This window comes from Photobacterium proteolyticum (genome assembly GCF_001939735.1).
GTDB lineage: Bacteria > Pseudomonadota > Gammaproteobacteria > Enterobacterales > Vibrionaceae > Photobacterium > Photobacterium proteolyticum.
On sequence record NZ_MJIL01000049.1, the window covers coordinates 1 to 57,671 of the forward strand.

Sequence of the window (57,671 nt, forward strand, 5' to 3'; positions counted from 1 at the left end):
TGTTATCGCTGGCATTCATGTTAATGTGGCTACCGATGTATTGTTGAACGCGAAATGTACAGCAAAGATCAACACGCCCTAATAGCCCTTTAAGTAAAAGGGCTTTTTGCTATTTGTTTCTTAGTGTTTTTCGTGCCCAGTCATGGATAAGCTGTTTTTCATAGGCTAAAGCTCTGTCTCTGCCCATTCCCCACACACTCGCCTGATAGTTCAGGTTGGTCAGCATCACAGTATCTGACTTCATTGCCGTTTTCCCCTGACTGATCTTGTAACTGAAACTGATTGAGGGAGCTGAAATACTGGTGAGTACCCGGATTTTTTGCCCGGTTTCAGCGCCATAGCGAATATCACCGGCAAGATCCAGGTTGTTCACTTTAATATTCAGGGTTTGATCCGGTGCCAGGTAAATTCGGGCCATATCACCGAAGTATTCACTAAGATTCTCGAAGACTTGCTGCTGGAAACGAGGCTGGTTGCCGCTGGATGATCTCACATCACGGTAGTTTTCAGGGCTGGCCCAGGTAACCGATGCTGGCGGAAAATCAAATGTATCATCGGCAATGGCTGTGGCGCTGAACAAGAGAAGGCTGAGTGGGAGCCAGGTTGTTGGTTTCATGAACGAGAGCCTCCGGTGGATACAATGTGTTTTCGTACCCAGTATGGTGATCAGCTTCGGTCTGGTCTGCAGAGCCGAAGCTCGATAGTTACTGTCATCTTTAAGTTTATCAAACACGCTGGCGAATGTGATTGGCCCCAAACTATCAGAGGTCTAGCGCCATTTCGCGCATAGATAGGCTCGACTTTGGCCTTTTCGCCTTGCAGACTGTGGAAAACAGACAGAATAAGCATGGATGCGGGGAGTCATTTTGTCTAAACGTTTAAGGCTACTGCTGACTACCTTGGTTGTGGCTATTGTCATCACTGCCGGGATGATTGCGACTAGAGAAGTAAGCCGCCAGTGGCTATTTGAAAATGCCCAGAATCAGGGTGAAGATCGCTTGCTCAAGTATGTCGGCGACATTCGCCGCGCACTCAGGCGCTATCATTACCTGCCTTATCTGGTAGCCGATCACCAGCTGAGCCGGGATTTGCTGGCCGGTGATAATAGTTTGCATGCCGATGTTGATCTTTATCTTGCCCAATTGGATAAAGCCGCCAATACCAAAGGCTGGTATATCCTGACACCCAAAGGAAAACAAATAGCCTCTAGTCGAAAGCACGCTAACTGGCATGAAGACGACGGGCAGGCTATTGCCGATAAACTTATCCGCCAGGGCGGAGAAGTGGTCACAGTGAGTAAGATTGTTGACGGAAAGGCCCGGTACTTTTTGGCCGCGCCAATGTACTCGAAATCCGTCGTGATCGGGATTGCTGTCGTCAAGGTCGACTTGAGTACCTTGACTGAGTCTTGGCTGGCTGAAAACGAGCTGGTATTGATCAGCCACAGAGAGCAGAAGTTTTTCCTGTCGAGCAGCCAGCGCTATAGTGCCGAGTGGCTTAATAGCCAGGCCCAGGGAATGGCACAGCAGCCTCCGAGTGTTATGCAGCTTGCCAGTGGTACGACATTGTCGACCTGGCAGCTCGGGCTGGATAACTATCTGGTGCAAACGGTTCAGCTTGATGATCTGAAATGGACTATTTATTACCTCACGCCTTTGAAAAAGCAGATACAAACAGTTTATTGGTTGGGGGTGAGTGCCGTTATCCTGATGGTGTCGATGCTGATTCTGGGGCTGTTCATCTATGAGCGGCGGCAGAAGTTGCTATCTAAACAGCAGTTACAAGAGCTGGTCATGGAGTCTGAATATTGGCTGCGGCGTATGTTCAGCAAAACCAATGTCGGGCTGATGCTGCTCGATAGCCGGGGAAAGATTGGCGAGATAAACCCGACGGCTATGCGCTACTTCAGTTTGTCGGACTCTGTGGTCGAGAATATTTTTGCCTGGCAGCTGTTTGAGACGACAGCCGGTAATTCAACCGTGATGCTATTGCTGAGGAACCTGGCCAACCACCATGAGTGGGGTGAAATCACTGGCGTAGAAGTGATGGCCCGACGCAGCGACGGTTCGCGATTTCCGGTGCTGTTTTCAATCACCTCGCTGCCCTGGCATGACGAAAGGCATTTTTTGATCACTGCCATTGATATCAGCAAGCGAAAAAAAGCAGAAAATGCCTTGCGGGCAGTCAATGAGCAACTGGAACAACGGGTTCAGGAAAGAACGAGAGCGCTGCACTCTGCCCAGGAAGAACTGGTCCAGAATAGCAAAATGGCTGCGCTGGGCAGAATGTCGAGTGCTATTACCCACGAGCTCAACCAGCCGCTTACCGGGTTGCGCACCTTGCTTTCCAGCAATGAGTTACTGATTGAGCGCGGAGAAACCAAGATGCTGCTCGCTAACATGAAGTTGGTGGAAACGCTGGTGGAAAGAATGGCAAACATGACCTCGCAGCTCAAGACGTTTGCCTTTAACCGTCCGGAACAGCTATCGGCCACGTCGTTGCCGGATACACTGCAGCAAATTTTGCGAATTCACCAGCAACGGTTGCAAGGCGTTGATGTTCGGATCCGAATTCCTTCCCATTTACCGGATGTACTTGGTGAGCCTCAGCGCCTGATGCAGGTATTGGGCAACCTGATCAGCAATGCCCTTGATGCGATGACTGATACTGTTCAACCTGCCTTGGTTATTACAGCTTCAGCGCAGGGGACGCAGGTGATCATTCAGGTGATCGACAATGGATGCGGGGTCAGCGAATCTATGTTGGACAGCATGTTCGAGCCGTTTCAAACCAGTAAAAAAATGGGCGAAGGACTGGGGTTGGGGCTATCAATCACCGCCAATAGCATCCGTGATATGCAAGGGTCCATCCGCGCCGCCAATAACGTCGATGGTAAAGGATTGCGGGCGGCGGGGATGACATTTACGATTGTGATGCACATTTTCTCTCATAAATCTGCGTATGAGGCAGCCGAGCATGATTCAGGGCATAACGCCCTTGAAGCGGACTAGGCCTTCGTTGGTATTGCTTTTACCCGCTTGGCTCTCATATTTGCTACCAGGGCTCCGGCAAGGATAAAGCAAATATTGAATGACCAGCTGTTTATGCCTGCCAGCGACAGCGTTATTGATGAGATCAGTGGGGCACTGACACTGAAACCCCAGCAGCAGGTCATCAGACAGCTGGAGAGCCTCAATCCAGTATTAATCCATCCTGAGCAATTCAAAGTCGGTAGCCGGAAGAACTGCCTTGGAAAGGGCTATTTTAATTTGGGAAAACAGGTGGAAATTTTAAAGAGGGTTAAACTGAACAGAATTTTGATAAAGGCGTTTCATGTTTTTTTTACTGATGGTTTTGTAAATTGCTTTCTATTTAACAAGATTGGTGTCTTGTTGTTACTGAATTTATTTAGTCAACAAATGAAAAGGGTCATCAATGGTGACCTTTTTTGTATGTATATCAGAGATTGAGTGTTACACGATCACGCCCGTTCGTCGTTAATTTAACGTAACAGGCATAATTAACATTGGATTTTTTGATGCGTATTTCGTTGAAGTCACTCTTTAAGGGTGGGAAAACCAACGGTACGTATTAAATACTTATTTGTTGGTGTTGTGTGTGTTATGTATTTGAATGTTAAGGGGAATTGGGATTATCTTATGTTTTAATTTAAAGTTTATAGTATTATGAATCCAGTATATGTTTATAGATTAGATTTTCGCCCACCATCAATAATTTTAAAGGATGGTTTTGTTGGGTCCAAGAATGATTGGATGAATCACCTATATGGTATAAATACAGTCTTTTGTGCCAAAACATTGAGAGGGGTTTCACGATTTTTTCTTGAGTCATTGTTAGATCGCCGAGCTGATAACAAACAATATTCAGATGGTACATTTGCAAAAGGACCATTTAAGAGTGATATTGATACTATATACAAAAAACCCAAAGAGGTTTATGTCTACCAAGTTGATATTGCAGGCTATGAATATACTGACGTGGTTAAGGACTTGATGCCCGAAGTGATGAAGCCGAAAATGATAAACCCAGGCTCCAGGCTATTAGCATTTCAAGAAAACAAACGCCTTAATGCCGGATTTTTAGATTTTAATGAAGACTACTGGTATGCAAAGTTACATTATTACTTAACAGACTGTGCAATACACACTGAAGAGATCATAGTGAAAGGACCTATTAAGCCTAAACGGATTAAGTGTTTTCAAACACTACCGATGGAAAAAGTATTTTAACCTATTGATGAAGCTGCGTTTCTTTAAAATAACCAATGAAGCCAACATCTTTCACAGCGTCCACTAGGAGCTTAAAATTACCCTTAAGCAATGCTACTTCGATTTTTTGTAAAGTGGTCTTTGATACGTGGAGCATGCAAACGGTTCTTAACGTATTCGGTTTTATTTTAGTGCCTTGTGAGCGGGTAAGGCGAGTTAGATGGTTCGGAGTAGCTTAATTGGGGAGTGAGCATTTTACGTAACTTTAGTTGAACTGATTTCTGAGCGAAAAAAGCCACCCATCTAGGTTAACTCCTATCATTTAAGGTGTTTGGAGCGATCTGGATAGTGAGTCTTATGGATACGAACGGTCCTGGATTTGGACCGTTTTCCGTTTAGGGGGGCGCATATTTCGGTTGTGACACAACCCTGCTCCCGCCTGTATCAAGCAAAATGTGACGCCATTGCTAAACGATTAAACACTCACCCACGCAAACGACTGGGCTTTAAAACACCAGAGGAATGCTTCATTGGATATTACAGTTAAGTGTTGCACTTCAAACTTGATATCAGGGTTCCTTGTGAGAATTTGTGATAAATAACTGGTTAGGTTGGAAGAATACAAATGACATTGAACTATACTGACTAGATTGCTTTTTGAATTAATAGCTTAAAGATCTCAATAATAATAATTTGCCCTATTTGGTGCTTGATATTGATGAGCAGAAGGCGATCAGGTTATGCAAAGTCAGTTTCACCTACCTCTGTTGTTTTTTTCACTTGTTGTTGTGAGCCCGGCCTTCGGTGATGAAAATGACGCCTTGTTTTCTTCATCACCCTCCCAAACAGGTTATAGCAACTCAAGTTGGGAAGAGCAGCCCAGGTCTGACGGTGTGTATGACTCCCCATATTCGGTAGCGCTGTTTTCGGCCCCAAATGGTGAAGACGCTGATCGGCTTTGGTCACAGACCAAATCGGTTGCCTGGTATGGCGTGGGAGTTGCCGGTGTTATCGCTTTGCTGCCGGAAGATATTTCGAACTGGGACAGCAGCAGTGAACGCCTGATGGAAAAATGGTGGAAGAATGTCAAAGACGGTCCGGTTTGGGATCGGGATATTTGGTATATCAACTATATCGGCCACCCATATTTTGGTGGTGTTTACTATCAGGTTGCCCGAAAGTCCGGTTATCGACAATGGGATGCGTTTGTATACTCTTTTCTGATGTCAACGTTCTACTGGGAGTATGGGCTGGAAGCCTTTGCAGAGGCACCTGCTATTCAGGATCTGGTGACAACACCAGTGCTGGGGTGGGTATACGGTGAGTGGGCATTTAACAAGGAGAGGGAGATTATTCAGGGAGGCGGTAAAGTCTGGGGCTCCTCGTGGGTAGGTGATACGGCACTGTTTTTCCTTGATCCGGTCGATAGCATTGGCCGTGGTATAAATAATCTGGTTGGCAGGGATGTTATAAAGGCTGGCACCGGCTACATTGGCTTTCAGGATGTTCCGATGTTAAACGGAGAAGTGGATACCCAGTTTAAGGTCAACATGAGTTACAGCATCGGTGAGGGAGAAACAAGTCCAGCGCTCAAGCGGCGCCGGGAATATACGACATCCTCTGTGTCAAATGATCCGATTGATTACAGCGTTGTGGGGATTTCGATTGGGGCTCGATATTTGGATCTTGACAGCGACTGGCAACTTGAAAATAGCTGGGCGTCAACTATTAGCCTGGGGGTTTATTTTACCCCGCAGTTTTCTTCTCGATTGAATTATTCTCGGGTTGAAACACCGAGCACGATTACCAAAGCAGATGTAAGTTATGAAAACTACAGTTTTGATTTTCAATATTATTTTAATAGCAAAGAAAAACTGCGGCCTTATCTGAATGCCGGTATTGGTGAAACCTTGTTGGAAAAGAGTGTTGATCTCAAAACATTCCAGATAAACGCTGGCGCTGGTTTGCATTATCAGTTTCATGCTAATTGGGCACTGCTTGCCGATTGGTCTCACTATTACAGTACCAGTACCTCGACAAATGATGACCTTTTTTCAGGGCAGCTTGTATATCGATTTGGCAGAGGGGAGCGCTAATCGAACATCTGTTCGCTAAATATATAGCCTCGACAAGCAAGCCATAGCGTATACCCAAGCTACCTCAAGATACTCGTTTCAGCGAGAATTACTTGGGTTGTGGCAGGGCCGCGCAGGCTAGGCTCCGATTAGAAAATCTAGTGGCTCTATATTAATAATCGGTAACAACGCATAGAAGCCCCTATCTACTTAAAAGAACTGGAACTCGCCCTTTGGGAGTGAGCCAGTTGGTTCGGCATTCCGACGCCCATTTCTGTGTCAAATAACGTTGAAAGGGGTTACCATTCCTACCGTCATTTTCCTTGAACTGAGCTCGCTGGTCTCACTCTGAATCCTGCATCTTGAGGTAGCTTGGGTATAGTGTCAATGCACAATAGCACATAATTTTTGGTATAAGCCGAGGAAAAGTAAGGTGATTAGTCTAGATACGCCAAGGTTGGCGATGCGGCAGATAGTTGAGGCGGATTGGCCTTTGTTTTGCCGGCTGCTTAAGGAGCCCAAGGTGATAGAGTTGGCTTTTGATCAACCCTCTCCAGATGAGATACAGGCTCGATTCGACAGTCGCCTTCCGGAGTGGACTCATAACTCCGAGCACTGGCTATGCCTGATAATTATCGAAAAAGAGACTGGTAAGTCGGTGGGGGTAACCGGGTTTCAAATTGATCAACAAGATCGATCTCGGGCTGAAGTCGGTTACCTGTTGCTGCCTGAATACCATGGCAACGGCTACGGCACGGAATCGCTGCAGAGGTTGGTTCAGTTTGCTGTTGAGGAGCTTCATTTGTCATGCTTGACCGCTACGGTAACAGATGGAAACGAAGCATCATGCAGGGTGCTGGAAAAGTGTGGATTCGAGTTTAGCCAGCGCATTCCTGATGCCTACGAAATCAGGCAGCAACGTTACGATGATCTTATTTATACCTTAGCTGTAAATAAAACCCTGTAACAGACTGCCCGTATCAAGCTTACTATTAGCAATGACGAATATGGATGTTTATGAAATCTTTGCCATGGAATGCCTGGCTGCTTGCTTTGGTTCAGCCTTTTGTTCTATCTGTTGGTGCGCTTAGTGTTTTTCTTGGCGGGATAGTCGGTGCTCAGCTACAGCCGACGCTTGAGCTGGCAACCTTACCGGTAACGGTGTTGATAATCGGTGTGTCACTGAACATTTTTCCCGCCGCGAAAATCCAGCATAGGTTCGGTCGGAAAAATGCCTTTATTGCGGCAGCACTGATTAGCAGCGGTGTTGCTTTTGCCGCCGGTATTGCTATTGAGCAAGAAGCCTTCTGGGCGTTTACTGCGTGTAGTTTTATGCTGGGAACCCAACTGGCGTATGTCAGCCAGTATCGTTTTGCGGCCATTGAAAGCTGTAAGGACCCTAGCCAGCACCCTAGTGTGGTAAGCCTGGTATTGGTGGGGGGCATCGCTGCTGCCGTTGTCGGGCCTGAGTTGCTAAATGTCGGGCAGTTTGTTCCTGTCTTTACGTCTGAATATGCGAATGCATATAGTGCGCTGGGGATCATTGAACTTGTAGGTGCAGTGATATTGTGGGTGGGCATGAAGCCGATCAGTATCAGGGAAGACAGTATCAAGAATGGTAGCGATCGTCCTTTATCTCAAGTCCTAAAGCAGCCTTTGCTCTGGCTTGCGCTGGGGGCCGGATTGACGGCCTATGCTGTCATGGCGTTCCTGATGACAGCGACGCCGCTGGCCATGCAGCATCACGGTCATGATATCCAGAGTGCCAAATGGGTGATTCAGAGCCATGTTGTTGCTATGTATTTGCCATCGCTTATTACCCCGTTAATCATAAGGCGTATTGGTACCTTCAGGCTGATCTTTGTAGGTTGCATGATCATGCTCGGTTGTATTGCGATAGGGTTGCTCGGGCAAAGTGTACATAGTTACTGGTGGGCACTGGTGCTGCTTGGTATTGGCTGGAACTTTCTATTTATCAGCGGTACGACTTTGCTGCCCGGTACCTATCAACCACATGAGCGCTTCAGGGTGCAGGCCATCAATGATTTTTCTATTACGGCTTTTCAGGCGGCGGGTTCATTAAGTGCCGGTATGGTGCTGTTTACCCAAGGCTGGAGCTGGATGCTGGTGGCATCGGTTTTTCCGGTAATAACCTTATTGTTGCTAAATACCGTAGTTAAAAAACGCTAGAGAAGTCTTGGTGAAGTGATGTAATTGGCTGCGGTTGATTGATGAAAAAAACACACGCGAAGAGTACCCTCGCGTGTTTTTGGCCGGTAAGGGGCTGATGAAAGTGAAGACTGAATCAGGCCGGCTCCGCAACAGATTCAGTGTTTATTTCCTTTGGGGCCGTGGGCTCCTTTTCGGCAACCTTGTCGCAGATATAGTTACCGATAGGAATTGCCGAGGTGGCGGCCGGTGAGGGGGCATTGCACACATGCAGGCTGCGCGGGCTTTCGGCAAACAGGAAGTCATGAACCAGGGTGCCGTCTTTCAGTACTGCCTGCGCCCGGATCCCGGCCGGGTAGGGTTCAAGATCGCTGGCTTTGATCTGCGGGCAATACTTATTGACCATTTTCAGATAGCCGGGTTTCCACCATGAATTTTTTGTCTCTATCAGGCCGGTTTTCAGGTGCTTGGCTGTGACTTTCCAGAAACCGCTGAACTGGATCATATCCAGAACATCTCTCAGGCTGATATTGATCCGGCCATAGCCTTCACGTTTCCAACCTTGTACCGCATTGGGGCCGACCGTAACGGTACCGTCGATCATCTTGGTAAGGTGCACACCCAGGAAAGGGAGATCAGGATCCGGAATCGGGTAGATCAGATGATTAACCACATTGTTGAATTTCGGTGCCAGGCGATAGTATTCCCCGCGGTAGGGAATGATCTGAAAGTCAGTCTCGATATTGAGCATCTGTGTCAGGCGATCGGCCATCAGGCCCGAGCAGGATATCAAGAACCGGCAATCCAGCTGGAAAGGCTGGCCGTCACTTTTGCAGCTGACCGTAATTTTCTCGGCCGATTCAGACAGGGCGACCACTTCAGTACGTTTCGACACTACGCCACCGAGCTGAATAAATTCTTCGGCCATTTTCTCTGTGATTAGTCGATAGTTAACAATACTGGTCGATTTGACGAAGATCGCCCCCAGGCCGGTAATGTTCGGTTCTTTTTCTGCAAGCGCCGCTTGATCGAGCAGCTCGACATCAATTCCGTTTTCATGGCAGCGCTCATAAAGCGCATACATTCTTTCAAGCTCCAACTGATCTGTCGCGACCAGAAGTTTGCCGCAGTTCTCAACTGGGATTTCATGCTTGTTACAGAACTCAAGGGTACGCTCGACACCGGCTTTGCAGAAGTTTGCCTTCAAACTGCCCGGCGCATAATAGACACCGGCATGGATCACTCCGCTATTGTGGCCTGTTTGGTGCTGGGAAAGGGCATCTTCTTTTTCGACCACCAGAATGGATTTTTGCGGATAGCGTTGTTGCAATTGCCAGGCGGTTGAAATGCCGACAATGCCTCCACCGACGACAATGTAATCGTATATCTTGTTCACAACTAAAACTCCCTATTGGCACCCGGAGCGGATAGCTCCGGGTAGCATGTTTCCTGTACCTTGTTATGACTGGGATGACGGAGTGGCAGCCAGCTGCTGCTGGCGATCTTTTCGACCGCTATAGATAAACAGGGCCACGAACATAATAGTGGCTACAATACGGGCAGTTAGCGGCAGGTCAGGCCATACCAAGACTACCCCTAGTGTGCCAAGTAAGCCCCTCAGGAACAAATTAATTTGGCCTTCCAGATAGCCTTCTATCGCCCCTATCAGGGCATAGGTGCCAACAGTGGCAAAAAAGCCGACGGTGAGCACTGAAACCCAGTCCCAGCTAACCAGTGAGGTATAGGCAATTAATAAAGGGACCAGGTACAGGCCTTTGGCAATTTTCCATGCCGTTAACCCTGTGCGCATGGGTGGCGTTCTGGCAATGGTTGCCGCGGCAAAGGCGGTTAGGCAGACCGGCGGGGTCACGTTGCTATCCTGCGACAGCCAGAAGATGATCAGGTGGGCGGATAATAGGGCCAGGCCGACTGTTTCCAATCCCAGGCCTTGTTCCAGCAGGGTCCCCATGAAATCTGCCGGTACCAGTGCCAATAGCTGCTGGGCCTTTTCCAGGCTCATCGGCTGGGTCAGGGCTGACAGCTGATCAGGTGCGGCAAGCATAAAGATGGCTTGTGCCTGTTCTGGCAACTGACCATTTACCATCACATCCAGAAGCTGACTCTCAGCAAGCAGTTTGTATAGGGCCGGTGCCGACAGAGTACCCAGTACAATATAGGCGGCAGTCACGGGTAATCCCATGCCGAGGATCAGTGAAGCCAGGGCGATCAGTACCAGCATGATGATCAGGCTGCCACCTGCCCAGTCATTGATCATCAGTGAGAAGGTATTACCGATCCCCGTTGTACTGATCACATTGATCACCAGGCCAATCCCGATGAGTAGCACGGCGGTCGTCGCCATGTTTCGGGCACCTTGCGCCATTGCCTCGATAATAGCGGTAAGCCCCATTTTGTTCGGTGAAAGCCAGGAGGCAACAATGACAGAGATGATGGATAGTCCGGCGGCATAGGTCGGGGTAAAGCCACTGACCAGTAAGCTGACAAGTACCCCTAGCGGGATCAGGTTATGCCAGCCGGAAAGCAGTACTTTCAGGAACGGTGCGGAGGAGGTCGTTACCTGATGGACACCGCTGCGCTTGGCTTCGATACGGACGAAGAAAGCCACGGAGAGAAAGTAAATGAGGGCGGGCACCACAGAAACAGCAATGATATTGACGTAGGGTACCTGCGTGTAGGAAGCCATAATAAAAGCGCCTGCTCCCATTACAGGAGGCATAAGCTGGCCACCCGTTGAGGCTGCGGCTTCGACACCGGCGGCAAACCGGGCGGGAAAACCAGCTTTGCGCATGAGCGGAATAGTAATAACACCGGTCGAGACGGTATTGGCCACACTGGAACCCGATACTGAGCCCATCAGCCCGGAGCCGATAACGGCAATAAAGCCTGGTCCGCCGATGATTTTTCCGGCTGCAGCCCGTGAGACATCAATGATGTAGTCGCCAACACCGGAGCGGACTAAAAAAGCACCGAACAGGATAAACATGAAGACAAAGCTCCAGCTGATCCGCGAGATCGAGCCAAACATGCCTTCGGAGCTGTAGAAACTGCGGTAGAGCAGCGTTTCAAAGCTTAGCCCGGGAAAATGGAAGATCCCCGAGATCCACTGCCCCCAAACGACAACATAGCTAAGGCACAAGACAATAAGTACAGGAATAAACCAGCCAATAGTACGGCGGATAAGTTCCAGGACAATCACAATTGCCAAAATTGCAAAGACCCAGTCGCTGGCGATGAACTTCACTCCGCGCTCGTACAGGGCATCTTCGGCAAAGGGTATATATAGCAGACAGGCCAGGGCCCCCAAGGCGATGAGGATATCAATGCCAAGTGCAAGTTTACTGCGCTTGAGGCTGTGATGGGCCGGGTACCACAGGGCACAGATAATAGCGAAACCGGCAAAGTGGGTTGCTGATACCCAAAGCTCCGGTAACGTGGCAAGAGTATTGAACCAGATATGAAGAATGGACAGCACGACACCCAGTACTGTGATTACGGACGTCAGCCATGGAAAGTCTGTCCGTGTCGGCAGCTCAAACTGCTGCAGTTCTTGTTCGGTGGAATTGCTCATGATGATGCTCCTCGAAACCCGCAGTACTTCCTGTACTGCGGGATCTCGGTTGATTTACGATTACTGTGCAATCAGGTGGGAAGGAACCTCGATCCCCATTTCTTGGTAGTAGCGTGCAGCACCTGGGTGCAACGGTACGGGCAGGCCGTCAATGGCTTTCTCGATCGCCATCACCTTAGTGGTTTTGTGTATGCCGTTCAGGAACGGCAGGTTCTCGTAAATAGCTTTGGTAAGCAGGTAGACATCGTCATCTGCAATATCTTCACGTACCACAAGGAAGTTCGGCTGGGTAATGGTGGTGACCGGCTTGCTCTGGCCCGGGTAGGTGTTGGCCGGGATAGTGAACTTGGTCCACAGGCTGTATTCGCTGTTGGCCTGTTTGATTTGCTCATCGGTAAATGACAGGATTTGAATCTTCTCGCCCATTGCGGCAAAGGCGCGGGTTACGGCACTTACCGGTACCCCCGCAGGTGTGTTCATGCCGTCAATCGCACCGTTTTGCATCGCATCGGCGCTGGCTCCGTAACCAAGGTAGGCAAGGTTGAAGGTATTAGGGTTGATATTTAGCCCGGACATGATTTGGCGGCCAGAGCCTTCTGTTCCTGAGTTTTTCTTGCCGATAGAAAATTTCTTGTCTTCCATTTGCTTCAGATCGGCCACGGTGCCTGTTTTGGCCAAATCGGATCGCACCACGAAGTGCTCGACGTTTTGCCACAACATAGTTACAGAGCGAAGCTGTTTCTGGGGGCCGCTTTTCTCAAAGCGCCCCTGACCGTTCCAGGCCCAGGCACCATAAAGCCCCTGCAAAATGGCAAACTGGGCTTCATTCTCATTGAGAAGCTTGACGTTTTCGCCCGAGCCCGCGGAACTGATGGCTGCCAGAGAAAACTGATGTTTGGGTTCTAGTTTAATTTTGCTTAACGTAGCGAGGGCTACACCAACTGGATAGTACGTACCGCCGGTTGAAGCTGTCGCCAGGATATAACTGCGGCTTTCGGCTGCCTGCGTTGCTGTGGAGAAAGCTCCCAAGGTTGAAGTGGCTACAATGATTGAGGTGATTAGTGCTTTTTTAAACATTTCTTAACGCTCCATGTAGAAGTACCAGTTGTTCACTGTGAATTTGTGCTTAGTGACGTTTTACACTCTATAGTCCAATAGCAAGCGGAGTGCCAACTTATAAGTAATTGAAATTATAGAGATAAATAATGTTTGCAAATAAAATGAGCAAGATCTTGCTCATTTGGTGTCTTGAGCGATGAGCGGAAACTTGCCGATGGATGGGGCTGATTATGGGTACTTGTAACCAATATGTTTACTTTTGGGCGGGGTTATGTGAAACGGTTAACAAATCAGGCTGACAGAGGAGTAGGCAAAAAATAGCCTATTGTTAATTTCAGTAGGGCACAGCCCAGAGTGATGGCAACTTATAAGCCTCGCTAAACTGTGATGTTACCGACAAAATTATCTTTTAGGAAATATTTGGAGAAATATTTTCTACTTTTAAACGTATAAGCAGCATTATTGGTGAAGGTTTTCCCCAAATGAAAGCGTATATTACTTCCATGATCTAAATAGCGATAAGTGATCGCTGTTTTTCAATGGCACTATATTGAAAGTAGGAACTCATGGTAGAAACAGTAAATACAGAAAAGGCACCTGCAGCCGTTGGCCCGTATGTTCAGGCGAAGAAGTTCGGAAATATGCTATACACTTCTGGTCAGTTACCGCTAGATCCTGAGACGGGCAAAATGCCAGACGATGTTGCTGCTCAGGCAAAACAATCTCTGGCGAATGTTGAAGCGATAGTCAATGAGGCTGGTTTGACAAAAACAGATATCGTTAAGGCAACCGTTTTTGTAAAAGACCTAAATGACTTTGGCATTGTTAATGAAGTTTATGCTGCTTTCTTTGGTGCAAATTGTCCGGCACGTAGTTGTGTTGAAGTTGCGCGTCTTCCTCTGGATGCGAAAGTTGAGATTGAAGTTATTGCCGTTTCTGAATAATAAATAGCAATAGAAGGAAAGCCCGCATATGCGGGCTTTTTTTTGCCTGTTTTTAGATGCTGAAATAAATACAAAAGTTTTTTAACAAAACCACAACCTGTATAGCCGCTCACCACTTCTCCTAATATTATGGCCTGTTATTATTTTCTCCTGTCTGTTTTATGCCCTTTCAGTATAGAGCTATTATTCCTTATGGTTGCTCCACATTGTTCTGTAATTAATAGAATGATAAATATGTGATGACCATCCTGTTTTTCAAGTGGTTAATAAGTGTTTGTTAATCTGTATTTTTGTTCGAATTTTGAATTGGATCAAAAGTTTATCATGATATAGTTAGCTCAAAATTATCCTGAATCAAACTGGAGAAAATTATTTTGTGCGTGAATGAGTTCATGGTTAAAATATTCTAATTACCTAGGTATGAAATAGAATTTTGAAATTTTTTTCTCTCTTTCAAAGCGTATGCTTCCAATTAATGAATAGCACAGGGTGTGACTTAATATCATCGTAATATTGCAATTGTTATGGTGGTGTTGATGTGTGTAAATAATAATGAATATCTTACCAATAAATTCCTACAACATTGGAGCACAATAATATGAGTGATCAACTCAATACAAGTACGACGATTATAGATACCGGGAGTGCCGAATTACACGAAAAGGCAAATATGACCAAAGCCGAATGGAAAGAGGCGATCAAATTCGACAGTGTTGATATTGGCTGGATTGTCATGAGTATCGGGATGGCAATCGGTGCAGGCATTGTATTTCTTCCTGTTCAGGTTGGAGTAATGGGACTGTGGGTTTTCCTGCTTTCATCTGTTATCGGCTATCCTGCGATGTATCTTTTCCAGAAACTATTTATTAATACGTTGGCAGAGTCGAAAGAATGTACAGATTATCCTGGAGTGATAACCGGTTATTTAGGTAAAAACTGGGGAATGGCATTAGGAGCATTATATTTTGTAATGCTGGTTATCTGGGTATTGGTCTATTCCCTTGCGGTGACTAATGACAGTGCTTCCTATTTGCATTCTTTCGGGGTAACTGAAGGCCATCTAAATGATAATGTATTCTATGGTCTTGCCTTAATCTGCGTTCTGTCTTTTATAGGTTCGAAAGGTGAAAAGCTACTGTTTAAGCTATCTGGCTTTATGGCTGTAACAGTATTATCTCTAGTTGCTATTATGGGCGTGTTGCTTGTGGCGCGTTGGGATATGGCAAACGTTCCAGAGGTGGGTGCATGGGGTTCAATGTTGAAAGATGCAATTATCACCTTGCCGTTTACGCTGACTTCGATTCTCTTTATCCAGTCACTAAGCCCAATGGTTATTTCATACCGTTCTCATGAGAAATCTATTGAGGTGGCGCGCTATAAAGCATCAAGAGCAATGAAAATCGCTTTTGCTATCTTGTTTGTTATCGTGTTCTTCTTTGCGGTGTCTTTCACCTTCGCAATTAGCCAGGAGCAGGCAACAGAGGCAATGAATAAGAACATTTCAGCGCTGGCTATTATCGCTCATTACTTCCCGGGCAGCTGGGCAACAATTGCTGGCATTGTTATCAATATCTTTGCGGTTGTGACGTCGTTCTTCGGCGTTTTCCTGGCGTTTAAGGAAGCGTGTACCGGCCTATGTATGAATATGCTTCTGCGTAAGTATGACGAGTCTGCGATTGATAAGAACCTAGTGAACAAGCTAGTGACGGTTTTCATTATCTTGCTGGCATGGGGCGCGATTGCCATTAATGCCCCAATCTTGTCTTTCACTTCAATCTGTAGTCCGGTATTTGGCTTGGTTGGCTGTTTGATCCCTGCTTATCTGGTACACAAGGTACCACACTTGGCCAAATATAAAGGGATGGCGACCAATATGATTATTGTTACCGGCATCCTGCTTTGCATCTCGCCGATACTGGCTTTCATCTAAGATTGACACCGTAAGAAAAAGCGACCTCCGGGTCGCTTTTTTAGTATTGGCTACCAGCGATATGTCTTTGCAGGCTATGCAAGGTTATTCGGTGTAATCGCTTCGGTAGAGTCCGTATTTCTGCATCTTCTGATTGAGAGTCCGACGTGGCAGGTCGAGCTCCTCCATGGTATCTATGATGCTGCCGTTATGGCGCTGCAGCGTTTCATGCAGGACTTTGCGTTCAAAGTTCTGGACCTGAATAGCCAATGGTAGGGAGGCGCTGGATGGTTCTGTAGTGAGGTTCGGGCGGGCTGCCAGAATTTCACCGACAGTCAGTGAGTTATCAAGGGCAAAGCGGGTGGCGACATTCTTTAGCTCGCGGACGTTACCAGGCCAGGGATAGCTGAGCAGCGCTTGTTGATCACTTGGACTCGCTTTGCGGGTGCCGCTGTGTACTTGCTGGGTATAGTGTTCGAACAGCAGCAAAATATCATCGCCACGCTCTGAAAGAGGAGGCAAATAAAGTTGTGCCACATTGAGGCGATAAAACAAATCCTGCCTGAATTCCGGATGAAGCTGCAGATCTTCCTTCGCCGCAGCCACCACACGGAGATCGGTTTTGATTGCCGTGTTGCCGCCAACGCGCTCAATGGTGTTTTCCTGCAGGGAACGCAATACTTTAACCTGCATACCCGGCGGCATACTCTCTACTTCATCGAGGAACAAGGTGCCCTTGTCGGCAAATTCCAGTTTGCCGATCCGACGTTTGATGGCCCCGGTGAACGATCCGGCTTCATGGCCGAACAGCTCACTTTCAAACAGGTTCTCCGGAATTGCTGCGCAGTTCAGTGGTACAAACTCATGTTTGTTGCGCTGGCTTACCTGGTGCAGGCAATGGGCAACCAGTTCTTTGCCGCAGCCGGTTTCACCATAAATGATGACATTGGTATCTATAGAAGCAATTTTGAGTAGCTGCTGGCGCAGGTTAACCATTGCACCGCTGCGGCCAATCAGGATCCTTTCCAGTCCTTCAGCCTGTTCGAGATAGCGCTCCCTCTCGTCGGAGTTAACTTGCGTTTTTCTTCTTTCCTGTGCCCTGGCGACGGTCTCAAGCAGCCGCTCTGGATTGAAAGGTTTTTCGACAAAGTCGAACGCCCCTTTATGCAAGGCTTTAACTGCCATATCGACGTCGCCATGGCCGGTGATCAGGATCACCGGTATAGATGGATTATGACTCAGGAGCTGGGGAAGCAGCGCCATACCGTCGATATCAGGCAGCCGGACATCACTGATGATGATCCCCGGAAACTGTTCGGGGATCTTGTCTAGCGCTGACTGGCCGTTGGCGAACTCCAGTACCTGATATCCCGCGAGCTGCAGCCACTGGCTGGTGGCCTGTCGAACGATGTCATCATCCTCGATGAGGGCAAGATGCATATTTTCCTGATGCGACATACGGTATTTCCATTTACTGTTTTGGCTATAACTGTATTTTGGAATAGTAGTTATCGCAATCAGGATAAGGGCGCGCTGTTACAGAGTGTGATTTGGCCTTAATTTTCTGCTGCCAGGAAATTCATAGATTGAAAACGGCCATAGAGCCTGTATAGAATAGCGCCATCATTTCATAAGGAGTCTACGCCACGATGAACAACTAACACCTGACATCCTTTTATTCTTTTTTTGGATCCTCAGGGTTAGTGGGCGTAACTTCGTCTCTGCTATTGCCAGTTAATTGTGTGGCCTCCTGCTTCGGGCTGGTGGCAGCTGCCGGTAATCAGCCTTACTCAAATGTCATTTCGATTCGTACAAGGATCGCACCAGGACAGTTACCCATTGCCCCTGAATTGCTTCAGGAGGTTTTATGACCTTACATCATTCGTCAGTGTTGGCGCAGTCACTCGCGGTTAGTCATGATAACGGCGAGTCATTGTTCAGTAATATTAGTTTTTCTTTGGGATATCAGCTTACCGGGCTGGTCGGGCGCAATGGTGTCGGTAAGTCTGTGCTAGCCAGTGTGCTAGTCGGTGATCGCATACCGGAAAGCGGTAAGGTGGTCTGTAATGCAAAGGTCGGCTATTTATCGCAGATAACCCGGAAGCAAGAGCGCCGGGAACTCGGCACAATTGCTGATTTTCTCCGTATGTCAGCCAAGCTGAAAGCGCTGGGGAGAATCGAACTTGGCAGTTGTGATCAAGCTGATTTCGATTTGGTTGGCGATGACTGGGGAGCCGGGGACGCACTTTGCCTCCAGCTTCAAAAGATGGGTTTGCCCCCCGAGCCTTTCAAGCCATGTTGTGGACTTAGCGGCGGGGAGCTAACCCGGTTGATGCTATGGCAGCTCTTTGGTGCCGACTATGATTATTTGATCCTTGATGAACCCTCCAACCATCTTGATCGTGCTGGTCGGCAATGGCTTGTTGAACAGATGCGTGCGTTTGATGGCGGGATCTTGCTGATCAGCCATGATCGGCTGCTGCTTGAACATGTCGATGAGATCATAGAGCTAACTGTAGAGGGAATTCGACATTATGGGGGGAGCTATACTTCCTACACCCGTCAAAAAGAACTGCAACATGCAGCAATCGAGCGCTCTGTGGTCAACGCTGAAAAGCAGGTGCTGCAAATTCGTAAGCAGTATCAGCGAAATATGGAAAAAGCTCAACAGCGTGCTGCACAGGGAAACAAATTACGACAATCCGGCAGCCAGTCAAAGCTATTGCTTGATGGGATGCGGCAATCGGCGCAGCTCTCAGCTTCAGCCCGTAAGGTACAGTTTGCCAATCAGTTGGCACAAGCGGAACAGACAGCTTCTGAACTAAAAGCCCAGTTTGAGCAAGTAAAGCCTCAGCAGCTTGTGATTAACCAATCAGAGCGGCGAGCTTCTTCTGTACTGGCACTGATTGCCGTGAAGCTTCGCTACGGAGAGGGCAGTGCGATTAACCTTTTTCTGCAGTATGGCGACAGGCTTCATCTGACAGGCAGTAATGGCTGTGGCAAATCGACTTTGCTGAAAACTATTACTAGTGAGCTAACGCCTGTAGCCGGCCAAATAAATTGCACTGCACAGATCTGTTATCTGGATCAGCATTTTAGTTTACTGAATGAGCAGCAAACCGTACTCGAAAATTTACAGCGGCTTTGTCCGGTCTATTCGAATACGGAGCTGAGAACGATGGCGGCCGGGGTCGGCTTTCGCCGTGAGCGGGTAGATTTGCCAGTGGCTGCACTTAGCGGCGGCGAGAGGATGAAGGTCGCGATGCTGGTGGTCAGTCACCAGAAAGGGGAAACTCTACTGTTGCTTGACGAGCCTGACAATCATCTTGATCTGGACTCCAAACAGATACTCGCACAGGCACTCGCTACCTATCGGGGCAGTTTGATCCTCATCAGCCATGATGATTGCTTTGTGAAGGAAGTGGGAACCACTCGCACTATAGCGCTTGGTGATAGCAAGAAGTCTAGCCCGGAGAAGGCAATGTTCTAAGAATATGGATCATACTGATCTTGTAAGTCGGAAAGCAGGAGAGTCGCGGTTGGTTCTTGGCGGCCGCTGCCTCATCCTGACAGACAACAGCAGGAGAGAAACTGTGCTGAAGAAAATTCAAGAATTACAGTTTTTTAAGCTCTTCGGACTAATCGCCGCGTACTTTATTTGCTCTTTGTTGCTATACCGGGTTTTCAGAAGCGTCGGCCATGGTGACGAGGTGTTGTTTGGACTGGGTATCGCGTCTGTAGCGGTAACAGGCGTACTGTTCTGGGCACTGATGGCGATGAGAAAGAAAGGCAAATCCAAACGGGATCTTTGAACAGGCCCACAGGTGGTGTCTCGGCGGCTGATACGGCAATTGCCTACGATGCGGCAGTGGCCGGAAATATACACGCTAGGCTCTGGATATCAGCGACTATAATTAGTGAGTAAACTCGCTAATTGTATCTATTCTTTCAGATACACATAATTTTGCCCGATCAGTTATGGTTGGGCTTTGTTTTTTGTTTGCAATCTAGCCTGATTGACAGTCTGGCTGATCTGGCCCATCATGAGATTTCTTTAACCTTCTGACTTTGACAGGCTTTCTTTATATGACGATTTCTGCGCATTACACCGGTGTGAACATGCTCAATCAGGCGCAAGGCATGGCAACAACGGCAGCGAAAGATATTCAGCAATCAAGCTTGGGCGCACAGAGTTCAGTAGAGCAAGCCTCAGAGGTGAAAGGAGCTGCCCCAACTAGCATCAATAACCCCATCGATGCCAGTATCGATCTCATTCAGGCTCAGACATACAACCAGGCGGGTGCCAATGTGATCCGCCGGGCTGATGAAATGACTGGGACACTGCTGAACATGAAAGTCTAGCCTGACAATGGCTTTTATTTTCTCGCGGTAATACTGCGGTAGGCCATATCGGTTAGATAGTCGTTCAGCCGATGTGAGGCAGCAACGGCTTCTTCTGCATCGGTGTGGCTGACGGCCCTTAATACGGAAGCATGTAATGAGGATGCTTCTGTCAAATCCGACGTATCATTTTTGTAAGCAAACCAGAAACGGCGAGACAATCCCTGCAGCGGCGCCATCGCAAGCTGTAGATATTCATTGCTTGCCGCTTTTACCAGTAGGGTATGGATTTGTTTCAGCAGGCCAGCATACTCCAGGTCATCTTCATTCTTTGCACACTCTTCCAGGCTCGACGCCAGTTCGAGCATTTGCTGCTTTTCCTGCATCGTCGCGCGTGATGCCGCATAGCTGACACAAAGTGCTTCGATATCCCGGCGAACTTCGAGAATTTTCAGTTGAGACTCTACTGAGATGATCGGGATCTGGATCCCGCGGCGTGGATGGATCTCGGCCATCCTTTCATAAGATAACCGTTGAAGTGCTTCCCTGACCGGCGTTCTGCCAAGGCCCAGGCTTTCTGCGAGTTGCTTTTCACTGACCATACTTCCCGGTTCCAGCTCACGAAAAATAATCATGCGCTCTAACTGGTTGTATGCAACCTCTGTCTTATTGGTTGAACCCATAGTCATCTTTTTTGTTATTCCCTTAGGCAATATTTTAGTGAGCGATCTCACGATCAGGACAATTGCCATTGTATCACACAAAGATCAGGAATATATTCAAAACACACAACTGATATATCAGATGACTATCAGTTATCTATTAGTGAGGTAGTAATGAAAGATTGGAAAATTGTTCGCCGCTTTGAGGCTGTGCCGGATCTGCCGGTGTTGGCTGAAGTTGATGTCCTGGTTATTGGTGGTGGTGCGGCTGGTGTGGCAGCAGCGGAAACTGCCGGACGCATGGGCAAGAACACTTGGCTGATTGAAAAGTACGGCTTCTGTGGTGGCGCGGCGGTGGCCGGGCTATCGGGTACTATCTGCGGTATGTACATGGCAAGTGATGATCCTGACGCACAGCCTGAGCAGGTGGTATTTGGTTTTACTGAACGTTTCCGTCAGGCGTTGGCAGACAAAGGTGGCGTAACCGGCCCTCAGCGTTATGGCAAAACCTACACCGTGACGCACGATCCACTGTTGTGGCGTGAAGTGGCGGATGATTTTCTGGAACAAGCCGGTGTGAATACTCTATTCCATACCGCGGTGACTGGCGTGATTATGGATGGCGATGCCTTTAAGGGGGTGGTTATCGAGTCAAATGCCGGCCAAAGCGTGATTCTGTCGAAGATGATTGTTGATGCTTCTGGTGACGCGGCCTTGATTGCCCGGGCGGGAATGGATTATTTCTTTGGTGACAACGGACGTATTCAAAACCCGACTATGTTCTTCCGTATCGCCGGTGTCGATATGGACAAATACCTGGACTACTACGGTGATGACACGATCTGTCCGCCGAAAGTGACAGAAAATATTCTGGCTGCCAACCAGCAAGGCGATTATGACCTACCTCGCCACAAAATCTGGATTTTCCCGACGACTCGCCCCGGTGAGCTGATGGTAAATGCAACGCGCCTGGCGGGTCAGGATGGTCGGATGCTGAATGTTATTGATCCGAAAGACTTCACTGAAGCCGAGGTGTTCGGCCGCCGTCAGGTTCGTGACTACGCCAAGTTCCTGAACAACTATGTGCCGGGTTGCGAGGATGCGTATGTGGTTGATACCGGGGTTGAGGTGGGTATTCGCCAGACTCGCTCTATTGTCGGTGTCGAAACCCTCAGCAATGACGATGTGGTGAATTGCCGCAAGCGTAAAGACGGTATCTGCCGTACGCCTTGGCCAATTGAGCTGCACTCCGGTGACAAGCCGAAACTGCACTGGCTGATTGATGATTACTACGATGTGCCGTTCAGCACCCTGGTACCGGTTGTCGGTGAAAACATCATTGTTGCCGGACGCTGCCTGAGTGCCGAGCATGAAGCGCTGGCGTCTGCCCGTGTAACGGCACAGTGTTTTGAATACGGACATGCAGCTGGCATTGCTGCTGTCAAAGCGATTAACGAAAATAAACGAATCCGAGACCTGAAAGGCGAGGATATCCGCTCTACTATGATCGAAAATGGTAGTGCCCTGTAAGGAGAACATCATGAAAGATACCGTGATCAAACGAGTTGAACTGTACGCTGTTGCTGACCGTGACGCTCCGCCGATTCCTTGGGCTGACAACCAGGAGCCACTGCTCTACACCAACAATATTGTTCGCATCATCTGTAACGACGGTACCGAAGGGGTAGGTGCAACGATCAGCTACACCGAAAATGACTTTGACCGTTGCATTATCGAAGCCATGCGTACTATCGTTCCTGGCTTAATCGGCAAAAATCCGCTGATGACCGAAGAACTCTATTCCTGGCTGCAGGCGCGTTGCTCATGGGGGGGACTACCGGCAAAATCTCCGATAGATATTGCTGCTTGGGATATCAAGGCGAAAAAAGCAGGTATGCCACTGTACATGCTGCTCGGCGGTGCCCGTCACAAGATGCTCTCTTACGCGTCGACGCCAATGTTCGATACCGTTGAAGACTACTTCCCATATGTTGATGACTGTATAGAACACGGCTTTACCGCGATCAAGCTGCATTGCTACTGTGTCTATGAGAAAGACGTCAAGCTGGTCAATGCTATTCAGGAACGTTATGGTCACACTGGTGTCCGTTTCATGCTGGATACTGCCACCTTCTACACGCCTGCTGAGGCGATGAAAATGGCCAAGTTGATGGAAAGCTATGACTGGGAATGGCTGGAAGCCCCGGTTTCCGATTATGACTATAAGACTTACCAGCGTCTGGTTGATAAAACGGATCTGGAAATCTCCAGCCACGGCAACTGCCTGCTCACTTTACAGGAAGTCACCTACGCCTTGGGCAACGGCTTCTGGTCAGATGTTCGCCAGGATGCTACTGTTTGTGGCGGTATCACTCCGTTGAACAAGTGTTTTGCTATTGCGGAAGGTCACTCGAAGAACCTTGAGATCCAAAGCATGGGATACACCATCACCCAGGCTGCTAATTTGCACGTGGCATTGGCTCACCATAACTGTAAGTTTTTTGAGCAGTTTTATCCGTATGAAAGCTTCGAGCTGGCATCCAAGACGCAGATCCGCACCGACAAGGATGGCTATGTCCATGCGCCGGAAGGTAATGGGTTGGGTGTGGAAATGGATTGGGATGCTGTTCGGGAAAGTTCGGTAGCTCATTATATTTTCGAATAATTATAACAATACCTTACGTTAGCAATGGAAATTCCACTTCCATATATCCACCGTGATGATGTGGAAGTGGTTTACTAATAAATGGGACAAAACGTGATGAAAAGTACGACGGGAAGAAGTAACTTTGACAGGTTTAGCATCATTACCTCATTAGTTATTGTATCTATTATTTCAATATTCTTTTTAACCAATCCTGATAAGGCAATCAAGATTGCCGGTGATATATTTACACTGATTGCATATAACTTTGGTACTCCAATTCTTTGGTATGCATTCGGCCTTGTTATTCTCGCTGCCTTTTTCGTATTTAGTAAATACGGGCATATCCGAATGGGAAATGAGAAACCTGAATTCTCGACCTTTTCCTATATCGCCATGATGGCTCTTGCCGGTGTTGGTTCTGGTACGGTTTATTGGGCATTTCTTGAGTGGTCTTATTATATTAAGACGCCGCCATTCGCTATCGAGGCAGGTTCGGTTACAGCTGCTGAGTGGGCAGTTACTTACAGCCTTCACCACTGGGGGATTATAGCCTGGGCCATCTATGCCATTACCGCTATCCCTGTGATGTACTCCTTCTATATCCGAAAAAACCGTTCACTGAAAATTAGCGATGTTGTGATGTCGATGATTAAAAATAAGGCGACAGCGAAAATTGTCGGTCGCGTTATTGATGTCATGTATCCAATTGCACTTATTTTTGGTTTGATTATAGTTTTGTCTCTTGGTGTGCCAATTATTTCTGCAGCGGTTTCTTTATTACTTGGTGTTGAAGACAGTTTAGTTCTTAAATTATCTATGCTTGTTATTGTTGCTGCATTACTAATTGCCAGTTCATTCTTTGGTATTGAAAAAGGCATGCAGAAAATCAGTAATAACGGTACTTATTTTGTCGTAGCACTTGCTCTGTATATTTTAATATTTGGTCCGACTCAGTTTATTCTGGAAAATACCAGCTCTTCAATTGCAATTTGGGCTCAGAACTTTATTAAGATGAGCTTGTACACTGATGCTATTAATCAGGCGAAATTCCCTCAGTCTTGGACAGCATACTTCTGGGCATACTGGATGATTTTCATCCCATTAATGTGTGTGTTTGTTACCAAGGTATCGAAAGGCCGTACAATTCGTGAAGTGGTAGTGTGCATGATAGGTGGCGGTACCGCAGGAATTGCAGCACTGTTCTCGATTGTCGGCTCTTTCATGATGAAAACCCAGTTAGACGGCAAGGTTGAGATCAGCAAAATGGTCTCTGATGGCCAAGCCAGTGAAGCGATTGTTAAGGCGCTGGATACGCTACCGTTGTCATCGGTTATTCTGGTGGTATTCATTATTTCAACCTTCCTGCTACTGGTGACAACCCTGGATGGTTCTGTATTTACCGTCGCTTGTAATACTCAGAAAAAACTGGATGAGAAGAACAATCCGTCTACCTACCTGAAAATATTCTGGTGTCTGATTATTATCGCGCTACCGACAATCTTTATTACGGTTAATGCACCGGTGCAGTCAATGCAGTCGGCGATTCTGATCTTTGCATTGCCAATACTGCTGCTGACCTCTTATATGCTGTATAAGACCGTCGGCTATATGCGGGCTGATTACTCACACCTTAATGTGATGGAAATTCAGGCGATGCATAAGCTTGAGCAAAGTGCTGAAAACGAGCCACAAGAGGTGGAGACAGAAGAGGTTACTTTGATGGAAAGCCATCAGCAGGGATAGTTGATAACCCGAGAGATAAACCAAAAGCCATTCGTTTAGACGGATGGCTTTTTCTTTATATCGGCGATCTTGGTAACTGAATATACACTCTGCTTCTCATTAGTCAGATTCGAGAAATCCAACCAACTGCTATTGTGATGTGAAATAGGGGAATAGGCTGAAAGTCTAATTTTCCACACATAATAACAAAATAATATAGGCTAGGTTGGAGTGTTTATCATGAATACTTCTGTGTGTATTCTATTGGCCGTCGCTCTGACGACGGTGGTTTCATGCCGCGATAATTCCAGCGACGACAGTTTTGCAGGTGGTGCCAGTGTCGCTTCAAGCGAGGGTAATGAAGGTGCCGGGGGGGCACCTGTAGGGGAAGAGCCGGTTCCTGTGCCGCCAGATCCACCGCCAGAAGAGGAGCCTGCGCCGCGAACGGATATTGACGGCTTGCCGTTACCCGATTTAACCGCTGAACATGACTATGTGCGTTACCTGGAAGCCAGGCCGCGCTATTACACGGCGACCACATCGCCGTTTGGCAATGTCAGATCTCAGGATAATACACCGTTTTCCAACCCGGTGAACAATGCGGGAGCTAAGCTGGGGCGGGTCTTGTTCTATGATGTCAGGCTTTCGGTCAATAGCACTATTTCCTGTGCATCCTGCCATATCCAACAGCACGGCTTTACCGATCCTGCTCAGTTCAGTACCGGATTTGACGGCGGAAAAACCGGGCGCCATTCGATGAGCCTGACTAATGCAACCTATTATGAGCCGAGGAGTTTCTTCTGGGACGAGCGGGCGGCCACGTTGGAAGAGCAGGTGTTGATGCCGATTCAGGATCCGGTTGAAATGGGCATGAACCTGTTTGATTTGGAAGTGAAGCTGGCAGAAACCAGTTTTTACGCGGAATTGTTCACCGCGGCTTTCGGTGACGAGGCGATCACCAGCCAGCGTATCTCTGAGGCAATGGCGCAGTTTATCCGGGCGATGGTTTCCTATCAGTCTAAGTATGATCAGGCGTTTTCCGCCGGAGAGTGGAATGATCCGGACTTTGAAGCCGTCTTCACTGAGCAGGAGATGTTGGGTCATAAACTGTTCTCGGGATTTCCTGTCGGCAGGCAGGCCTCGCTGGGGTGTATTGAATGCCACCAAACCTCTGCACATACGATGGATCGCAGCCATATCAACGGCTTGGATGCAGATACCAGCGGTGATCCGGGTGCCGGTGGGGGCTTTTTCAAATCCCCGTCACTGAGAAACATTGCGGTTGGTGCCCCTTTCATGCACGATGGTCGGTTTAGTACGCTGATGGAAGTGGTTGAGTTTTATAATAGCGGGGTACAGCCGCATCCGAACCTCAGCCCAGACCTGAGACGTAATGGTAGCCCGACGGGAGCACCAGTGAGGATGAATTTGGACCAGGAGGAGAAAGAAGCGCTGGTGGCTTTCCTGCATACCCTGACCGACGAGACTTTTCTCTCCAATCCTATGTTTAGCGATCCGTTTGCAGAGTAACTGACGATAGGATGAAACGAGAAATCAGGAAGAGGTTGGCCAGCTCGACGGAATGTTGAGTTGGCCAATTGTGCCAATAAGGCGGGTTAGCCGCCCCAGCTCTTGCTGCCGCTGGATGATTTGCTCCAGCTAGATTTTGCCGATACGGTCGAACCAAAGCCGCCGCGAGAAATAGTCCGGCTGACAGTTAGTTTAGGCTTCATCTGGTCTTTTGTCACCCGGATCTTGCTTTTTTTATAGCTGCTGCGGCCATAATCGTAGCCGTCTGCGGTGGTCCAGCGATCATAGAAGACGCTGCCCGGATAATAGGAGCGGAACATCGGCTGAGAATAATAGCCGCGGTCTCTGTCCATCATACGGCCAAACATAAAACCTGCCATTGCTGGCATGTACCAGTTATTGCTGGGTGCCTGCATACATGCATTCATGCCAAACTCGGCGGTACAGTCATATTCCGAACGGTATTTAGGGGCTGTGCGTTCCGCTTCTTCTAGTGCATCTTGATAGGCTGCACGACATTCCTGACTATAGTTGGGGTTGTCGTCAATGCAGTCATCCAGCGTATGGTAGATAATGGCCTCACTGCCGTTATCGCTACAGCCGGAAAGAACAGCACCAGCAAAAGCGACAGATACCGGCTTCACCGAGAAGGTCCGCCAGTTCTTGCGCATGCTTGCGAGTACGACCTGCTTACTTCGTTTCATGATGGACGCTCCTAGTAAGTCATGCAGGCAGCATTGAGCAAGCCAACTGATACTGAGGTTGCGGCCATCATGATACCGGCCGGGATTTCCCCTGCTTCGATACGTTCAACGATTTTGGGCATAAAGCCAAAGCGGACAATATAGAAGGCGACTAACTGCGCAAGCAGCGCCACAATACCCCAAATCGCAAAGTCGATGAGGTTGACGGAGTTACTTGCCGCGCCGGCAATCGCCAGGCAGTAACCAAGAATAGAACCGGATAGGCCGATGGCGGCGGCAATATTCTGGCCGTCTTTTACTAGCTTCCACTCGTCATGCGGTGTAAAGCGAACATAGATCACCTTAAACAGCATCAAGAAAGCAAGAGATAGCGAGAAGTAGAGCAAAAAGGCGCCAAGGCCTGCCAGTGAATCTGTTAAAACTTCCATTTGAAATCCTAAGTGTTAATAAGGCTGACTAGCCAATGAGCTTGAAGTCAGTCGGTGTCAGGTTGATGCCGGTACTGATAGCCAGACTGCGTTCGGCGCGGTTGTGGATGATTTTTTCTTCTGCGGCGACAAAGACAGATTCAAAAATATCATTGCCGATATCACGCTCATAAATCATCACAAATTGATCGGTTTCGCTGATGGCACCACTCTCGATCCAGGTTTTTTCAGTCATCACCACAGGTCGACTGTTTTCCCATACCTTTTCAAACGTATGCCCTTCGAGCTCCCAGCTTGGTTGCACCAGCTGGTTATCCAGCAGGTGGTTCCATTCTGATTCGGTATCGACCGGCTTGGTGTCGTAGAAATAGTAGAGTTTGACCTCGCTGACGTCGGCCTCACCGGGCCCGTGAGTGAGAACCTGGATAAACCCGTCATCATCGGTGTAGTATCGTAATATCCGAGTTTGTTCATCCAGTTCAACTTCGCCCACCGCTTTAATCAGCTGGGTGCGTGCGGCACCTTCGATAACCAGATCCGGCTCGATGAGGCGCAGCTTCAAGTCATCTAACTCAAAGGCTCCGCCCAGCCTCAGCCCCATGATTTCCGGGGCCTGGGGACGTGGTTTTTCCGGTGTTTTTTTCTTTTTAAACCAATCAAACATAATGACTCCTGAGCACTAACTTCCGCCTGCTCAAAGGCTAAATGCTAATTTCGGTAGTTAACCATTGGTGCTACCACTGAAAATCATCGACACGCTCGTCCGAGATATAAAACAGCTTGCTTCCGGGCAGAACTTCACGTTGCAGCGAAGGGTTGAGTTCGACACCGTCGCCGCTATCAATCGCAATCAATGTGGCTTCGTATTGATGCTTAAAGGTCGCGAACAATGCCTCGATCGTTGTCTTCGCCGCGTTTTCAGGGTAGGTAACGGAATATTGCGTCATTCCCTGAGTCGTGCTGAGCAGTTCATGGTGAAGCTCGCTGGAACCGGGGTCTACCGCTGCTTTTGCCAGCATTTCCACCGCTACCGAGGGAATACATTCGGCATTGGGGCAATGCTGCTTTAGCAACTTGCTGAGGGCCTCGTCGTTAAAATAGGCCAGCAGATGGGCATTGGGGTTTTTACTGGCACAGAACAGCGCTGCCGACAGCGTAATATCGTCTTCCGGGTTGTCGATTAGAATACAGCTGGCATCTTCGATTCCTGCTCGCTGCATACCTTCGTTGTCAGTAAAGCTGGTAACGCGGACAAACTCGACCTCGCCCGGAAGCGGGTTTTCAATTTCAGGGCGAACGCACAGCACAATCGGGCGATTGCCTTTTTCTTCATGCTGCAGCATTTTGATCAGGTGAAGCGTGCGCTGCTCGTTCCAGCCCAGCACTAAGATATGGTTGTTCACTTTGAGACTCCGTTTTCCCAGCAGGCCACTTTTCCAATAGTAAATAAAAACGCTGGCAACACGCCCGACGCATAAGGCAAATAACCCGAGCCCTCCGGGGATCACAAACAGCGAGGCGACCCATTTGCCTATCGTCGTGGTCGGCGACATATCACCGTAGCCGACGGTTGAGGCGGTGACGAAGAGGTAATAGATAAAGTCGGTAAACGACCGGGTAAGATCGTGTTCACCGGCAATCCGTAACAGTATCCAGCTAATTGCACTGTAGCTAAGCAGGGTAACCAGTAGGTTTCGTCCGTTCAGTTGGGTGAGGTTTCGTACCGCCCACCGCTGAAAGAGAATCCATAACGACATGATTACCTCCGCTTGCCTGAGTGCGAACTGTGTGTCAGTAATAAAACCAAAGTAACAGCCTTACTTACCTAAAATACGAGCCAGTTCGTCTTCAGCCGATGTTTTGCCGCCAGAGGTAATGCCGGCATCGGCCAGTTTCTTATCAAGGCTGCTGCCTGATTGCTCTTCTGCCATTTCTGCTGCAGCTTCTAGCTGGGCCGACTTTTCAGCCTGGCGTTGCTTGATGCGCTCAAGTGACTCAACGGCCGTATGCATTTTGGCATTGGCACCGACATTAGTAGCTGATACGGCAGACTGCGCTTTTTGCACCGCCTCGTTAGCCTTGACCACATCAACCTGCTGCTCTAGCTGGCGCAGCTTGTCTTTGGCTTGTGCAATGTTGGTACGCATGCTTGTTTCTGATGCGACAAACTGATCCAGATACACCTGCTCGGTATCTTGCTCATTGCGCAGAGCGGCAACTTTCTGGGCGCACTCCAGGGCTAGCTCCTGCTGGCCTTTGTCCATGGCGGCACGCGCGTGGCCTTCGTATTCTTCGATACCGTTATTGATAGCACCGACTTTCTGCTGAGACAGTTTGCGTTTGGCGACAATGCTGACAAGGGCTTCGTCAGAGCGGCGCAGCTCCTGCTTTGCTTCGCGGATTTCCTGATCGAGAATGCGCAGTGCCTGATTGTCTGCAATAGTTTCTGCCGCTTCGTTGGCTCCGCCTTTAATGGCAGTAAATAGTTTCTTCCATACACTCATGATGTGCTCTCCGTTAGGTGATCCTGATACAGCTCGATGAAGGCTTCGACATTGCGGAATAGGGTAGCAACTTCAATGAGGATACTTTCGGCTTTTGACTGAGAAGAAAGTGAGCCAAAAGCGACATAGTAGCTTTCGCCGCCAATTTCATTGATACCAATGGTCGAGAGCGGGAACATTTTGTGGGTACGCAAGATTAGATCATTCAAAGCATGAATGTTATTGACCTGCTGGTGCGGGAACAGTAACACCTCTACCAGGATCTGTTCGCCGGCAACGGCAAGGTATGCGTCGATGTTATCTTCATTGCGGATAACAAGTGTTTGGTCATGCTCTTTGACTTCCCAGCCGTCATGCTCAGACAGTACAGGGAGGAGATCGTTTAATTGCCACGTCATTAGTCATACCTTATTTAAAGTGGTCGGGGTAAGAAAAACGTACTCTTATTATGAAGTTAAACTCATGAATTACCATAACTCTTTGGTGAATTTGCTGTTTTTTTGTGAGCCGATGTGTCGTTTGCCAGATAGGTTTAGCCCTGCAGTCACCAGCTTCCAATCGTTTTCAAGAATTTCCATACCATTATCAATTGTATGAACTGCCTCTATTGGGGAGGGACAAATGTCCTCTCTTTGCGGCTTCTGGAGATTTTATAATCAGCATCTATTGAGCGGATAAATACAAGCCGGACAGAAGATGATAACAACCAATCCGGCTTAATTTGATTATAGGAATCACTCTATGAATGTACTCGTTATCGACGGACATCCAGACCTACAGGCATCAACAGCCAACGCGGCTATTTACAAGCACTATCAGCAGGCTACGGATTGGCTAATTCACAATCTGGCTGTGTATCAGGGTGATATTAAAGAAGAGCAGGCAGCGCTGTTAAGGGCTGATGTGATTGTTGTTCAGTTTCCTTTGTATTGGAGCACTTTTCCCGCAGTACTGAAAAAGTGGATTGATGACGTGTTTACCTATGGCTTTGCCTTTGGTCCCTACGGCAGCAAGCTGAAGGGCAAGAAACTTGTTTTCTCAATAACCGCCGGTGCAACAGCGGACTCCTATAGCGAGAGTGGTTTTAACTTCATGCCGTTTGGCAACTACCAGAAAGCCTTCGAGCATGCGTTCCGTGCCGCAGAAATGGATATTGTCGATACGATTGTGACGTTCGAGCTGAATGCTGATCCCAATGAGGGCGGCGATAAAGCCAAGACACTCGATCTGGCGCAGGCGCATGCCCTGCAAGTTACGAATGCCGTCAACGCGTTAGTAGGGAAATAACAATGATTCAGTCTGTACTAGGTATTATTACGCTGCTGAGCATCGGGTTTATTTTCTCTGAAAACCGTAAAGCCATTAGCTGGCGTGCTGTTGCCGGGGCGTTTGCAATTATTCTGGTGGTGGCTTTCTTTGTGTTGGCGACCGAGATGGGGGCCGGGGTATTACTGTCTATATCTAACGCGGTTGGCAATGTCTTTGGCTATGGCGCAGAGGGGATTCAGTTTGCCTTTGGCAGCCTGGTGAATTTCAGTGTTGATGGCATTGGTTTTGTCTGGGCGCTGCAGGTATTACCGCAAATTATCTTTACCGCCTCGTTGACGTCATTGCTTTATTACCTTGGTATTATGCAGTGGTTCGTTTATATCATTGGCGGCGGGCTGCAAAAGGTACTGGGTACCTCACGAGCGGAATCCATGAATGCTGCCGGTAATATCGTTTTAGGCCAAACGGAAGCCCCTTTGCTGGTGAAACCTTATCACCGTGTTCTGACCCGTTCGCAAATTTTTGCGGTGATGGTCGGCGGCTTGTCATCCATTGCGGGTTCTATTCTGGCGGGACTTGCCGGTATGGGGGTTGAGCTTAACTACCTTATTATGGCGTGTTTCATGTCTGCACCTGCTGGCCTGATGTTTGCCAAGCTGATCATTCCTGAAACAGAAGTTACTATCGATGAGGTGCCTGAGTTACCTGATGACGAGAAACCGACCAGTTTTATCGATGCGGTTGCTAAAGGGGCGATTGCCGGGGTAGGCATTGCCGCTATTGTTGGTGCGGTGATCATCTCTTGTATCGGTCTTATGGCACTGCTAAACGGCGGCCTGAACGCAATCGGTGAAATGGTCAATATCACCGGGTTGTCGGTTGATATGATCCTCGGCACCTTATTCTCACCTGTTGCCTGGCTGATCGGTATTCCATGGGAAGAGGCATCCATTGCCGGATCTTTCCTGGGTCAAAAGATCGCTATGAATGAGTTTGTTGCCTTCGCCAATATGGGCAAGATCGTCATGACCGAGCGCTCAACGGCCATTATGACGATTGCACTCTGTGGTTTTGCCAACATCGGCTCTGTCGCCATGGTATGTGGTGCACTGAGTAAAATGATCCCGACCAAAGCAGGTGTTATCGGCCAAATAGGTATGAAAGTACTGCTTGCTGCAACATTGGCTAACTTGATGAACGCCACTATTGTCGGTTTGTTCGTATAATTTAAAAATCGTATGGCTAGAGGGGGGACTCTCTAGCCATTGAATTTAGTTGTTTTTAATCTTGTTGCTAGCTAGAAAATTTCATGATGCCAAGTGCAATCGCGCTCTTGAAATCGACTTTGTTCTGAACAAGGGCACTCAGGGTAGCTTCACTCAGTAACAACACAGACGCTTGGTTTAATGATGTCGGAGATGAGTGAATATCTACACTGCTATCTGATGTCATCCTGGACCAAAGATGGCTGTCCACCAGATATATATATGCAACAGACTCAAGCTCATTGTTATGTTGTTTAACCATTAATTTGAGCCACCAGCTCGCACGCCTTAATCCTCGTTGCCCTTCCAGCTCTTCAATAGCCTCCAGGTGTCTGTGCTCAAGCGCCTCTTGTGTTGCTATCGCCACATCAATTGAGCCCGGAAAGCTCTCGGTGAAGGGATTATTGAACTGCCCGTCATAAGAGCAAGCCTGTACAGAGAAATTTGCTCCCAGAGAGGCCAGACTTAATAGTATCAACCAAAATATTGGCTTCATCTGTTTCTCCTATGGAGTAACAATGTTGAACCAAAAGTTGAAGTTATCCAGCATCCCCACAAAATCTTTGAAGGCTTCCTTATCACCTTTCAATTTTATCTTTCCACTGGAAATGGCTTTTTCCAGTGTGATGATACCCAGCTGAATATTGTCTAAGGATTCTTTGGTCAACGTGAGAGTGACATTTGGCTTGTCACTTAATTTCGTTGTGTGGTTGAGAACGGAATTCTCGATATACAGTGTGTACTGCTCGTCAAGGTCAGTAAAATCAATGTTTATAGCATATTGTTTACCGGCTGCTTTTTCAGGAAGCAGTCTTACCGCCAAATAATCAAATAACATTTCGGGGGGCATGTTTTTGATAATATCTGGCGAGGCGGTATTGGTTCCCCCAGCTGACGGGGTGCCGTTGCGTAATTCATAGGCTCCCTGTAAATAGACAGAACGCCAAGGGCCAGATTCCGCCTGATAACCAAGTTGCTCATAGGAGTCTGCGAGTAGTGCTTTCCCTTTTTTGCTCTCCGGGTTAGCAAAGACCACATGCTTCATCACTTCGGCTACCCAACGATAGTTTCCGCTTTCGAAGTCCTTCTGAGCTTTCTCAATAGCAGATTCTTCGCCTCCCATATATTCCACGTACTTAGCGGCGGCATCTGCTGGGGGGAGATTATTGAGATCCGAAGGGTTACCGCTGTACCAGCCCATATAGCGCTGATAAACGGCACGGCTATTATGGCGCAGTGTGCCGTAGTAACCACGGGTACTCCAGTTTTGCTCGATCTCTTTCGGGAACTGAATCATCTCGGAAATCTCAGAGCCAATGTAGCCTTGATTCATCAGCCTAACCGTTTGGTCATGCGTATATTTGTACATATCACGCTGAAGCTTGAAGTAATTGACTATCTCTTCCTGCCCCCACATGGGCCAGTGATGGCTCTGGAATTTTACTGCGACTTCATCGCCCCACAGCTCGATAGTTTCGTTTAAATAATAAGACCATTTTAATGCATCACGTACTTGTGCGCCGCGCAGAGTTAAGATGTTGTGCATTGTGTTAGTGCTGTTCTCTGCCATCCAGAGCGCTTTTTTCTCTGGAAACCATGTGTTGATTTCAGTCGGCGCCTCGGTGCCCGGCGTATACTGGAACACCATTTTCACACCGTCGATAATATGTTCTTCGCCCGTTTTTTCGATGATCAGGGTGGGTTTTACTAACGTCGCTAGGCCGGTTGAAGTGGTTTGCCCAAGCCCGCCATTAACACCGCCTTGCTCGTTACGAGGAAGCAACGCGCCATACATGAAAATTGCGCGTCGTCCCATGGCATTACCTGCAATGACATTCTCTGATACCGCGTGCTCAGTGAAACCGTGAGAGGCGATAATTTGAACCTTGCCGGCGGCAACATCAGCCTCATCGACAATTCCACGGACGCCGCCGAAGTGGTCTATGTGGCTATGGCTGTAAATAACAGCAGTGACAGGGCGCTCCCCCAGTTCGGCATTGATAAAATCCAAGGCGGCGCGGGCTGTTTCTTGTGAAATAAGAGGGTCGAATACAATCCAGCCTGACTTACCTTCTACAAAGGTGATGTTTGATAAGTCATAACCGCGGATCTGATAAATGCCGTCAGTGACTTTAAACAACCCGTTAATGAGATTGAGTTGTGCGTTTCGCCACAAACTAGGATTGACACTATCGGGGTTCTTGGCGTCCTGAGTGATGTATTTTTTATATTCCTCAAGATCCCAGACTACATTCCCTTGGTCATTTTTAATGGTAACTACGTCCTGTTTGGCAATGAATCCTTTTTGCGCACGTTCAAAGTCTTTCTTGTCCTGAAATGGTAAGGCTTTATATAAAGCTTGGTTCGCCTCAATGGTCGCCTGGGTCGCCGGTTTTGATTCTGAGGCGAGTGCCCCTGCGGTAACACTAACAGCGACCAATGAAACTAATATACATCTCATAGACAACCCTTTAATACGAAGTGGCAATACATTCGTATAAACATAGTTGAGAACCTTGTTCTTTCAATATGTAAGGGCCTTTACAGCGAAAAGGGTAGTCGCATAAATGCGAATTAGAGTGGCTTTCCTTTCGATGTCGGTAGGAGAGTCAAGTTATGGGAAAGTGGAGGATTAGCTCGATTTATTAGTGAATGTTGTAACGTACTAGGTTAACTCCGGCAGAGGGGGAGCCTGCCGGAGCGGTTAGCAATTAGCCCTTAAGACCTTCGCTGATCAGCAGGTAACCGCGATTGCGCTTTGTATCCATCGTTGCCATTGCGTCAAATAGTTGATCGCTGTCGACCCAGACCCAATTTGCCTTGGCATTCGATACATCCATGATCAGGAAAGAGTCCGATGCTTTGTCATAGGCACCAACTGGTGAGTAATGGCCCGATCCTGGCTGGTTAAGTGTTTTACGTGAGTAGTTAACGACAACATACTGATCTCTGGTTTCCAGGGCATGAACCAGCTCGGCTTTCATCGTCGCCTTGCTGTCCAGATTATCGACGAATACTGTTTTTACTTTTAGGTGGTTAGATGTCACTAGATCCGTCATTTGATCTAGCTGTAAGCCGTAATCTGGGCCAGCACCTTCAGAGACAGGCTGCCCCATGATTTGTAGTCGAGTCTTCGCGCTATGACCCAGAACTGTATTTTGAGTATAGCGTTCGTAGAACGGGCTCCAGTCTCCTTGAGGGAAGTAAGCCCGGTCTTCTGGTGCAATCGTTGATTCATCCAGCGGGATTTCTGTTACGTTCTGGCGTACGCGGAGTGCGTTCATTATGATGCTGGTGGAGGCAACACCGCAGTAGACTTTATTATCCTGTGCATCGTAAAAGTTCGCCAGCTTGAAGAAATCTTTCTTGAAGTGAGATTGTTCAAGGCGAGAGATCCCTTCGTCGCTAGACCAGTCGATGACATCGGCGAAGGCTGCTGATGTTGGTACAACTGCCAGAGCAAGGGAAAGTAGGGATGTTTTTAGCATTGTTTTCATAATTAACCTTTTTACACTAAGCGTTGTTTTGCGATTCGGCACAGCATGGTGACTCCGAGAGGAATTATGCTGTCATCAAAATCAAAATCGCAGGTATGGAGGTTGGTGCCCTTTGAACCAATCATAAAAAAGCAGGCACCAATATTGTCGTCTTTCTTGAAAAATGCCATGTCTTCGCCCCCCGGACTGGGCTCGACATTGGTATTGAGGTTTTCTGCCCCGACGGTTTGTTTGGCAACGTCAATGACGCAATCAACTTGTTCAGGGGTATTCACTGTCGCCGGACATAGTACTTCGAACAGTACCTCTGCTTCCGCATCGTAGGCTTCAGCAATTGAGCTGGCGAGCAGCTGCATTTTGCGGCGCAGCGTCTTGCCGACTTCACGCTCGTAGAAGCGAATTGTACCGCCGGCTTCGGCTGATTCAGGTATAGAGTTGAACACCTCACCACTCATGATTTTCGTCACGGCAAGCACGCCCATTTCAGAGCACGGTACGCACTCTGACACAATGGACTGCCATGCCGTGATGATCTTGGCAGAGATAGTGATTGGATTGATGCATTTATGTGGAACACTGGAGTGACCGCTGCAGCCTCTTACAATCAGGCGGAACTTTTCACCAGCGCCAGTAATTGGGCCGTAGCGCAGCGAGATAGTATTTTCTGGTAACCTTGGCATGTTATGGAAGCCGTACACTTCGTCAAAAGGGTATTGCTCGAACAGGCCGTCTTCCATCATGGCCTTGGCACCGGCACCGATTTCTTCGGCTGGTTGGAATAAGAAGATGATGCGGCCTCGGAAATCCCGATTTTCAGAAAAGTAACGGGCAGTGGCCAGTAGCATGGCCATATGACCATCATGACCGCAGGCGTGGGCCATTCCCGGATTCTGGGAGGCATATAGCTGGCCTGTTTGATCCTGCATCGGCAGGGCATCCATATCTGCGCGGTAGGCGATGGTTCTTCCCTCGCCCAACGTGCCGTCAATGATGCCAACAATACCGGTTTGGCCGAAGCTGCGATCGATTCTTATGCCCCAGGATTCAAGTTTGTTCGCGACATATTGAGATGTGTTGTGAAGTTCAAACCCTACCTCTGGCATGCTGTGCAGCGTATGACGCCATGTGGTAATTTCCTGATGCCATGCATTAACAATTTCAATTGTGTTCATCATCTATTATGTCCGGGTAGTAGCCAGAGCCCAGGGCTCTGGCCAAGTTTACGAGTGGGTTACGCTTTGGTAGTTGCAGGTTCTACGTGTTGCTCTGCGGCACGTTTACGAGCGATAAAGTAAAGCGGTGAAATCAGTACCATGGCACCCAAACCAACAAGGATCTTGGTCATGCTCTGGTCGGCTAGCAGCCAGAGACAGATACAGACACCTGCCACAGGGACAATCGGGCCGAATGGTACTCGGAAGTTTTTCTTAGTGCTTTCGTCATCTTTAAAGCGTTGGCGGAACTTGAGAACAGCAATACAGGTAGGGATGTACTGTGCAAATCGGGTTACGACACTCAGCATTGCCAGAGTCGTGAATGAGCCAGAAAGGGCAATAGGGATAGTTACCAAGCCTGAGGCAATAATCGCCACGGTAGGAATGCCTTTGTCGTTCTTACGGCCAAACACGGCTGGGATCATTTTGTCGTCAGCTAGTGGTAGTAACGCACGTGGAATATGGAACGAAGCGGCAACATTAATACCGGCAATCGAAATGATTGAGCCGATGGTGATCATATAGAAACCCGCATCACCGAACGCCACTTTTGCGGCATCAGCTAATGGTACAGAAGAGTTGGCGATATCAGGGCCTAGGATACCGACAGAGACAGCCATAACTGCAGCATAGAATACTGTTACGGCAAGGATCACGATAATAATGGCAAGAGGAAGGTTGCGCTTTGGATTATCCATATCTTCTGCGGCAGTGCCGAATGTTTCAAATCCGGTAAAAGCGTAGAAACAAAGGATCAAAGCTGAACCTAGAGTCTCAAATGAAAGTGAATGCTCTGCCGTTTCTGCTGGTGCAGAAGAGATAGTCGGCATGATGAATTCTGGATTAATAAACCATACACCACCAACAATTAATAATACCAAAGGCACCATTTTCGCTAATGTGGAGATATTATTAACTAATTTCGCAGCGCCGACACCAGCAAGGTTTAATATGGTTAGTGAGCCGACGATACTAATAATAATCCCGTTACGTAGCATTTGATTCTCTTCGAAACCAAATGTATTAGCAAGAATATTAGTAAGTGCTACGGCCATTACGCCCCAAGCAATACATTGCATCATCCATTTTAGAAAACCGACTTCAAAACCGGCAAAAGGACCAAAGGCTTCCTTGGTATAAACATAGGCTGCGCCATTTTGGCTAAAGTAGCCTGATGCTTCAGCAAAGCAAAATGCGATGGTAGCGACAATGACTGCAGTAATAAGAATAAGGGCAACAGACCAATCACCGGCTAATTGATATAAAGAGCTAGGTAATAAAAATATTCCAGAGCCAATGATAGAGTTAAACCCGAGCAATACTATACTCGCGAGTCCTAGTTTTTGTTTTGTCATCTTTCGACCTACTATTACGTCCAATATAAAAAGTTGGCACGAGGGAACATCCGATAATTCGGAGTGGAGTTAAAATGAAATCAAAAATCGAAAAAGTATAAAAGTGGATTAATGAAGTAATTATTCCCTGGTGCTTGTGTTTTAATTCATAGCGAGAATACGCCTTATATAAGAGAAAAAAATCCTTATTTTTTCACAACAGCTTTGATATATAGAAATGTTTTCTACATTGACACCAGATGCATAAAAATATTTTCAGGTATTGATCTGAGCCATATGCATCTTGTTTATCTGCGCAAAAACGCGTGATCCCGATCAAATAACGACGCATTTTCTAATAGGTGTATCCCTAATAACCCTTTAAAAAGTAAGACTTTAGTCACATATTGATAAATTGCTTACAAAGGGGCTGTCAACGCTTTGAAATTTGTATGATAAATTTTGTTATAGGTGTAAATAGAAAATTAACAGGTGGGGAAATAATGGTTTTGCGCAACCAATATTTTATAAATAGTCACTTTAAATATTGGAATAAAAAAAAGCCAGGCTTGATAGCCTGGCTTTGATATCAGTTAAGCAGTAATGCTTAGCCTAGTAGTTCTTTTGCTGTATCAACAACGTTTTCAACAGTGAAGCCGAACATCTTGAATAGCTCGCCTGCTGGTGCAGATTCACCGAAGGTAGTCATACCGATGATACGACCGCCGAAGCCAACGTACTTGTACCAGAAGTCTGCGATACCTGCTTCTACAGCGATACGTGCAGTTACGTCTGATGGCAGTACCGCTTCACGGTATGCTGCATCTTGCTTGTCGAACAGGTCAGTTGCAGGCATAGAAACAACGCGAACCTTACGGCCTTCAGCTGTTAGCTGAGCGTAGGCTTCAGTTGCTAGTTCTACTTCAGAACCTGTTGCGATCAGGATTAGCTCTGGCTTGCCTTCACAGTCTTTCAGGATGTAGCCACCTTTAGCGATGTCAGCAACTTGTGCTGCGGTACGCTCTTGCTGTGCAAGGTTTTGACGAGAGAAAATCAGTGATGTTGGACCGTCTTTACGCTCGATAGCGAATTTCCAGGCAACGGCTGACTCAACCTGGTCACATGGGCGCCATGTGCTCATGTTCGGTGTTAGGCGCAGAGAAGCAACTTGCTCTACTGGCTGGTGTGTAGGGCCATCTTCACCCAGACCGATTGAGTCGTGCGTGTAAACCTGGATGTTCTGAACTTTCATCAGCGCAGCCATACGCATTGCGTTACGTGCGTATTCCATGAACATTAGGAATGTTGCGCCGTATGGTACGAAACCACCGTGCAGGGCAATACCGTTCATGATAGCTGTCATACCGAATTCACGTACACCGTAGTGGATGTAGTTACCAGTGAAGTCGTTTGCTTCTAGTGACTTAGAACCAGACCACATAGTCAGGTTAGAAGGCGCAAGGTCAGCAGAGCCGCCCATGAATTCTGGTAGCAGTTTACCAAATGCTTCCAGTGCGTTCTGAGAGGCTTTACGTGATGCAATGTTCGCAGGGTTTGCCTGAAGATCGGCAATGATTGCGTTCGCTTGCTCTTCCCACTGTGCAGGAAGCTCGCCAGATGAACGGCGTTTGAACTCTGCAGCCAGCTCAGGGTGAGCAGCAGCGTATGCTTCGAACTTCGCGTTCCAAGCTGCTTCTTTAGCGGCACCCGCTTCTTTCGCATCCCACTCAGCAGCAACGTCTGCAGGGATTTCGAAAGGACCGTGGTTCCAGCCTAGGAATTCACGAGCTGCAGCGATTTCTTCAGCACCTAGTGGAGCACCGTGACAGTCGTGAGAACCGGCTTTGTTTGGAGAACCGAAACCGATGATAGTTTTGCAGCAGATCAGAGTCGGCTTGCCAGTCTCCGCTTTCGCCGCTTCGATAGCCGCGTTGATTGCTTCCGGATCGTGACCGTCTACTGCTGGAATTACGTGCCAGCCGTATGCTTCGAAACGCTTAGGTGTGTCGTCAGAGAACCAACCTTCAACTTCACCGTCGATAGAGATACCGTTGTCATCCCAGAAAGCAACTAGTTTGCCAAGGCCAAGTGTGCCGGCTAGAGAACATGCTTCGTGAGAGATACCTTCCATCATACAACCGTCACCCAGGAACGAGTAGGTGTAGTGGTCAACGATATCGTGGCCGTCGCGGTTGAACTGGTCAGCCATTGCTTTTTCAGCGATCGCCATACCAACAGCGTTGGTGATGCCCTGGCCTAGTGGACCAGTTGTTGTTTCAACGCCTGGTGCGTAACCGTATTCTGGGTGACCAGGGGTTTTAGAGTGAAGCTGGCGGAAGTTCTTCAGATCATCGATAGATAGATCGTAGCCAGTAAGGTGAAGCAGAGAGTAGATCAGCATTGAACCGTGGCCGTTCGACAGGATGAAACGGTCGCGATCAGCCCACTCTGGGTTTTGTGGGTTGTGGTTCATGTGGCTGCGCCACAGTACTTCAGCGATGTCCGCCATACCCATAGGTGCGCCTGGGTGGCCTGAGTTTGCCTGCTGTACACCGTCCATGCTCAGTGCACGGATTGCATTTGCTAACACTTTACGTTCCATATTGGTTTCCACTATAGAATTTATTTGAATCAAAAACGTTAAAAAGGAAGAAAGCGGCTTGTTGGCCGCTTTCTTGAATATGTCTAAGGCTTACAGGCGCTCAGCAATCATTGCTTCTAGCTTGCCCTGGTCAACGGCGAAGTTACGGATACCTTCAGCCAGTTTCTCAACAGCCATTGCATCCTGGTTGTGCTCCCATAGGAACTCAGCGTGACCCATAGCGGCAGGACGTTCTTTCAGCTCAGTAGTTGCAACTAGCTTTTGAACAACTTCACCTGTTGCATCTTCCAGGTCTTGTAGTAGCTGTGGGCTGATAGTCAGACGGTCACAACCGGCTAGTTCTAGAATCTCACCAGTGTTACGGAAGCTTGCGCCCATAACAACAGTATTGTAGCCGTGTTCTTTGTAGTAGTTGTAGATGTTAGTTACAGAGATAACACCTGGATCTTCCTGCGCTTCGAAGTCACGACCTTCTTTCGCTTTGTACCAGTCCATGATGCGGCCAACGAAAGGAGAAATCAGGTAAACACCAGCTTCTGCACATGCACGCGCCTGAGCGAAAGAGAATAGCAGAGTCAGGTTACAGTTGATGCCTTCTTTTTCCAGTACTTCAGCAGCACGGATACCTTCCCAAGTAGACGCTAGCTTGATAAGGATGCGGTCGTTAGTGATACCAGCATCGTTGTACATTTTGATTAGCTGGCGAGCTTTAGCGATGCTGCCTTCGGTGTCGTAAGAAAGACGAGCGTCAACTTCGGTAGAGATACGGCCAGGAACGACTTTCAGGATTTCTTTACCGATGTTTACTGCAAGCATGTCGCAAGTGTCTTGAACCTGCTGCTCTTTGTCGTCGCTCTGAGCTTTAGCGTAAGCAATTGACGCATCAATAAGAGGAGCATACTCAGCGATCTGTGCAGCTTTCAGGATCAGCGATGGGTTGGTAGTCGCATCTTCAGGCTGATACTTGCTGATAGCCTCAATGTCGCCAGTGTCAGCAACAACAGTTGTTAGCGCGCGCAGTTGTTCCAGTTTAGTGCTCATATCTTTCGACCTTCAAAGTGTTAGGGCTTGTCTTATTGCTAGCTAAAAGTGTAGCCAGAAAAGGTAGTTTTACCTGTAATTAACCCAAATGTTTCAAACCAAAAACACAGTCTGTGAACATATGGATCATCAAAGAACAATTGATGTGATGATAATTAGCTTTTTGCTGTAAATTGTCAATTGTTTAGGGTATCAAATTGTGCCTAGATCGCATTTTTATGATGTTTAAAGACTGTTTTGCGTATTGGCACAGGTTGAAACTTGCTCTTATGGCTTGGGTCGAATGTTTTGCGTGTGAGCATATGATCCGTTGCGTGAGCTTTTGCTCATAATTGTGGGCGTAAAAAGCCTCTCGATTCTGCGAAGGAATGGTGATTGCTGCATATAGTTGTTGAGGGTAAGGCGTATTGTGCCCGACAAGAGCACTGACGCTCTTGCCCGTATGGGGGTTATAGAAACAGGGAATAGCCTGGTAATGAGTCGAGCGCGAAGTATTTGCTAATGGCAAGGTGGACAATAAACATCAACCAGCCCATTGCGCCGGTGAATAAAGCCCATCGCTGCCAGTTGGTTTTTGCCTTGAGGGCAAACGCACCACAAAGGATGTACGCTACCACGCACATGAGTTTGACTGATAACCAGGGAGCGGCAGGTGTAAACGGGACAAAGCCGGTGAGGTTGATCAGGGCAAAGCCGCTGGTAAGTAAGAAGGAATCATTAATATGCGGGATAACCTTTAGTACCCGGTTATCTGCCAAGGGGGAGTGGCGGCAGCGCAGGCCGAAACGCAGAACAAATAAACTGATGCTGAGTATCACGGTGAACAGGTGAAAAGATTTGATGGTCAGATACATAATATGCTCACAGGAGAAAACGGCTCAGACCGCCTGATATCATGTCGATACCGGACGGCCTGAGTGGAGGTTACAGAACAGCGGGAGTTATCCATCCCATCTCAACGGACAGCTGAACAAACAGCTGTGGCAGGCTGGTCAGCACGGCACTGCCGAGGTAAATCCCTGAAATAGCCAGTAAGACTTTAAGCCCGGATAGGATGTGTCTGCTCATCGTGCTAGTACCTCTGTCTTGTTACCTGACTTGATAGCCTGAACAATCAGTTTGGCCAGGAAGATTCCCAGGAAGATACCGCCGGCACCGAATAGCATGTCACCCGGCATACGTAGCCAGACCAAAGTCTCGACCAGCGGGCTGTGAAGTACTTCCGGCGAGCGGGCAAACCAGTAACCATTCTCGATAACAGCGAAGAACTGAACCAGACCCACAGGTAGCAGCGACATAGCCAACATGGCAGCCAGACCAATGTTCAGTGACCAGAAGGCCCATTTCAGCCATTTGTCATCCCAGCCACGGGTATCACCCGCCAGGCCACGCAGGCAGAACAACATCAGGCCAATTCCTAGCATGCCGTAGACGCCCATAAACGCACCGTGGGCATGGGTAGCTGTGGTGTTCAAGCCCTGAATAAAGTACAGCGCGACAGGTGGGTTGATGAGAAAGCCAAGTACACCGGCACCGACAAGGTTCCAGAATGCCGTTGCGACAAAGAACATGATTGCCCACTTGTAGCGTGCCATCCACGGCGTGGTATTGCGCATTCGATAGCTTTCAACAGCCTCGAATCCGATAAGCGCCAGCGGTACGACTTCCAGTGCCGAGAAGATTGAACCCCAGGCAATGACTGATGTTGGTGTACCGGTAAAGTACAGGTGGTGCAGGGTACCGATCAGGCCGCCAGTTAGGAAGACAACTGTGGCGAACAGTACCGCACTGTTGGCTGTTGCTGCACGTACCAGGCCAAGGCGAACAAACATCAGGGCAATAACAGAGGTGGCAAAGGTTTCGAAGAAGCCTTCTACCCACAGGTGTACAACCCACCAGCGCCAGTATTCTGCAATCGCCAGGTTGGTGTGCTTGCCCTGGAACAAACCGGCACCATAGAACAGGCCGATAGCCACACAAGAGGCATACAGTACCCAGATCACTGCACGCATTTCACCTTGCTGTGAAAGAGCCGGGCGAATTGCACGGGTTACCAGTGCCAGCCAGATCAACAGACCAACCAGAAGCAATACTTGCCAGACGCGGCCGAGATCAATGTATTCCTGACCCTGATGGCCCAACAAGTAACTGGTATCGAGGTCAAAGTACTGCTGAACAGCAAGCCATTCACCAGCCATCGAGCCGAGTACGACAACAACCAGTGCGATCCAGAGAACATTGACGCCCAGACGCTGGAATTTAGGTTCATGGCCCGATAAGGCCGGTGCGATGTACAGTCCGGTTCCCAGCCATGCGGTTGCGATCCAGAAGACGGCTAGCTGGGTATGCCAGGTTCGGGTAACCGAGTAGGGTAGGATTTCTGAAAGTGGAATGCCGTAAAAGTCCTGACCTTCGACACCGTAGTGGGCGGTAATACCACCAAGGAAAACCTGTAATAGGAATAGGCCTACTGCAGTAAAGAAGTACTTACCTACCGCTTTTTGTGATGCAGTCGGCTTGCCGTCAAACAGAGGATCGTATTTCGGCGGTGTCGGTAGCGGTTCGTGTTTTAGTGCCGCGTGATACCAGGCCAGGGCGCCAACACCGGCAATCAGAACAACCACACTTAAGATTGACCAGACAATATTGCTGGATGTTGGCGTATTGCCTAGAACCGGATCATAAGGCCAGTTATTGGTGTAGGTGTAGTTTTGGCCGACACGTTCTGTGGTAGCAGCCCAAGCGCTCCAGAAGAAGAAAGCCGTTAGCTGTTCGCGACGCTCGGCCGTTGAAACCGTACCCTCTTTCATTGCGTAGTCTTCACGCAGTGGCTGATAGGCAGGATCATCGCCAAACAGGCCAATGTAGTGATGCTGCAACATAGAAATCGCGTCAGAACGGCGCTGAGAAATGGTGATGACACCGGTTTCTACGTTGTAGTTGTTAGGACGCAAGTCATCACGCAGTTCTTGCTCCAGTCCAGCCTGCTGACTGTTCGACAGCTGGGTGAAAGGCTTGTTGAAGTCTTCACGCGCTTTCAGCTCCAGCCAGTTATTTGCCTCACGATGCAGCCAGTCTGCTGTCCAGTCTGGTGCGACATATGAGCCGTGTCCCCAAATAGAACCAAGCTGATGTCCGCCCATAGAGCGCCATACCAGTTGGCCACGTTGAATATCATTTTCCGTAAAAATAACCTCACCGCTTGTGCTGACAACCTTGGCCGGAATGGGCGGTGCCTCGCGGTAAATGTCGCTTCCGATGCTGAGCAAAACTGTAAATGAAGCCAAGCACACAATGAGAAGCGATATGATTGATAACTTTTGTTTAGTCATATCTGATCACTCGAATAGTTGTTGTAGTATCAAATCTCATATATCAACAAACGTGCCAACTTTTATGCTATTGATTTTAAAGGTTTTTACGTTTGGGTGTGTCAATATGACACTTTTGGTTTATTGTCATAATTACATCTATGTGTCATATTGACATTGTGAGTTCTTGATAATTAGCGGAGAGAGTAGGCATGGTGTTGCCAACGCGTGACTTTACCCATATCGCCCTGGATATGACGACCAGCATTTCTAACCAGGACCGGTTTCAGCGCCTTCTAAATACTATTCGTCAGACGTTGAACTGCGATGCATCTGCATTGTTGGCATTCCGTGGACAGCAATTCACGCCTCTGGCTATCGATGGCCTGGTGCCTGATGTGCTGGGACGACGTTTTACGATTAGCGAACACCCGAGGCTCGAAGCCATAGCGCGAGCCGGTGATATCGTCAGGTTTCCCGCCGATAGCGAACTTCCTGATCCGTTTGACGGACTGATCCCCAATCATGAGGATGAACTTAAGGTGCATGCCTGCATTGGCTTGCCGCTGTTGGCGGATGACAACTTGATCGGCGCCCTGACCATAGACAGTTTTGATACCTCGTCGTTTGCGGAGTTCAGCGATCAGGACTTGCGTACTATCAGTGCGCTGGCTGCGGTGTCGCTCAATAATGCCCTGATGATGGAGCAGTTGGAAAAGGTGGCGTCAGAGAGCCCGACCCAGTTGCCGTCGATTAAGATCAACGACAGCGACAATGTTGAGATGGTCGGCCAGTCGTCACTGATGCTAGCCCTCAAGAGCGAAATTGATGTTGTTGCCAAGTCGGATTTGAATGTATTGGTGCTGGGCGAAACCGGTGTCGGTAAAGAGCTGGTGGCCAAGGATATTCATCGTAAGTCAGGCCGGGCGGAGCAGCCTCTTGTTTACCTTAACTGTGCTGCCTTACCTGAGTCAGTTGCCGAGAGTGAACTGTTTGGTCATGTCAAAGGAGCCTTTACCGGCGCGATCAGCAACCGGAGCGGAAAATTTGAAATTGCCAATGACGGGACGCTTTTCCTCGATGAAATCGGTGAACTGCCATTGGCGCTTCAGGCCAAGCTACTGCGGGTACTGCAATATGGCGATTTGCAGCGGATTGGTGACGATCGCAGCCTGAAAGTCAATGTCCGTATCATTGCTGCCACCAATAAGGATCTTAAGCAGGAAGTGGTAGAAGGGCGGTTCCGTGCCGATCTCTATCATCGATTAAGTGTATTCCCTCTTCATGTGGCCCCGCTGCGAGATCGTGGTGATGATATTGCCCTGCTTGCCGGGTACTTTATCGAAAAATGCCGGGCAAAATTAGGGATACAGACCCTCCGTCTTAGCCAGTCTAGCCTGACAGTACTTTCCCAGTATGGCTGGCCGGGTAATATCCGCGAGCTGGAGCATTGTATTCACCGTGCGGCTATTCTGGCCCGTTCTGAATATGGTGCCGAGACGCCACAGATTCACCCTCATCACTTTAATTTTGACGGTGTTGTTCAAGATGGCTTAGGTCAAGAAGGTTTAAGCCCAGAGGCTTCTAGGCAGGGGATTGCAATAGCTCGATCTGCCCGGGGCGGTGTTCTCCCATCGATGCCTGTGTTTAGCGGTGACAGCCTGCGTGATGCGACTGAGTTATTTCAGGCGCAGTATATTCGACAGGTGCTGGATGCGAACGATAACAACTGGGCAGCGACCGCAAGGCAACTTGGCATCGACAGCGGTAACCTGCACCGTTTGGCTAAGAGGCTGGGCTTGAAATAGCAGTACCGAAATAACGGATATACAAAAAGCTCCCGGAAGGTAATGACCTACCGGGAGCGTAATTGGTTGATAACGGGTTACTCTATAGTGTTACCCCGATTGACAGAACCACACAGTTAAGTACGACAAAGAAAGCAACTAACGGGGCAATGAACTTCAGCCAGGTGATATAAGGAATACGTGCTATTGCTAATCCACCCATCAGTACACCATAGGTTGGCGTAATAAACAGGATAGTGCCGATTCCGCTCATAAATGCGGTTACCACTAACTCGCGGCCTGTATTGGCAAAATCACCCAGTGGCGCCAGGATAGGCATGCTCATTACTGCCAGACCTGAGGTTGAAGGAACGATGAAAGAGAGCAGCATCTCAATCCAATAAACGGTGTTAATGAACAAGACCGAGCTTTTGCCTGCCACTATGCCTTCGGCAAAGTTAAGAATGGTATCAGTGATGTTACCGGCTTCCATGACCACAACAATTCCGCGGGCGACGCCTACAATTAATGCTACCCCAATCAGATCGGCAGCGCCGGCCACGAATGAGTTGATCAGATCGTCTTCTTTCAGGCGGCCGACAATGCCACACAGAATACCCATAAAGATAAATAGCGTAGCCATTTCAGCCATCCACCAACCGAGTACAGAGACACCGTAGATCATGATGCTGAAAGTCAGGATAAACAGGATCAGCACGCCTTTCTGCGAGGCGGTGAGAACCGGCAGATTGTCAGTGGCATCTTTGTCACCCAGGAAGTGCGCTTCATGATCGTGACGCAGGTGGGCAAGCAGGGAAGCGTCCGGGTTGTTCTGGATCTTTCTGGCATAGCGCATTACATAGCCACAGCCGACGACAAGGGCAACGGCAAGAATGACAAACCGCAATTCGACCCCGCTGAGGAAATCGACACTGGCGGCGTTAGAGGCAATGACAGTACCAAACGGGTTGATGGTTGAACCTAGCGTGCCGACTCCAGTGCCGACAAAGATAACGGCTACGGCAACCAGGGGATCAAAGCGGGCTGTCATAAAGATTGGGATAAGCAGGCCATAGAAGGCCAGTGATTCCTCTGCCATACCGTAGGATGTCCCGCCGAGAGCAAATAGGGTCATCAAGATAGGGATCATGTATATTTCCCGTCCTTTCAGGCGAACCATGATCCTGGCAATGCCGGTGTCAATGGCACCTGTTTTGGTAACTATACCGAGGAAACCGCCGACCATCAGGACGAAAAGGCTGACATCGATGGCACCGATGACGCCGCTTACCGGATCATAAAAGCCGGAGATGGGAGCCATCAGGGTATCAAAAAAACCTTGCGGCGAAGATTCAATGACATGATATGAGCCTGGCAGAGGCACTTCCCTGCCGAGCTGTTCATTCATTTCTCGGGTGTATTTACCTGCTGGCAATATATAGGTCAGCATGGCAAAGAAGGAAATTAAAAAGAATAGGATCGTAAAGGTGTTGGGGAACTTCTTAATTCTTAACATGGTGCATCCTTAGCGCGATGTTGAGTTGGTATTTGCATTCATATTGTTGGTTTTAGATAAAGCGTTTGGTGATGTATTCGGAGGTCATGCACTGCAAGACGCCGCCGTAGGACAAATCGAAATCAATTAAGCTACCGACTTGGTAGTCGGGCTCGCAGTCATTGATATCGAGAATTAGGTGATCGCTGCTACCGCCGATGACGATGATGTTTGGGTCTTTCGGGGAGATCTGGCTGATATCGACATCTTGTTTTCCGACTGCGCAAATTGCACGTCTGCGCAGCCCGCGGTCAATAAAATCAGGTTTGTTGCCAAAAGCATCAAGGGCGGTGGAATTGACCGGAACCGAGGGTTTGATTTTGATCTCAACGATTTCCGCTGTGAGATCAAAGGTATCTTGCCGGGTTTCGGGGATCGGATCATCGTTCAGCCCAATTCCCATCAAAAGTGAAGCTCCGAGTCTTAATTGATTGATACCTTGAGGGAGCTTGCCGCTAAACATTAAAGGCAACCCGGCAGAGCTTGCTCCGGAGATGTACTTGAGTGTGATGTTGAATGTGGATTCAATTTGTCTGGCGAGCGCAATTAGCTGGTTCTGATTATCAGAGGTTGGCTCTACACCACCGTAGCAGGCGAGGTTGCTACCGAGACCAACAAGCTCGATTCCGGGTAGTGCGACTGCCTTGCGAGCAAGGGCAAGGGTCTCTTCCTCATAGAACCCGCCTTCCCGGAGATCGCCGAGGTCATGCATCAGAATAACTTGATGGGTTTTATGCTGCTTTAGGGCTTCGGCCGACAGGGCGTCTAAGGTTGCCATCTCGGAGTTCAGAGAGATATCGGCATATTTGACGACCTCGCTGATTTCACTAAGAGCTGGCAGTCTCAAAAGTAGCGTTTGGGCATCGAGATGACGGATTTTTCTTAAATTCCGAATGCGAGAATCAGCAAGAAGTTGAATGCCGCCATTTAAGATAGCCTGCCCGACATCTGGAGTGGCGCAGGCTAGCTTGGTAACACCGGCAGGTGAGATGCCCTGGGCTCTGCACGCTGACACCATGTGTTGGGTATTTTGGGTGATCGTATCTAAATGAATATTAATACACGGGTAAGTGCTCATCGTTTTACCTCTGGGTAATATTGTTCTTTTGGAACATTGAGCGCTTTTTAGTGATGAAGATAAATAATGGGTTTTCTATGATTACTTTGTATGAATTCGATGTAAGAATAAAAAGTCGCATTAACGGAATAAAATGTTTATACCCAAGCTATCTCAAGAGATAGTTTGGGTATACTCCGTGAATAAATTTCAAAGAGGTAGGATAGTATTAAATCGAGAAATGAAGCGGCGGCTTTTTATTTTGGTGGGCACTGGAAATCGCATGCATTAATTCAGTTGCGGCTAATGAAAGTTCTTTGGATTCCAGGATGGTTAAATGGAATTCAGCAATGTATTCAAGAGACGGGGCATTGACTCTGACCATCTCTCCACGCTGCTCCCAAATCGAAGCATAGTGATCCGGCAGGTAGCCGACAAAATTCCCGGATAATACCAGATGGGCTGTTGCTTCCATATTGGTGCTGCTGGCGAGGTGAAGCAAGTTTTTAGTATTGCTGAGCGGAGTGATCTTGTGGGATACCCCTCGCTCCACAATCGGTGTATCAAGCAGATCTTCAGTCGTGATCTCTCTTGGAATCGAGAGAACCGGATGGTCCGGTGCGCAATACAGGCACTGTTTTTCACCAAATAAATAGATATATGTAAGACCGTCTTTGGGTACCTCTGAGGACGTGATCCCTAGCTCGGCCTTTCCATCAAGCACCATCATTTCAATTTGGTATGAGTCGCAGATTTCCGTATCGATTGTTACCTTTGGGTGGTCGTTGCAAAAATGTTTGATAGCCTGCTGGATTTTACATTGCGGGTTGGTAGCCAAGTTATCGGTTAGTGCGAGTTTGATATGACCATGGGAGACATTTCTGATGCTATCGAGTTGATCTTCAAAGCTGGCAATATCATTAAATAACGTTTGGCAAAGTTGGTAGACCTTGTTGCCATCATGAGTCAGGCGAAAACCTCTTCGTCCCCGGTGGCACAATGTCATACCAAGCCGGGTTTCCAGATCGTTCATGCGAGTACTAATTGTCGATTGGTGCATGTTTAATTTAAATTGCGCAGCTGAAAAGCCACCGGAATCAACAATGGTCACAAATAAGTGGAGTAGCTTTAAATCAAAGTCGTGTATTTTTCGCATCTCAGTATCTCTTTTTTGGTTTGATTTTATTCTTTATGGGGATAGCGTTCTGAGATGTATCGCTAATTACAGGCTTGAATGCTTGGCTGGGAGTGATTGATAAGATGGAGAGGCTATGCTGAGCTGGGCAGGCTGGTGTCATTTTTACAAATGACACCATTTTTAATTAGATCGTTAGTTCGACTTGCTGGTGGATTTCTTCAATAAGCTTGTTTAACGAATCGTCAAGACTCGCCAGTTCCGCTTCGGTAGGCTGCTTGCCAACTTTCACTTTTTTCTCCACAGCCAATGCAGCCTCACGGACATAAACGGCACTGATGCTGCCTGATGCGCCCTTTAGAGAGTGGCTGAGCAATATGGCCGAATCGAAATCATCCTTGGCCAGTGCCTGCTTGAGTTTGACTATATCCTGACTGTGCTCTTCGGCAAACATCTGGAGGAACTGCAGGATGATGTCATGGTCTTGATCCATCATATCAAGCAGGGCGTTGATTTCGATTTGCTGGAAACTCTCGGCCAGCAACTGGCTTTCACTGCTGTCGTTGGTATGGCTCTCATTCTGAGTGATTTCTCTGAAAAGCTCGTCGCTCAGTACATTGCCACCGACGCAGCCGTCTGTCAGGCCCTCTTCTTCTTGCTCAATAGCATCAAGCACTTCTGTTGCCTCTGCCGTGTTTTCTTGTGATCTGGCAGCCTGTTGATCGGCCTCATATGCCGAGCGTAGCAATGCCATATGGGTGATCTTGCTTTTAAAGCGCTGGAGGGCGTCAAGCAGCTTTTGTTCATCGAGAGGTTTAGTGATCACGCAGTCGACGCCGGCAACAATCATGTTCTTCTGGGTTTCTTCAAACACATCAGCGGTACAGGCGAAGATAGGGATCTGGCTGACAGGCGACGATAAGGCTCGGATTTTAGTGGTTGCTTCAATGCCGTCCATAACCGGCATATGGTTATCCATCAATACGACATCAAAGAATTCACTCTCAAGGATAGCCAGGGCCTCGGCTCCATTTTCGGCAACATAGGTCTGGAACCCGCGTTGTTTGAGGAAGGAATCAATGATCAATACATTGAGGTTATTGTCCTCGACAATCAAGACCCTGAGATTGGCAAAGGCCCGGTGGTCGAACTCGATGCTTTCCTGTGCCGGCACCATATATTGCCCCTGGTGGATGCCTAGCGTGACCGTAAAGGTCGAACCTGCGCCGGGAATACTGTCGAGTTGAATCTGCCCGCTCATCAGTTCTGCCAGCTGTTTGACAATGCTCAGACCGAGGCCCGTGCCACCGAAGCGGCGACTGGTTGAAGCTTCTGCCTGGGCAAAAGGATCAAAGATGTATTGGATACGTTCGGGATCGATGCCAATTCCGGTATCACGGGCCACAATGGTAAGGATCTTCTCGCCGGGGTTTTCTCCATCCTCCAGTTTCAGTGTCACTTGTACCTTGCCGCGTTCCGTGAACTTGATGGCATTGCTGATCAGGTTAAACAGGATTTGGCGGATCCGCGCTTTATCGGCATAGAACCAGTCGTTGGGATTGAATTCGCACTGGATATCGAAGCCGATGCCTTTTTCTTTGGCAAGCGAGTAGTAGGTACTTTCTATGGTACCGACCAAATCAGTAAAACAGAAATTGGTGGGATCCAGCTTAAGCTGTCCTTGCTCGATCTTGGAAAAATCGAGAATGTCATTCAGCAGCGACATCATATGCTTGCCGGAGTCGAGCAGGGTACGGAGGTGGTGATCCTGCTCTTCGGTCAGCTTCGTCTTCAGCAGCAGCTGCGATAACCCCAGCATCCCGTTCATCGGGGTTCGGATTTCATGGGAAAGGTTGGCCAGAAAGGCTGATTTTGCCCGATCAGCGGCTTCCGCCTTGTGCAGTGCCCGGTTTAATCGTTCGGTATCGTAGGAGATTTTGTCTGCACCCTGGTTGAGTGCATCGTGCAATACCTGAAACTCATGCGGACCTTCAATGCGTTCGTTGCGGGCATAGTTGCCAAGCTTAAACTGAGCTGCAAAGCGTGACAGTTTGGCCAGCGGCATGGTGATTCGCTTGGTCAGGGCAATAGACAGGATGATCACAATACCCGCAGTCAAAAACAGGGCCAGCATGAAGTAGCGGTGCAGGTAGTCAACCGCCTGGGTTACTGTATTTTGCGGGGTTATCGATACCAGTGACCAAAGAGGCTTACCGTCATTTCCCTGAGTTCCGAGACGGGTTATGGTTGCAATCAACGGCTCATTGTACCGGTCGGTATAATGCATGATTTCACTGGTCGATGTGTGAGTGTTGCTATCATCCTGGTTATACACCTGCTTAAAGTTAGCAAACACTTGAAGCGGGTGGCCTTGGTTTATGCCCGATAGGATCACGTCGCCTTTTTGACCGATAAGGATGATGTAGTCAGTATCGCTGATGCGTTCGCCGAGGAAGGTCAGTTGGTTGTTGATTTCGCTTAGTTCGTATTTGACCACAAGTAGCTTTTGGTTGCCCGGTGCACCTGGCTCCGGCTGCTGGTGCGTAATCGTGGAAATGAAGTAGATAAACGGGGTCTTGTCCAGCCCCAGAGGAAGGGAAACATAGACATCATTGTCCTGTGAGGCAAGCATGTCAGTCACTTCACTGAGCCGGGTAATACCTGCCTGTTTGAGTTCCTGATTAAGGGCTTGAGTCGTTTGGAACGATGAGGATTCAATGAGTTCGAAGTGGTCCTGGTCGTTGCCATTCTGATTGTTTTCAAGCAGGTAAATTGCCGAGAAAGCGGTATCGACTGTCGTAATTTCAGAAAGGTAGTGGCTGAGAAAGCCTTCGTCAGATTGAATGGTGTCGGAGGCGAGATCAAACACTGGCGAATTAGCTAACGTTCTGATGCTCAGAATTCTTTTGGCGATGATATCGTCAATGTTTTGCGCGGCAAGCTCGGTTCTACTGCTCAAACCTTGAGAGATCTGGGAAAGCGCCACAGTCGAGAGCTTCTCGCTGCTAACCCAGCTATAAATAAACGCAGGGATAATGCCGACAAACAGCATGCTCGCAAGCAATATAGGCTTAATTCTATTTGGGACTATCCTTATCAAACTGCATCTACCCCGAGTTTTGGTTTTTATTAATTATTTGTAAATAAATCTTAGATAATTATCAAATACTACGCTTGATAGAGGGAAGGAAAGTTGATCTGTCCAGCAAAGCGTGGCTCATTTTAAACAGAAGAGGATGACATGGAGTTTAAGCATGACGGAAGCTGAGTATTTGCATTCTGGTCGGGCTTCCTCGCTGGTGTGGGAAACGTGTAGGGGGATGCAGAAACAGAGGCTGCCGTATTAGGCAGCCTTGATGTTGTTATTAGTTGAGTAACTGTTCCAACGTTAGTGGTGCGGAGGTCAACCCCATTTGCTGAGCGGGGGTTAAGCCAGAACGGTCCTGGTGACACAGGTTATGCCAGGCTCTGTAGATATCCAGCAGTGGTAACAGGCCAGCAGGACGAAGTTTCCTGCGAGGTTCGTCAACCAGCTGTGCGAACTGATCATGGAACCGTTTTTGGTATTTACTGATGGCATCGTGTGACGCCAGCTCCAACCATTTCTGCTCGTTGCCTTTCTCGCCGCCAAGATGACAAATTCCTTTGCCGATATCGTTGTGACGGGTAAAGGCCCAGCGATCTCGCCACCAACCCATAAGAACGATGTCTACTCGTCCTGCCTCTTGACCATGCTGCCAGCCTTGGTCGTTTTCGACATAAATCGGATGAATAGTCTTGTCTTTAATGCGCTCCATGAAAACCGAGATACAGGCAGAACGCAGTAGCGGTTCCTGAGGCATAAAAATAGACAGCGATTCGTTGTATTCCAGCATCTGGGACAAATGCAGGTAGTGTGCATATACCGTGTATTGCGGGCGGATCAGGCAGCCCTTGGTCGGATAGTTTATCAGCGGCATGCTGGTTAGCGGATCTTCAAGGTTAGGGCGCGAAAGTACTTCACGGTACTTGGTATCGACACGTGCCAGGATCCCCTGTGGCGCCGGTGGCAGTACTTCGACAAGCCTTGCTCCCGGCGCTGCCATCAAACGGGTGCCGTCTACATACGGGTCGTGCTGGTCGCTTGGGTTCTCAACATCATTTTGCTGATAATTTACGTGTTGTCCGACGACATAACCGGATGCCGCTTCACAACTGGCAATCCAGCTGACACCGTTACTGCTGTGGGGTTGCAGCGGTACCAGATCGGAGGCCAGTGACAGGTCTTGTGCATGTTTGAAGAGTCGAGCATCAAACATCGATAACTGGCGACGACAGCGGCTGGCAATATGCGATAGCTGATCGTAGAAAGATTTCGGATTCATGCCCAGACGACGACAGATATCCCGTACCGAATACCCGGTAAAAAGCAGGGCGAGCAGCTTTTGCTGCACCTGGTTTTTGCCATTGAAGCCAGACCAGCGGTCAACGAAGGTAGCCTGGCAGCATTTACAACGGTAACGCTGGCGGTCGCCACTGTAGCCAAAGGCATGATAAAGATGACGGTGGGTCAGCACGGGAAGACCGAGGTTTTCACACTCTGGATTGCTACAGGCGGGCAGGCCGCTGCTCTGCATCAGTTTCAGCCGGGAAACTTCTTCAACTACATCATGATTACTCAGGACCGGCGGAAAGGCGCCACACTCACGGCAAACTAAGGTAGGGCGGTTCGGGTTGGAGCGCTGAAGGACATAGTGGTTCTTGTCGTCAGAGCCAAAATTAATGCAACCTACTGTTTTGCAATGATTAAGCTGAAGTTTACCGCTAGCAGCTGGTAGTAAGGTGTCGTTGCTATCGGTGTGAAGTTTTTTCATCATATCAGCCTAACCTTATCCTTGTGCCTGAGCAATACGTGCGGTGAACAGCGTGACCGCACATAGAAGGGGGAGGGAAGGGTACTGAATAAAAGGGGTTAACCTTTTATTCAGTACTAAATTAGAAGCAATGAATTTACAGAGATACTATTTAGCACGCCTGAGGGATGCCATGTCGGCAATACTCAGTTTAAATTGTGTAAGACGCCACATTTTACAAAATTTGAGCCGCGGCTAAACAATACCCCTATAATTTCGTTAGCTCTAATTGTCCCTAGTTTTCACTAATACTAATATAATCAATTTCTTAATAACATTAGTATTAGCGCTAGCTAATGAAGAAAAGCGGCCAGTGCATCGGGGGCGCACCAGCCACTAGAATTATTTAGATGTTAATTGCTGTTTCTAGTGCAACATTCATCATCTGGTTGAACGACTTCTGACGGTCTTCAGAGCTTAGTTTTTCGCCACGCTTGATGTGGTCAGAAACAGTCAGGATTGTCAGAGCTTTCGCGCCAAGTTCAGCTGCAACACCGTAGATACCAGCGGCTTCCATATCCACACCTAGCATGCCTAGCTGTTCCATCTTGTCGAACAGGTCAGCTTCTGGGCTGTAGAACAGGTCTGCCGAGAATACGTTACCAACACGTACAGGAACGTTCTGCAGGCGAGCCTGGTTTACAGACGTTTCCAGCAGATGGAAGTCAGCAATTGCTGCGAAATCGTGGTTGTTGAAACGGATGCGGTTAACTTTAGAGTCAGTAGATGCACCCATACCGATGATTACGTCCATCAGTTTTACATCATCATGTACCGCGCCACAGCTACCGACACGGATGACGTTTTTAACACCAAAATCTTTGATCAGTTCGTGAACATAGATTGAGCATGAAGGAATGCCCATACCGTGGCCCATGACAGAAACTGGCTTACCCTTGTAGGTACCGGTGTAACCGAACATGTTGCGAACGTCGCAAACTAGCTTTACATCTTCCAGGAAGTTTTCTGCGATGAATTTTGCACGAAGCGGGTCACCTGGCATCAGGACTGTTTCTGCAAAATCACCAAGTTCAGCATTGATATGTGGGGTAGCCATAGCTCACTCCTAGGAATTCATTAATAAATTAAATACGGGGGACTTAAGAGAAAAAACGTTCAACAATAGTTTGGTATGCAATGCCACCAAGGTAAACACCGACGATACCCATAATGCCCGGCAGTACTGGTGGCGCAGGAAGC

Annotated in this window: 47 protein-coding genes and 1 pseudogene (1 of these 48 running past the window's edge); 19 read left to right on the forward strand and 29 right to left on the reverse strand. The window is 48.2% G+C overall.

Going from position 1 to position 57,671, the window contains the following annotated elements; translation table 11 throughout:
- Positions 1 to 109: 109 nt before the first annotated feature.
- Positions 110 to 616, reverse strand: coding sequence for a DUF3016 domain-containing protein (locus BIT28_RS05395; protein ID WP_075762623.1), 507 nt, complete (start codon positions 614 to 616; stop codon positions 110 to 112).
- Between the two features lie 313 nt (positions 617 to 929).
- On the opposite strand from BIT28_RS05395, the gene BIT28_RS05400 reads away from it, so the two are divergent.
- From BIT28_RS05400 to BIT28_RS05430, 7 genes and pseudogenes are all read left to right on the forward strand, one after another.
- Positions 930 to 3,011, forward strand: coding sequence for a sensor histidine kinase (locus tag BIT28_RS05400; RefSeq protein WP_083651742.1), 2,082 nt, complete (start codon positions 930 to 932; stop codon positions 3,009 to 3,011).
- Between the two features lie 75 nt (positions 3,012 to 3,086).
- Positions 3,087 to 3,470 (forward strand): hypothetical protein, encoded by a 384-nt coding sequence (locus BIT28_RS05405; protein ID WP_139310440.1) that lies wholly within the window; start codon positions 3,087 to 3,089, stop codon positions 3,468 to 3,470.
- A gap of 216 nt (positions 3,471 to 3,686) precedes the next feature.
- Positions 3,687 to 4,250 (forward strand): hypothetical protein, encoded by a 564-nt coding sequence (locus tag BIT28_RS05410; RefSeq protein WP_139310441.1) that lies wholly within the window; start codon positions 3,687 to 3,689, stop codon positions 4,248 to 4,250.
- 418 nt (positions 4,251 to 4,668) lie between these two features.
- Positions 4,669 to 4,776 (forward strand): annotated as a pseudogene (locus BIT28_RS30335) (IS30 family transposase); the annotation flags it as partial.
- Positions 4,777 to 4,969: 193 nt separating this feature from the next.
- Positions 4,970 to 6,325, forward strand: coding sequence for a DUF3943 domain-containing protein (locus tag BIT28_RS05420; RefSeq protein ID WP_075762627.1), 1,356 nt, complete (start codon positions 4,970 to 4,972; stop codon positions 6,323 to 6,325).
- Positions 6,326 to 6,737: 412 nt separating this feature from the next.
- Entirely contained in the window at positions 6,738 to 7,271 is a 534-nt protein-coding gene (locus tag BIT28_RS05425) for a GNAT family N-acetyltransferase (RefSeq protein ID WP_089153659.1), read from the forward strand.
- 50 nt (positions 7,272 to 7,321) lie between these two features.
- Positions 7,322 to 8,494, forward strand: coding sequence for an MFS transporter (locus BIT28_RS05430; protein WP_075762629.1), 1,173 nt, complete (start codon positions 7,322 to 7,324; stop codon positions 8,492 to 8,494).
- Between the two features lie 115 nt (positions 8,495 to 8,609).
- On the opposite strand, the gene lhgO is transcribed toward BIT28_RS05430, so the two are convergent.
- The 3 genes from lhgO to BIT28_RS05445 all read right to left on the reverse strand — a co-directional run bounded on the left by lhgO (position 8,610) and on the right by BIT28_RS05445 (position 13,139).
- The gene (gene lhgO, locus BIT28_RS05435; protein ID WP_075762630.1) at positions 8,610 to 9,869 is read right to left on the reverse strand and encodes an L-2-hydroxyglutarate oxidase; all 1,260 of its coding nucleotides are present in this window, start codon (positions 9,867 to 9,869) and stop codon (positions 8,610 to 8,612) included.
- 63 nt (positions 9,870 to 9,932) lie between these two features.
- A complete protein-coding gene (locus BIT28_RS05440; protein WP_075762631.1) occupies positions 9,933 to 12,062 on the reverse strand; it encodes a TRAP transporter permease in 2,130 nt (709 codons plus the stop codon).
- Between the two features lie 60 nt (positions 12,063 to 12,122).
- Entirely contained in the window at positions 12,123 to 13,139 is a 1,017-nt protein-coding gene (locus tag BIT28_RS05445) for a TAXI family TRAP transporter solute-binding subunit (RefSeq protein WP_075762632.1), read from the reverse strand.
- A 548-nt stretch (positions 13,140 to 13,687) separates the two neighbouring features.
- Between BIT28_RS05445 and BIT28_RS05450 the strand changes: the two genes are divergently transcribed.
- Together BIT28_RS05450 and BIT28_RS05455 are read left to right on the forward strand one after the other, a co-directional pair.
- Positions 13,688 to 14,065, forward strand: coding sequence for a RidA family protein (locus tag BIT28_RS05450; RefSeq protein ID WP_075762633.1), 378 nt, complete (start codon positions 13,688 to 13,690; stop codon positions 14,063 to 14,065).
- A gap of 598 nt (positions 14,066 to 14,663) precedes the next feature.
- Positions 14,664 to 15,995, forward strand: a complete 1,332-nt coding sequence (locus BIT28_RS05455; protein ID WP_075762634.1) for an SLC5/6 family protein — start codon at positions 14,664 to 14,666, stop codon at positions 15,993 to 15,995.
- Between the two features lie 84 nt (positions 15,996 to 16,079).
- Here BIT28_RS05455 and BIT28_RS05460 read toward each other — a convergent pair whose 3' ends face one another.
- Positions 16,080 to 17,432 carry a sigma-54-dependent transcriptional regulator gene (locus tag BIT28_RS05460; protein ID WP_075762635.1) on the reverse strand — a complete coding sequence of 451 codons (1,353 nt, stop codon included), beginning with the start codon at positions 17,430 to 17,432 and terminating at the stop codon, positions 16,080 to 16,082.
- A gap of 409 nt (positions 17,433 to 17,841) precedes the next feature.
- Between BIT28_RS05460 and BIT28_RS05465 the strand changes: the two genes are divergently transcribed.
- The 3 genes from BIT28_RS05465 to BIT28_RS05475 all read left to right on the forward strand — a co-directional run bounded on the left by BIT28_RS05465 (position 17,842) and on the right by BIT28_RS05475 (position 20,336).
- On the forward strand, positions 17,842 to 19,464 hold the full coding sequence (locus BIT28_RS05465; RefSeq protein ID WP_075762636.1) for an ABC-F family ATP-binding cassette domain-containing protein: 1,623 nt from the start codon (positions 17,842 to 17,844) through the stop codon (positions 19,462 to 19,464).
- 103 nt (positions 19,465 to 19,567) lie between these two features.
- Positions 19,568 to 19,786: a hypothetical protein gene (locus tag BIT28_RS05470; RefSeq protein WP_139310442.1), complete on the forward strand. Its 219-nt coding sequence runs from the start codon at positions 19,568 to 19,570 to the stop codon at positions 19,784 to 19,786.
- Between the two features lie 274 nt (positions 19,787 to 20,060).
- Positions 20,061 to 20,336 (forward strand): hypothetical protein, encoded by a 276-nt coding sequence (locus BIT28_RS05475; RefSeq protein WP_075762638.1) that lies wholly within the window; start codon positions 20,061 to 20,063, stop codon positions 20,334 to 20,336.
- 14 nt (positions 20,337 to 20,350) lie between these two features.
- Here BIT28_RS05475 and BIT28_RS05480 read toward each other — a convergent pair whose 3' ends face one another.
- Positions 20,351 to 21,004: a GntR family transcriptional regulator gene (locus tag BIT28_RS05480; RefSeq protein ID WP_075762639.1), complete on the reverse strand. Its 654-nt coding sequence runs from the start codon at positions 21,002 to 21,004 to the stop codon at positions 20,351 to 20,353.
- A gap of 147 nt (positions 21,005 to 21,151) precedes the next feature.
- Here BIT28_RS05480 and BIT28_RS05485 point away from each other — a divergent pair, with 147 nt between their 5' ends.
- The 4 genes from BIT28_RS05485 (at position 21,152) to BIT28_RS05500 (ending at position 26,876) form a co-directional block, all read left to right on the forward strand.
- Complete coding sequence (locus tag BIT28_RS05485) at positions 21,152 to 22,507, forward strand: FAD-dependent oxidoreductase (protein ID WP_075762640.1); 1,356 nt, start codon at positions 21,152 to 21,154, stop codon at positions 22,505 to 22,507.
- A 10-nt stretch (positions 22,508 to 22,517) separates the two neighbouring features.
- Positions 22,518 to 23,642, forward strand: coding sequence for a mandelate racemase/muconate lactonizing enzyme family protein (locus BIT28_RS05490; protein ID WP_075762641.1), 1,125 nt, complete (start codon positions 22,518 to 22,520; stop codon positions 23,640 to 23,642).
- A 96-nt stretch (positions 23,643 to 23,738) separates the two neighbouring features.
- On the forward strand, positions 23,739 to 25,367 hold the full coding sequence (locus BIT28_RS05495; RefSeq protein WP_075762642.1) for a BCCT family transporter: 1,629 nt from the start codon (positions 23,739 to 23,741) through the stop codon (positions 25,365 to 25,367).
- Positions 25,368 to 25,586: 219 nt separating this feature from the next.
- Complete coding sequence (locus BIT28_RS05500) at positions 25,587 to 26,876, forward strand: cytochrome-c peroxidase (RefSeq protein ID WP_245823653.1); 1,290 nt, start codon at positions 25,587 to 25,589, stop codon at positions 26,874 to 26,876.
- An 86-nt stretch (positions 26,877 to 26,962) separates the two neighbouring features.
- On the opposite strand, the gene BIT28_RS05505 is transcribed toward BIT28_RS05500, so the two are convergent.
- The 6 genes from BIT28_RS05505 to BIT28_RS05530 all read right to left on the reverse strand — a co-directional run bounded on the left by BIT28_RS05505 (position 26,963) and on the right by BIT28_RS05530 (position 30,910).
- A complete protein-coding gene (locus tag BIT28_RS05505) occupies positions 26,963 to 27,580 on the reverse strand; it encodes a DUF1190 family protein (protein ID WP_075762643.1) in 618 nt (205 codons plus the stop codon).
- 11 nt (positions 27,581 to 27,591) lie between these two features.
- The gene (locus BIT28_RS05510) at positions 27,592 to 28,008 is read right to left on the reverse strand and encodes a DUF350 domain-containing protein (protein ID WP_075762644.1); all 417 of its coding nucleotides are present in this window, start codon (positions 28,006 to 28,008) and stop codon (positions 27,592 to 27,594) included.
- A 28-nt stretch (positions 28,009 to 28,036) separates the two neighbouring features.
- The gene (locus tag BIT28_RS05515) at positions 28,037 to 28,672 is read right to left on the reverse strand and encodes a YjfK family protein (protein WP_075762645.1); all 636 of its coding nucleotides are present in this window, start codon (positions 28,670 to 28,672) and stop codon (positions 28,037 to 28,039) included.
- Between the two features lie 70 nt (positions 28,673 to 28,742).
- On the reverse strand, positions 28,743 to 29,765 hold the full coding sequence (locus BIT28_RS05520) for an ion channel (RefSeq protein ID WP_075762646.1): 1,023 nt from the start codon (positions 29,763 to 29,765) through the stop codon (positions 28,743 to 28,745).
- Between the two features lie 60 nt (positions 29,766 to 29,825).
- Positions 29,826 to 30,512 (reverse strand): PspA/IM30 family protein, encoded by a 687-nt coding sequence (locus BIT28_RS05525; protein ID WP_075762647.1) that lies wholly within the window; start codon positions 30,510 to 30,512, stop codon positions 29,826 to 29,828.
- Positions 30,509 to 30,910, reverse strand: a complete 402-nt coding sequence (locus BIT28_RS05530) for a DUF2170 family protein (RefSeq protein ID WP_075762648.1) — start codon at positions 30,908 to 30,910, stop codon at positions 30,509 to 30,511. The genes BIT28_RS05525 and BIT28_RS05530 overlap by 4 nt, the downstream gene beginning before the upstream one ends.
- Positions 30,911 to 31,253: 343 nt before the next feature.
- On the opposite strand from BIT28_RS05530, the gene BIT28_RS05535 reads away from it, so the two are divergent.
- Together BIT28_RS05535 and BIT28_RS05540 are read left to right on the forward strand one after the other, a co-directional pair.
- A complete protein-coding gene (locus tag BIT28_RS05535) occupies positions 31,254 to 31,799 on the forward strand; it encodes an NAD(P)H-dependent oxidoreductase (protein WP_075762649.1) in 546 nt (181 codons plus the stop codon).
- A 2-nt stretch (positions 31,800 to 31,801) separates the two neighbouring features.
- Positions 31,802 to 33,007, forward strand: coding sequence for a NupC/NupG family nucleoside CNT transporter (locus tag BIT28_RS05540; RefSeq protein WP_083651739.1), 1,206 nt, complete (start codon positions 31,802 to 31,804; stop codon positions 33,005 to 33,007).
- 67 nt (positions 33,008 to 33,074) lie between these two features.
- Here BIT28_RS05540 and BIT28_RS05545 read toward each other — a convergent pair whose 3' ends face one another.
- The 10 genes from BIT28_RS05545 to BIT28_RS05585 form a co-directional block, all read right to left on the reverse strand.
- Positions 33,075 to 33,542, reverse strand: coding sequence for a hypothetical protein (locus BIT28_RS05545; RefSeq protein ID WP_075762651.1), 468 nt, complete (start codon positions 33,540 to 33,542; stop codon positions 33,075 to 33,077).
- Between the two features lie 9 nt (positions 33,543 to 33,551).
- A complete protein-coding gene (locus BIT28_RS05550) occupies positions 33,552 to 35,507 on the reverse strand; it encodes an alkyl/aryl-sulfatase (RefSeq protein WP_075762652.1) in 1,956 nt (651 codons plus the stop codon).
- 250 nt (positions 35,508 to 35,757) lie between these two features.
- On the reverse strand, positions 35,758 to 36,543 hold the full coding sequence (locus BIT28_RS05555; protein WP_075762653.1) for a phytochelatin synthase family protein: 786 nt from the start codon (positions 36,541 to 36,543) through the stop codon (positions 35,758 to 35,760).
- An 11-nt stretch (positions 36,544 to 36,554) separates the two neighbouring features.
- Positions 36,555 to 37,718: a M20 metallopeptidase family protein gene (locus BIT28_RS05560; protein WP_083651740.1), complete on the reverse strand. Its 1,164-nt coding sequence runs from the start codon at positions 37,716 to 37,718 to the stop codon at positions 36,555 to 36,557.
- Positions 37,719 to 37,774: 56 nt separating this feature from the next.
- Complete coding sequence (locus BIT28_RS05565) at positions 37,775 to 39,112, reverse strand: APC family permease (protein ID WP_075762654.1); 1,338 nt, start codon at positions 39,110 to 39,112, stop codon at positions 37,775 to 37,777.
- A gap of 586 nt (positions 39,113 to 39,698) precedes the next feature.
- Positions 39,699 to 41,693, reverse strand: coding sequence for a transketolase (gene tkt / locus BIT28_RS05570; protein WP_075762655.1), 1,995 nt, complete (start codon positions 41,691 to 41,693; stop codon positions 39,699 to 39,701).
- Between the two features lie 90 nt (positions 41,694 to 41,783).
- Positions 41,784 to 42,734, reverse strand: coding sequence for a transaldolase (tal, locus tag BIT28_RS05575; RefSeq protein WP_075762656.1), 951 nt, complete (start codon positions 42,732 to 42,734; stop codon positions 41,784 to 41,786).
- A 449-nt stretch (positions 42,735 to 43,183) separates the two neighbouring features.
- Positions 43,184 to 43,588 (reverse strand): SirB2 family protein, encoded by a 405-nt coding sequence (locus BIT28_RS05580; RefSeq protein WP_075762657.1) that lies wholly within the window; start codon positions 43,586 to 43,588, stop codon positions 43,184 to 43,186.
- A gap of 70 nt (positions 43,589 to 43,658) precedes the next feature.
- Positions 43,659 to 43,802, reverse strand: a complete 144-nt coding sequence (locus tag BIT28_RS29485; protein WP_175577493.1) for a hypothetical protein — start codon at positions 43,800 to 43,802, stop codon at positions 43,659 to 43,661.
- Positions 43,799 to 46,066: a nitric-oxide reductase large subunit gene (locus tag BIT28_RS05585; protein WP_075762658.1), complete on the reverse strand. Its 2,268-nt coding sequence runs from the start codon at positions 46,064 to 46,066 to the stop codon at positions 43,799 to 43,801. The genes BIT28_RS29485 and BIT28_RS05585 overlap by 4 nt, the downstream gene beginning before the upstream one ends.
- 191 nt (positions 46,067 to 46,257) lie before the next feature.
- Here BIT28_RS05585 and norR point away from each other — a divergent pair, with 191 nt between their 5' ends.
- A complete protein-coding gene (norR, locus tag BIT28_RS05590) occupies positions 46,258 to 47,853 on the forward strand; it encodes a nitric oxide reductase transcriptional regulator NorR (protein WP_075762659.1) in 1,596 nt (531 codons plus the stop codon).
- A gap of 82 nt (positions 47,854 to 47,935) precedes the next feature.
- Here norR and BIT28_RS05595 read toward each other — a convergent pair whose 3' ends face one another.
- The 7 genes from BIT28_RS05595 to BIT28_RS05625 all read right to left on the reverse strand — a co-directional run.
- Entirely contained in the window at positions 47,936 to 49,348 is a 1,413-nt protein-coding gene (locus BIT28_RS05595; protein WP_075762660.1) for a YfcC family protein, read from the reverse strand.
- 52 nt (positions 49,349 to 49,400) lie between these two features.
- Positions 49,401 to 50,465, reverse strand: a complete 1,065-nt coding sequence (locus BIT28_RS05600; RefSeq protein WP_075762661.1) for an alanine/ornithine racemase family PLP-dependent enzyme — start codon at positions 50,463 to 50,465, stop codon at positions 49,401 to 49,403.
- Between the two features lie 208 nt (positions 50,466 to 50,673).
- Positions 50,674 to 51,600, reverse strand: a complete 927-nt coding sequence (locus BIT28_RS05605) for a LysR family transcriptional regulator (RefSeq protein ID WP_075762662.1) — start codon at positions 51,598 to 51,600, stop codon at positions 50,674 to 50,676.
- A 166-nt stretch (positions 51,601 to 51,766) separates the two neighbouring features.
- On the reverse strand, positions 51,767 to 54,679 hold the full coding sequence (locus BIT28_RS05610; RefSeq protein ID WP_245823654.1) for an ATP-binding protein: 2,913 nt from the start codon (positions 54,677 to 54,679) through the stop codon (positions 51,767 to 51,769).
- 265 nt (positions 54,680 to 54,944) lie between these two features.
- Positions 54,945 to 56,435: a lactate dehydrogenase gene (locus tag BIT28_RS05615; protein ID WP_075762663.1), complete on the reverse strand. Its 1,491-nt coding sequence runs from the start codon at positions 56,433 to 56,435 to the stop codon at positions 54,945 to 54,947.
- 382 nt (positions 56,436 to 56,817) lie between these two features.
- A complete protein-coding gene (deoD, locus tag BIT28_RS05620; protein ID WP_075762664.1) occupies positions 56,818 to 57,528 on the reverse strand; it encodes a purine-nucleoside phosphorylase in 711 nt (236 codons plus the stop codon).
- A gap of 43 nt (positions 57,529 to 57,571) precedes the next feature.
- On the reverse strand, positions 57,572 to 57,671 hold the 3' portion of the coding sequence (locus tag BIT28_RS05625) for a XapX domain-containing protein (protein WP_064609750.1). 71 nt of this gene lie beyond the right edge of the window; only the last 100 of its 171 coding nucleotides appear in the window; its start codon lies beyond the right edge, outside the window; its stop codon occupies positions 57,572 to 57,574.

Bases quoted from the DNA above. Each gene is read 5' to 3' on its own strand.
- BIT28_RS05395 (WP_075762623.1), bottom strand. From the start codon at position 616: ATGAAACCAACAACCTGGCTCCCACTCAGCCTTCTCTTGTTCAGCGCC.
- BIT28_RS05400 (WP_083651742.1), top strand. From the start codon at position 930: ATGATTGCGACTAGAGAAGTAAGCCGCCAGTGGCTATTTGAAAATGCC.
- BIT28_RS05410 (WP_139310441.1), top strand. From the start codon at position 3,687: ATGAATCCAGTATATGTTTATAGATTAGATTTTCGCCCACCATCAATA.
- BIT28_RS05420 (WP_075762627.1), top strand. From the start codon at position 4,970: ATGCAAAGTCAGTTTCACCTACCTCTGTTGTTTTTTTCACTTGTTGTT.
- BIT28_RS05430 (WP_075762629.1), top strand. From the start codon at position 7,322: ATGAAATCTTTGCCATGGAATGCCTGGCTGCTTGCTTTGGTTCAGCCT.
- BIT28_RS05440 (WP_075762631.1), bottom strand. From the start codon at position 12,062: ATGAGCAATTCCACCGAACAAGAACTGCAGCAGTTTGAGCTGCCGACA.
- BIT28_RS05445 (WP_075762632.1), bottom strand. From the start codon at position 13,139: ATGTTTAAAAAAGCACTAATCACCTCAATCATTGTAGCCACTTCAACC.
- BIT28_RS05450 (WP_075762633.1), top strand. From the start codon at position 13,688: ATGGTAGAAACAGTAAATACAGAAAAGGCACCTGCAGCCGTTGGCCCG.
- BIT28_RS05455 (WP_075762634.1), top strand. From the start codon at position 14,664: ATGAGTGATCAACTCAATACAAGTACGACGATTATAGATACCGGGAGT.
- BIT28_RS05460 (WP_075762635.1), bottom strand. From the start codon at position 17,432: ATGTCGCATCAGGAAAATATGCATCTTGCCCTCATCGAGGATGATGAC.
- BIT28_RS05465 (WP_075762636.1), top strand. From the start codon at position 17,842: ATGACCTTACATCATTCGTCAGTGTTGGCGCAGTCACTCGCGGTTAGT.
- BIT28_RS05475 (WP_075762638.1), top strand. From the start codon at position 20,061: ATGACGATTTCTGCGCATTACACCGGTGTGAACATGCTCAATCAGGCG.
- BIT28_RS05480 (WP_075762639.1), bottom strand. From the start codon at position 21,004: ATGACTATGGGTTCAACCAATAAGACAGAGGTTGCATACAACCAGTTA.
- BIT28_RS05485 (WP_075762640.1), top strand. From the start codon at position 21,152: ATGAAAGATTGGAAAATTGTTCGCCGCTTTGAGGCTGTGCCGGATCTG.
- BIT28_RS05490 (WP_075762641.1), top strand. From the start codon at position 22,518: ATGAAAGATACCGTGATCAAACGAGTTGAACTGTACGCTGTTGCTGAC.
- BIT28_RS05495 (WP_075762642.1), top strand. From the start codon at position 23,739: ATGAAAAGTACGACGGGAAGAAGTAACTTTGACAGGTTTAGCATCATT.
- BIT28_RS05500 (WP_245823653.1), top strand. From the start codon at position 25,587: ATGAATACTTCTGTGTGTATTCTATTGGCCGTCGCTCTGACGACGGTG.
- BIT28_RS05505 (WP_075762643.1), bottom strand. From the start codon at position 27,580: ATGAAACGAAGTAAGCAGGTCGTACTCGCAAGCATGCGCAAGAACTGG.
- BIT28_RS05510 (WP_075762644.1), bottom strand. From the start codon at position 28,008: ATGGAAGTTTTAACAGATTCACTGGCAGGCCTTGGCGCCTTTTTGCTC.
- BIT28_RS05515 (WP_075762645.1), bottom strand. From the start codon at position 28,672: ATGTTTGATTGGTTTAAAAAGAAAAAAACACCGGAAAAACCACGTCCC.
- BIT28_RS05520 (WP_075762646.1), bottom strand. From the start codon at position 29,765: ATGTCGTTATGGATTCTCTTTCAGCGGTGGGCGGTACGAAACCTCACC.
- BIT28_RS05525 (WP_075762647.1), bottom strand. From the start codon at position 30,512: ATGAGTGTATGGAAGAAACTATTTACTGCCATTAAAGGCGGAGCCAAC.
- BIT28_RS05530 (WP_075762648.1), bottom strand. From the start codon at position 30,910: ATGACGTGGCAATTAAACGATCTCCTCCCTGTACTGTCTGAGCATGAC.
- BIT28_RS05535 (WP_075762649.1), top strand. From the start codon at position 31,254: ATGAATGTACTCGTTATCGACGGACATCCAGACCTACAGGCATCAACA.
- BIT28_RS05540 (WP_083651739.1), top strand. From the start codon at position 31,802: ATGATTCAGTCTGTACTAGGTATTATTACGCTGCTGAGCATCGGGTTT.
- BIT28_RS05545 (WP_075762651.1), bottom strand. From the start codon at position 33,542: ATGAAGCCAATATTTTGGTTGATACTATTAAGTCTGGCCTCTCTGGGA.
- BIT28_RS05550 (WP_075762652.1), bottom strand. From the start codon at position 35,507: ATGAGATGTATATTAGTTTCATTGGTCGCTGTTAGTGTTACCGCAGGG.
- BIT28_RS05555 (WP_075762653.1), bottom strand. From the start codon at position 36,543: ATGAAAACAATGCTAAAAACATCCCTACTTTCCCTTGCTCTGGCAGTT.
- BIT28_RS05560 (WP_083651740.1), bottom strand. From the start codon at position 37,718: ATGATGAACACAATTGAAATTGTTAATGCATGGCATCAGGAAATTACC.
- BIT28_RS05565 (WP_075762654.1), bottom strand. From the start codon at position 39,112: ATGACAAAACAAAAACTAGGACTCGCGAGTATAGTATTGCTCGGGTTT.
- tkt (WP_075762655.1), bottom strand. From the start codon at position 41,693: ATGGAACGTAAAGTGTTAGCAAATGCAATCCGTGCACTGAGCATGGAC.
- tal (WP_075762656.1), bottom strand. From the start codon at position 42,734: ATGAGCACTAAACTGGAACAACTGCGCGCGCTAACAACTGTTGTTGCT.
- BIT28_RS05580 (WP_075762657.1), bottom strand. From the start codon at position 43,588: ATGTATCTGACCATCAAATCTTTTCACCTGTTCACCGTGATACTCAGC.
- BIT28_RS29485 (WP_175577493.1), bottom strand. From the start codon at position 43,802: ATGAGCAGACACATCCTATCCGGGCTTAAAGTCTTACTGGCTATTTCA.
- BIT28_RS05585 (WP_075762658.1), bottom strand. From the start codon at position 46,066: ATGACTAAACAAAAGTTATCAATCATATCGCTTCTCATTGTGTGCTTG.
- norR (WP_075762659.1), top strand. From the start codon at position 46,258: ATGGTGTTGCCAACGCGTGACTTTACCCATATCGCCCTGGATATGACG.
- BIT28_RS05595 (WP_075762660.1), bottom strand. From the start codon at position 49,348: ATGTTAAGAATTAAGAAGTTCCCCAACACCTTTACGATCCTATTCTTT.
- BIT28_RS05600 (WP_075762661.1), bottom strand. From the start codon at position 50,465: ATGAGCACTTACCCGTGTATTAATATTCATTTAGATACGATCACCCAA.
- BIT28_RS05605 (WP_075762662.1), bottom strand. From the start codon at position 51,600: ATGCGAAAAATACACGACTTTGATTTAAAGCTACTCCACTTATTTGTG.
- BIT28_RS05615 (WP_075762663.1), bottom strand. From the start codon at position 56,435: ATGATGAAAAAACTTCACACCGATAGCAACGACACCTTACTACCAGCT.
- deoD (WP_075762664.1), bottom strand. From the start codon at position 57,528: ATGGCTACCCCACATATCAATGCTGAACTTGGTGATTTTGCAGAAACA.